This window comes from Pseudomonas sp. UBA2684 (assembly GCA_002354655.1).
In the GTDB taxonomy this organism is placed as follows: domain Bacteria; phylum Pseudomonadota; class Gammaproteobacteria; order Pseudomonadales; family Pseudomonadaceae; genus Aquipseudomonas.
The window spans coordinates 1-57343 of record DELY01000031.1 but is presented as its reverse complement, the minus strand read 5'-3'; the positions used below and the strand labels follow the sequence as shown (position 1 = coordinate 57343).

General features: G+C 63.8%; 47 protein-coding genes and 2 pseudogenes. 29 read left to right on the top strand and 20 right to left on the bottom strand.

The genetic code is table 11. The features are described from left to right. Positions 1-265 precede the first annotated feature (265 nt). From B3M58_RS10560 to B3M58_RS10515, 10 genes are all read left to right on the top strand, one after another. Entirely contained in the window at positions 266-2173 is a 1908-nt protein-coding gene (locus B3M58_RS10560) for a sigma 54-interacting transcriptional regulator (RefSeq protein ID WP_296218972.1), read from the top strand. A gap of 124 nt (positions 2174-2297) precedes the next feature. Then, complete coding sequence (locus B3M58_RS10555) at positions 2298-2552, top strand: hypothetical protein (protein WP_296218970.1); 255 nt, start codon at positions 2298-2300, stop codon at positions 2550-2552. A 53-nt stretch (positions 2553-2605) separates the two neighbouring features. Further along, entirely contained in the window at positions 2606-3451 is an 846-nt protein-coding gene (locus B3M58_RS10550; RefSeq protein ID WP_296218969.1) for a DUF692 domain-containing protein, read from the top strand. Further along, positions 3442-4227: a DNA-binding domain-containing protein gene (locus tag B3M58_RS10545; RefSeq protein WP_296218967.1), complete on the top strand. Its 786-nt coding sequence runs from the start codon at positions 3442-3444 to the stop codon at positions 4225-4227. Before B3M58_RS10550 ends, B3M58_RS10545 begins: the two co-directional genes overlap by 10 nt. An 81-nt stretch (positions 4228-4308) precedes the next feature. Then, positions 4309-5493 carry a C17 cyclopropane fatty acid synthase CfaB gene (gene cfaB / locus B3M58_RS10540; protein WP_296218966.1) on the top strand — a complete coding sequence of 395 codons (1185 nt, stop codon included), beginning with the start codon at positions 4309-4311 and terminating at the stop codon, positions 5491-5493. Positions 5494-5549: 56 nt separating this feature from the next. Beyond that, a complete protein-coding gene (locus B3M58_RS10535) occupies positions 5550-7304 on the top strand; it encodes a sensor histidine kinase (protein WP_296218965.1) in 1755 nt (584 codons plus the stop codon). Positions 7305-7507: 203 nt separating this feature from the next. Then, positions 7508-8851 (top strand): sigma-54-dependent transcriptional regulator, encoded by a 1344-nt coding sequence (locus B3M58_RS10530; RefSeq protein WP_296218964.1) that lies wholly within the window; start codon positions 7508-7510, stop codon positions 8849-8851. A gap of 464 nt (positions 8852-9315) precedes the next feature. Beyond that, positions 9316-10269 (top strand): TAXI family TRAP transporter solute-binding subunit, encoded by a 954-nt coding sequence (locus tag B3M58_RS10525; RefSeq protein ID WP_296218963.1) that lies wholly within the window; start codon positions 9316-9318, stop codon positions 10267-10269. Positions 10270-10421: 152 nt separating this feature from the next. Continuing rightward, positions 10422-12449: a TRAP transporter permease gene (locus B3M58_RS10520; protein ID WP_296218961.1), complete on the top strand. Its 2028-nt coding sequence runs from the start codon at positions 10422-10424 to the stop codon at positions 12447-12449. Further along, positions 12446-12865: a DUF1850 domain-containing protein gene (locus tag B3M58_RS10515; RefSeq protein WP_296218959.1), complete on the top strand. Its 420-nt coding sequence runs from the start codon at positions 12446-12448 to the stop codon at positions 12863-12865. The genes B3M58_RS10520 and B3M58_RS10515 overlap by 4 nt, the downstream gene beginning before the upstream one ends. A 132-nt stretch (positions 12866-12997) precedes the next feature. Here B3M58_RS10515 and B3M58_RS10510 read toward each other — a convergent pair. Together B3M58_RS10510 and B3M58_RS10505 are read right to left on the bottom strand one after the other, a co-directional pair. Next, positions 12998-13421, bottom strand: a pseudogene (locus B3M58_RS10510) (type ISP restriction/modification enzyme); the annotation flags it as partial. Between the two features lie 8 nt (positions 13422-13429). Further along, positions 13430-14713 carry an ATP-binding protein gene (locus tag B3M58_RS10505; RefSeq protein WP_296218958.1) on the bottom strand — a complete coding sequence of 428 codons (1284 nt, stop codon included), beginning with the start codon at positions 14711-14713 and terminating at the stop codon, positions 13430-13432. Positions 14714-15094: 381 nt separating this feature from the next. On the opposite strand from B3M58_RS10505, the gene B3M58_RS10500 reads away from it, so the two are divergent. The 4 genes from B3M58_RS10500 (at position 15095) to B3M58_RS10485 (ending at position 19974) form a co-directional block, all read left to right on the top strand. Beyond that, on the top strand, positions 15095-15598 hold the full coding sequence (locus tag B3M58_RS10500; protein ID WP_296218956.1) for a GNAT family N-acetyltransferase: 504 nt from the start codon (positions 15095-15097) through the stop codon (positions 15596-15598). Between the two features lie 92 nt (positions 15599-15690). Beyond that, positions 15691-16218, top strand: a complete 528-nt coding sequence (locus B3M58_RS10495) for a DUF3617 domain-containing protein (protein WP_414704074.1) — start codon at positions 15691-15693, stop codon at positions 16216-16218. Positions 16219-16574: 356 nt separating this feature from the next. After that, positions 16575-18692 (top strand): TonB-dependent siderophore receptor, encoded by a 2118-nt coding sequence (locus tag B3M58_RS10490; RefSeq protein ID WP_296218954.1) that lies wholly within the window; start codon positions 16575-16577, stop codon positions 18690-18692. A 61-nt stretch (positions 18693-18753) separates the two neighbouring features. Then, entirely contained in the window at positions 18754-19974 is a 1221-nt protein-coding gene (locus B3M58_RS10485) for a PepSY-associated TM helix domain-containing protein (protein ID WP_296218952.1), read from the top strand. Between the two features lie 93 nt (positions 19975-20067). On the opposite strand, the gene B3M58_RS10480 is transcribed toward B3M58_RS10485, so the two are convergent. After that, entirely contained in the window at positions 20068-20805 is a 738-nt protein-coding gene (locus B3M58_RS10480) for a substrate-binding periplasmic protein (RefSeq protein WP_296218950.1), read from the bottom strand. 336 nt (positions 20806-21141) lie between these two features. After that, positions 21142-22581, bottom strand: coding sequence for a cardiolipin synthase (cls, locus tag B3M58_RS10475; RefSeq protein ID WP_296218948.1), 1440 nt, complete (start codon positions 22579-22581; stop codon positions 21142-21144). A gap of 486 nt (positions 22582-23067) precedes the next feature. Between cls and dksA the strand changes: the two genes are divergently transcribed. The 3 genes from dksA to B3M58_RS10460 are packed head-to-tail and all read left to right on the top strand — an operon-like array spanning position 23068 to position 25348. Continuing rightward, positions 23068-23472: an RNA polymerase-binding protein DksA gene (dksA, locus tag B3M58_RS10470; RefSeq protein WP_296218946.1), complete on the top strand. Its 405-nt coding sequence runs from the start codon at positions 23068-23070 to the stop codon at positions 23470-23472. Positions 23473-23498: 26 nt separating this feature from the next. Beyond that, positions 23499-24704, top strand: a complete 1206-nt coding sequence (gene zigA / locus B3M58_RS10465; protein WP_296218945.1) for a zinc metallochaperone GTPase ZigA — start codon at positions 23499-23501, stop codon at positions 24702-24704. After that, positions 24704-25348, top strand: a complete 645-nt coding sequence (locus tag B3M58_RS10460; protein ID WP_296218943.1) for a DUF1826 domain-containing protein — start codon at positions 24704-24706, stop codon at positions 25346-25348. The genes zigA and B3M58_RS10460 overlap by 1 nt, the downstream gene beginning before the upstream one ends. A 134-nt stretch (positions 25349-25482) precedes the next feature. On the opposite strand, the gene B3M58_RS10455 is transcribed toward B3M58_RS10460, so the two are convergent. After that, entirely contained in the window at positions 25483-25836 is a 354-nt protein-coding gene (locus tag B3M58_RS10455; RefSeq protein ID WP_296218941.1) for an NADH:ubiquinone oxidoreductase, read from the bottom strand. Positions 25837-26063: 227 nt separating this feature from the next. Here B3M58_RS10455 and B3M58_RS10450 point away from each other — a divergent pair, with 227 nt between their 5' ends. Continuing rightward, positions 26064-27029 carry a CobW family GTP-binding protein gene (locus tag B3M58_RS10450; protein WP_296218940.1) on the top strand — a complete coding sequence of 322 codons (966 nt, stop codon included), beginning with the start codon at positions 26064-26066 and terminating at the stop codon, positions 27027-27029. Between the two features lie 23 nt (positions 27030-27052). On the opposite strand, the gene B3M58_RS10445 is transcribed toward B3M58_RS10450, so the two are convergent. Further along, positions 27053-27412 carry a hypothetical protein gene (locus tag B3M58_RS10445; RefSeq protein WP_296218939.1) on the bottom strand — a complete coding sequence of 120 codons (360 nt, stop codon included), beginning with the start codon at positions 27410-27412 and terminating at the stop codon, positions 27053-27055. Positions 27413-27606: 194 nt separating this feature from the next. Here B3M58_RS10445 and B3M58_RS10440 point away from each other — a divergent pair, with 194 nt between their 5' ends. The 4 genes from B3M58_RS10440 to B3M58_RS10425 all read left to right on the top strand — a co-directional run bounded on the left by B3M58_RS10440 (position 27607) and on the right by B3M58_RS10425 (position 30488). Further along, a complete protein-coding gene (locus tag B3M58_RS10440) occupies positions 27607-28722 on the top strand; it encodes a serine hydrolase domain-containing protein (protein WP_296218938.1) in 1116 nt (371 codons plus the stop codon). Positions 28723-28767: 45 nt separating this feature from the next. Next, a complete protein-coding gene (locus B3M58_RS10435) occupies positions 28768-28923 on the top strand; it encodes a hypothetical protein (RefSeq protein WP_296218937.1) in 156 nt (51 codons plus the stop codon). Positions 28924-29261: 338 nt separating this feature from the next. Further along, positions 29262-30143 carry an alpha/beta fold hydrolase gene (locus tag B3M58_RS10430; protein ID WP_296218935.1) on the top strand — a complete coding sequence of 294 codons (882 nt, stop codon included), beginning with the start codon at positions 29262-29264 and terminating at the stop codon, positions 30141-30143. A 3-nt stretch (positions 30144-30146) separates the two neighbouring features. Continuing rightward, the gene (locus B3M58_RS10425; protein ID WP_296218933.1) at positions 30147-30488 is read left to right on the top strand and encodes a DUF7079 family protein; all 342 of its coding nucleotides are present in this window, start codon (positions 30147-30149) and stop codon (positions 30486-30488) included. Positions 30489-30539: 51 nt separating this feature from the next. Here the strand turns inward: B3M58_RS10425 and B3M58_RS10420 are convergent, their stop codons facing one another. The 5 genes from B3M58_RS10420 to B3M58_RS10400 form a co-directional block, all read right to left on the bottom strand. Beyond that, on the bottom strand, positions 30540-30950 hold the full coding sequence (locus B3M58_RS10420; RefSeq protein ID WP_296218932.1) for a DUF3301 domain-containing protein: 411 nt from the start codon (positions 30948-30950) through the stop codon (positions 30540-30542). Between the two features lie 69 nt (positions 30951-31019). After that, a complete protein-coding gene (gene ybaL, locus B3M58_RS10415) occupies positions 31020-32708 on the bottom strand; it encodes a YbaL family putative K(+) efflux transporter (protein ID WP_296218931.1) in 1689 nt (562 codons plus the stop codon). 163 nt (positions 32709-32871) lie between these two features. Continuing rightward, the gene (locus B3M58_RS10410) at positions 32872-33387 is read right to left on the bottom strand and encodes an acyl-CoA thioesterase (RefSeq protein ID WP_296218930.1); all 516 of its coding nucleotides are present in this window, start codon (positions 33385-33387) and stop codon (positions 32872-32874) included. A 172-nt stretch (positions 33388-33559) separates the two neighbouring features. Beyond that, complete coding sequence (locus B3M58_RS10405) at positions 33560-34927, bottom strand: glutamine synthetase family protein (RefSeq protein ID WP_296218928.1); 1368 nt, start codon at positions 34925-34927, stop codon at positions 33560-33562. Positions 34928-35017: 90 nt separating this feature from the next. Further along, the gene (locus B3M58_RS10400) at positions 35018-36409 is read right to left on the bottom strand and encodes an aspartate aminotransferase family protein (RefSeq protein ID WP_296218927.1); all 1392 of its coding nucleotides are present in this window, start codon (positions 36407-36409) and stop codon (positions 35018-35020) included. A 264-nt stretch (positions 36410-36673) separates the two neighbouring features. Between B3M58_RS10400 and B3M58_RS10395 the strand changes: the two genes are divergently transcribed. After that, on the top strand, positions 36674-37321 hold the full coding sequence (locus B3M58_RS10395) for a GntR family transcriptional regulator (RefSeq protein WP_296218925.1): 648 nt from the start codon (positions 36674-36676) through the stop codon (positions 37319-37321). Between the two features lie 196 nt (positions 37322-37517). After that, positions 37518-39281: a cation:proton antiporter gene (locus tag B3M58_RS10390; RefSeq protein WP_296218923.1), complete on the top strand. Its 1764-nt coding sequence runs from the start codon at positions 37518-37520 to the stop codon at positions 39279-39281. Between the two features lie 60 nt (positions 39282-39341). Here B3M58_RS10390 and B3M58_RS10385 read toward each other — a convergent pair whose 3' ends face one another. Both B3M58_RS10385 and B3M58_RS10380 read right to left on the bottom strand, forming a co-directional pair. Further along, the gene (locus tag B3M58_RS10385) at positions 39342-39752 is read right to left on the bottom strand and encodes an SMI1/KNR4 family protein (protein ID WP_296218922.1); all 411 of its coding nucleotides are present in this window, start codon (positions 39750-39752) and stop codon (positions 39342-39344) included. Positions 39753-39920: 168 nt separating this feature from the next. Next, positions 39921-40763, bottom strand: a complete 843-nt coding sequence (locus tag B3M58_RS10380) for a Tim44 domain-containing protein (protein WP_296218921.1) — start codon at positions 40761-40763, stop codon at positions 39921-39923. Positions 40764-40913: 150 nt separating this feature from the next. Here B3M58_RS10380 and B3M58_RS10375 point away from each other — a divergent pair, with 150 nt between their 5' ends. Then, positions 40914-41549 (top strand): FMN-binding negative transcriptional regulator, encoded by a 636-nt coding sequence (locus B3M58_RS10375; protein WP_296218920.1) that lies wholly within the window; start codon positions 40914-40916, stop codon positions 41547-41549. Between the two features lie 9 nt (positions 41550-41558). On the opposite strand, the gene B3M58_RS10370 is transcribed toward B3M58_RS10375, so the two are convergent. The 3 genes from B3M58_RS10370 to uvrD all read right to left on the bottom strand — a co-directional run bounded on the left by B3M58_RS10370 (position 41559) and on the right by uvrD (position 45836). Then, on the bottom strand, positions 41559-42140 hold the full coding sequence (locus B3M58_RS10370; RefSeq protein WP_296218919.1) for a TetR/AcrR family transcriptional regulator: 582 nt from the start codon (positions 42138-42140) through the stop codon (positions 41559-41561). Between the two features lie 183 nt (positions 42141-42323). Then, the gene (locus B3M58_RS10365; protein ID WP_296218917.1) at positions 42324-43415 is read right to left on the bottom strand and encodes a TRAP transporter substrate-binding protein; all 1092 of its coding nucleotides are present in this window, start codon (positions 43413-43415) and stop codon (positions 42324-42326) included. A 213-nt stretch (positions 43416-43628) separates the two neighbouring features. Further along, a complete protein-coding gene (gene uvrD / locus B3M58_RS10360; protein ID WP_296218915.1) occupies positions 43629-45836 on the bottom strand; it encodes a DNA helicase II in 2208 nt (735 codons plus the stop codon). Positions 45837-46069: 233 nt separating this feature from the next. Between uvrD and B3M58_RS10355 the strand changes: the two genes are divergently transcribed. After that, complete coding sequence (locus tag B3M58_RS10355) at positions 46070-48949, top strand: putative bifunctional diguanylate cyclase/phosphodiesterase (protein WP_296218914.1); 2880 nt, start codon at positions 46070-46072, stop codon at positions 48947-48949. 263 nt (positions 48950-49212) lie between these two features. After that, positions 49213-49887, top strand: coding sequence for a hypothetical protein (locus tag B3M58_RS10350; RefSeq protein WP_296218911.1), 675 nt, complete (start codon positions 49213-49215; stop codon positions 49885-49887). 7 nt (positions 49888-49894) lie between these two features. On the opposite strand, the gene B3M58_RS10345 is transcribed toward B3M58_RS10350, so the two are convergent. Continuing rightward, a complete protein-coding gene (locus B3M58_RS10345; protein ID WP_296218910.1) occupies positions 49895-50800 on the bottom strand; it encodes an alpha/beta hydrolase in 906 nt (301 codons plus the stop codon). A gap of 227 nt (positions 50801-51027) precedes the next feature. Between B3M58_RS10345 and B3M58_RS10340 the strand changes: the two genes are divergently transcribed. Both B3M58_RS10340 and B3M58_RS10335 read left to right on the top strand, forming a co-directional pair. Further along, on the top strand, positions 51028-52299 hold the full coding sequence (locus tag B3M58_RS10340) for an MFS transporter (RefSeq protein ID WP_296218908.1): 1272 nt from the start codon (positions 51028-51030) through the stop codon (positions 52297-52299). A 221-nt stretch (positions 52300-52520) separates the two neighbouring features. Beyond that, positions 52521-53522, top strand: a complete 1002-nt coding sequence (locus tag B3M58_RS10335; protein ID WP_296218907.1) for a formylglycine-generating enzyme family protein — start codon at positions 52521-52523, stop codon at positions 53520-53522. 32 nt (positions 53523-53554) lie between these two features. Here B3M58_RS10335 and B3M58_RS10330 read toward each other — a convergent pair whose 3' ends face one another. The 3 genes and pseudogenes from B3M58_RS10330 to B3M58_RS10320 all read right to left on the bottom strand — a co-directional run. Beyond that, on the bottom strand, positions 53555-56119 hold the full coding sequence (locus tag B3M58_RS10330) for a LysM peptidoglycan-binding domain-containing protein (protein ID WP_296218906.1): 2565 nt from the start codon (positions 56117-56119) through the stop codon (positions 53555-53557). Between the two features lie 17 nt (positions 56120-56136). Beyond that, a complete protein-coding gene (locus B3M58_RS10325; protein WP_296218905.1) occupies positions 56137-56967 on the bottom strand; it encodes a DUF4123 domain-containing protein in 831 nt (276 codons plus the stop codon). A 5-nt stretch (positions 56968-56972) separates the two neighbouring features. Beyond that, positions 56973-57343, bottom strand: a pseudogene (locus tag B3M58_RS10320) (type VI secretion system tip protein VgrG); the annotation flags it as partial.

The following is a 57343-nucleotide window of genomic DNA, read 5'->3' as shown; positions in this document are numbered from 1 at the left end:
CACCCCAGTGGGTCGCCCGCCTGCAAAATGCCCCGCGCTGATACGCAGCGGCTGTTGCCAAGGACTAGAGCAGGAGCTGTGCCAGGTACCGTGATAATTATTTAACACGATGATTTTATTGATATTTATGTTTTTAGATAACACCCGTTAAGTACTACGAAATATCGTGTTTAACGTGATTTCGTAGTGCGCCACTGCAAAAACTCGTAGTTGGCATAGCGCTTGAAGGTCTTTGTCACGACCTTCGCCCTGGTGAGCACCGCGCATGTCCGATTTCACGCTGGCCGACCGCCTGCTGCACGATTTGCACAGCGCTTGTCTGCTGCTCGACCCGTATGCCGACCGCCTGCTGTTCGCCAACCCTGCGGCCGCGCGCTTGCTCGGCTGGCCGCTAGAGGAACTGCTACAGCAGCGCGCCAGCCGACTGTGGCGGCATGCCTTGGGCGAACTGCTGGTGTTCAGCGAAGAGGCACTGCAACGCGGTCAGGCCTGGAGCAACGAGTTGGGCATCAGTGGCGCGCAGGACGGCGTGCTGGCGCTGGAGCTGAGTGCCAGCCGGGTCGCGGGCGAACAGGGGCCGCTGCTCGGTTTGTTGCTGCACCAACGCCAGCAGCTCGACGGCTTGCGTGGCCTGGCCGAGGCGCAGCGTTACCAGCGTCAGGGCCTGGTGCAGTGGCAGGGCGTCGAACGGGTGTTCCGCGAGATCGAACGGGAGAACCAGTTGATTCTCGGCGCCGCTGGCGAGGGCATCTACGGGGTCAACCGCGACGGCGTGACCACCTTCGTCAACCCGGCGGCGGAGCGCTTGCTCGGCTGGCAGGCGCACGACCTGATCGGCCACAAGATCCACGACCTGATACACCACCAGCATGCCGACGGCAGTCAGTACCACGGTCGCCATTGCCCGATTTACGCGGCCTTTCGCGACGGCGAGGTGCACCAGGTCGATGACGAGGTGTTCTGGTGCAAGGACGGCAGCGCCATTCCGGTGGCCTACACCAGCACGCCGCTGCGCGACAACGGCGAGCTGATCGGCGCGGTGGTGGTGTTCCGCGACATCAGCGAGCGCAAGCAGGCCGAGCAGCGCCTGCGCCAGGCGCTGGCCGAGGTGCAGGAATTACAGCAGCGCCTGGAGCTGGAAAACGCCTACCTGCAAGAGGAAATTCGCGGCGAGTTCGCCCACCACAGCCTGGTGGGGCGCAGCGAGGCGATTCAGCAGATCGTCCGGCAGATCGAGCTGGTCGCGCCGACCAGCGCCAACGTGCTGATCACCGGCGAATCCGGCACCGGCAAGGAGCTGATTGCCCGTGCCCTGCACGACAGCAGCGCGCGCCGGCAGCGCCCGCTGATCCGGGTGAACTGCGCGGCGGTGCCGCGCGAGCTGTTCGAGAGCGAGTTCTTCGGCCATGCCAAGGGCGCGTTTACCGGCGCCCTGAGCGAGCGGGTCGGGCGCTTCGAGCTGGCCGACGGCGGCACGCTGTTCCTCGACGAGGTGGCGGAAATTCCCCTGGAGCTGCAAAGCAAGCTGCTGCGCGTCTTGCAGGAGCAGCAGTTCGAGCGGGTCGGCGAGAACCACACACGGCAGGTCAGCGTGCGGGTGATCGCGGCGACCAACCGCGACCTGCGCCAGGCGGTGCGCGACGGCAGTTTCCGCGAGGATCTGTACTTTCGCCTGAACGTCTTCCCGGTCGAGTCGGTGCCGCTGCGCCAGCGCTTGGACGATGTGCCGCTGCTGGCCCAGCACTTCATCGGCCGTGCCTGCCGCACGCTCAACCGCGCCGAGCCGAGCCTGCGCCTGGCGGATATCCAGCGCCTGCAGGCCTACCCCTGGCCGGGCAATATCCGCGAGCTGGAAAACGTCATCGAGCGCGCGGTGATCATCTCCGCCGGCGGCCGCCTGCGCATCGACCTGCCCGGCGGTGGCGGGACGGTGGCCCTGTCGCCGGGCAGTGAACCGCTGGAAGAGAGCGCCGGGATTTTCACCGACAACCAGCAGCGCCAGCGCGAGCGCAGCAACCTGCTGGCCGCCCTGCGCGCCTGCCACGGCAAGGTCTTCGGCCGCGACGGTGCGGCCAGTCTGCTGGGGGTCAAGCCGACCACCCTGCGTTCGCGTCTGGAGCGCTTCGGCATTGAGCCGCGACGCTTTCGGCAACCGCGTGGCGAGTCGCCGTGAGCCAGGCGGGCAACTATTTTTCAGCAGGCCTGTAACGCCGTTGCGCGACCTCGCTCTAGTGCTATGCCCGGATTGAACACACCGTGCTCGACCGGCTCACCTAGACGACCCCGAGGATACTCGCATGACTACCAAGACTACCGCTGCTGGCGCTGCCCTGGCTTTCGCCGCTGCTACCCTGTTCGCCGGCATGACCAGCACCGTTGTCGTGGCTGAAGAAGCCAAGGTGCATTGCTACGGCGTCACCTCCTGCAAAGGCCAGAACGACTGCAAAACCGCGGAAAACAGCTGCAAGGGCCAAGGTTCCTGCAAAGGTCATGGCTTCAAGTCGATGACCCTGGCCGAGTGCAACGCGGCCAAAGGCACCGTTGGCGAATAAGTGAACCGGGGCGGCCGTTCACCGGCCGCCCCGCATCACCCTAGGAACCTGCCATGAGTGACGCGCGTTACAGCCTGGGTTTTGGCCTGGGGCTGCGCAGTACCTACTACCAGAGCATTCTCGAACAACGGCCGGCGATCGACTGGTTCGAGATCGTCTCGGAAAATTACCTGGTCGAGGGCGGCAAGGCCCTCTACTACCTGGACGCCATCGGCGAACACTACCCGCTGGTGATGCATGGCGTGTCGTTGTCGATCGGCGGTCCGCATGAGCTGGACCGCGACTACCTGCGCCGTCTCAAGCAGTTGGCCGCGCGGGTGCAGCCGGCGTGGATCTCCGACCACCTGTGCTGGAGCCGCGGCAACGCCCACCAACTGCACGACCTGCTGCCGCTGCCCTACACCGAAGAAAGCCTGCAACACGTGGCCGCGCGAGTGCGCCAGGTGCAGGACGTGATCGAGCGGCCGCTGGTGCTGGAGAACGTCTCCAGTTACCTGCGCAGCGCCGACGATCAGTTCAGCGAATGGCAATTTCTCGCCGCGCTCAGCGAACTCAGCGGCTGCGAGCTGCTGCTCGACGTCAACAACGTCTACGTCAGCGCGCGCAACCACGGCTTCGAGCCCTGGGAGTTCATCAGCGGCCTGCCGGCGCAACGGGTGCGCCAACTGCACCTGGCCGGGCACAGCGATTACGGCAGCTACCTGATCGACACCCACGATCAGCCGGTCAGCGACCCGGTCTGGCAGCTGTATCAACGCACCCTGCGCCACCTCGGGCCGGTGGCGACCCTGCTCGAACGCGACGACCATTACCCGCCGCTGGCCGAGCTGCTGGCCGAACTGGACAAAGCCCGCGCCTGCGCCGCCGCCGCTTTGCAAGGAGGCCCGGCATGCGCCTGAACGACTGGCAGCGCGAGGTCGAGGCCTATTTGCTCGGCGCCGAGCCGGCGCCCAATCCGGCGTTGCGCGCCAGCCTGCTCGGCAGCCCGGGGCTGGCGGTCGAACAAGGCCTGGCGATCTACCACAACGCCTACCGCGCGCGCCTGCTCGAAGCCCTGCGTGGCGATTACCCGGCGCTGCATGGCTGGCTGGGCGACGAGGAGTTCGACGCCCTGGGTGGCGCCTATATCGCCGCGCACCCGTCGCGGCACTACAGCCTGCGCTGGTTGGGCGATGCCCTGGGCAGCTTTATCGACGCTTACCTGGTGCCCGCACAAGCCGCGCCGCTCAGCGAGTTGGCGCAGTTGGAATGGGCGTTCACCCTGGCCTTCGATGCGCCCGCCGGCGAGCCGTTGCGCCTGGAGCAGATGGCGGGCCTGGCGGCCGAGGCGTGGCCGACCCTGCAGATACGCCTGCTGCCCAGCGTGCAATGGCAGGTGTGCCGGCATAACAGCCTGGCGATCTGGCGCGCACACAAGGAGCAGGGCGCCTTCCCGGGCAGCCAGCCGCTGGCGCAGGAGGAAGTCTGCCTGATCTGGCGCGACCAGTTGATCAGCCGCTATCGCAGCCTGACCCCGGACGAAGCCCAGGGCCTGCGCGGCATGGCGCTGGATGGCTGGAACTTCGCCGAGCTCTGCGCGCAGCTCAGCGAGTTGGGCGACAACGCCGCGCAACAAGCCGTGACCTGGCTGCGCCAGTGGCTAAGCGACGGGATCGTGCAGCGGCATGGCGGATAGCCAGCGTCGAGGGAACCGAGAGCCGGATAGGCGGGTCATTTGAACTAACCTTTCAGTGATTGTTGAAAGGTGGAGGTGCCTATGCTCGCCTATCTGCCGCCAGCGCTGCGCGACCTGCAACTGCCCTTGCGGGTGCGCCTGTGGGATGGCAAACAACTCGACCTCGGCCCGCAGCCGCGGGTCACCCTGGTGGTCAAAGACCCCAGCCTGGTGGCGCAACTGGCGTCCCCGAGCCTGGACGCCCTGGGCGGCGCCTACGTCGAAGGGCGCCTGGAGCTGGAAGGGCCGATCCGCGAGGTGATTGCGGTCGGCGATGCGCTCAGCCAGGCGCTGCTGGGCGACGATGACAACGCCGAGCTGCCGCGCCGCGCCCACGACAAAGCCACCGACGCCGCGGCCATCAGCTACCACTACGACCTCTCCAACGCCTTCTACGCCCTCTGGCTGGACCGCGAGATGGTCTATTCCTGCGCCTACTTCGAAACCGGTACGGAAGACCTCGAGCAGGCCCAGCAGGCCAAGTTGCGCCACCTGTGCCGCAAGTTGCGGCTGCAACCGGGCGAGCGCTTGCTGGATGTCGGCTGCGGTTGGGGTGGGTTGGCGCGGTTTGCCGTGCGCGAATTCGGCGTCGAGGTGTTCGGCATCACCCTCAGCCGCGCTCAGCTCGAGCTGGCGCGCCAGCGGGTCGAGGCGGCGGGGTTGCAAGGCCAGGTGCAGCTCGAACTGCTCGACTATCGCGACCTGCCGCAGGACGCGCGTTTCGACAAAGTGGTCAGCGTCGGCATGTTCGAGCATGTCGGCCACGCCAACCTGCCGCTGTATTGCCAGCGCCTGTTCGGCGCGGTGAAACGCGGCGGGCTGGTGATGAACCACGGCATCACCGCGAAGAGCACCGACGGTCGCTCGGTCGGGCGCGGTGCCGGCGAATTCATCGACCGTTACGTGTTCCCGCATGGCGAGCTGCCGCACCTGGCGACCATGACCGCGCAACTCAGCGAGGCTGGGCTGGAAGTGCTCGATGTGGAAAACCTGCGCCTGCATTACGCGCGCACCCTGGAGCTCTGGAGTGCGCGCCTGGAGGCGCAGTTACCCGAGGCCGGGCAACAGGTGCCGGAACAGGTCTTGCGCATCTGGCGCCTGTACCTGGCCGGTTGCGCCTACGGCTTTGCCCGTGGCTGGATGAGCCTGCACCAGATCCTTGCGGTGAAACCGCAGGAAGACGGCAGCCATGCGCTGCCCTGGACGCGTGCCGACCTGTACCGCTGAGCCCGCCCTACGCGGGCTTTGTTACCATGCCGGAATTGCCTTGAGCCGAGCCGTGCATGCCTGCATTCCTTCAGCGATACCGTGTCGCCCTGATCGTCTTGCCGATCCTCCTCGGCTTGCTCGTCAGCATGTGGCTGGCCGGGCGTTACGCCGAGCAGCGGGTCTGGCTGGAGCGCAGCGGCGAGGCGCGCGGGCAGTTGCAGTTGTACGCGCAGTCGATCCACACCCTGGTCGAACGCTTCCGCTCGGTGCCCGAGGTGCTGGCGCTGGACAGCGATATCAAGTCGCTGCTGCGAGCGCCGGACGACCGCCTGCTGCGCGACAAGCTCAATCGTCGCCTGGAGCAGCTCAACACGGCGGCCGGCTCCAATGTGCTGTACCTGCTCGACCGCCGCGGCGAGACCCTGGTGGCCAGCAACTGGCGCGACTGGAGCAGTTTCGTCGGCAACAATTACGCCTTCCGCCCGTATTTTCAGGATGCCCGGCGCCAGTCCGCCGGGCGCTATTTCGCGGTCGGGGTGACCACCGGGATTCCCGGTTACTTCCTCTCCCACGTGGTGCGCGACGACGATGGCACGGTACTCGGCGTGCTGGTGGTCAAGCTCGAACTGGAAGACTTGCAGCGCGAATGGGCCGGTCAGGCCGGGGTGCTGCTGGTCGCCGACAGTTATTCCGTGGTGATCCTCAGCAACCGTCCGGCCTGGCGTTTCCGCGCCCTCAGCGAACTCAGCGCGCAGGCCCGCGACGAGTTGGTCGAGGTGCGCAAATACGCCGAACAGGCGCTCAAGCCGCTGCCCAGTGAGCTGCGCCGGCACATCGACAGCGATGCCGAGTGGCGCCGCGTCGATGGCCCGGATGGGCGCCGCGATTACCTCTGGCAACGCCTGCCGCTGCCGGATGAGGGCTGGACCCTGCACCTGCTGGTCGAGCCGCACACCCTGGTCGAGAGCGTGCGCAGTTACCGCCTGGCCGCTGCCGGGGTGTGGATGACCCTGGCCTTCCTGTTGCTGTTCCTCGCCCAGCGGCGCAAGACGCAACGCCTGCAAACCGGCATTCGCGAACGCCTGGAGCGCGAAGTGACGCTGCGCACCAGCGAGCTGCGCGCGGCCCAGGAAGGCCTGGTGCACGCGGCGAAGATGGCCGCCCTGGGGCAGATGTCGGCGGCCATGGCGCATGAAATCAATCAACCGCTGACCGCCATGCAGATGCAGTTGGGCAGCTTGCGCCTGCTCCTCGACAATGGCCGCCAGGCCGATGCCCGCGAGGGTTTGCAGCGTATCGACGCGCTGTTGCAGCGCATGGCCGGGCTCACCAGCCACCTGAAAACCTTTGCCAGCAAAAGCCCGGCCGGGCTCAGCGAACGGCTGCGCCTGGGCGATATGCTGGAGCAAGCGCTGCAACTGCTGGCGCCACGAATGCGCAGCGAACAGGTGGAGTTACGCAGTGAAATAGAGGCGAGCGCGCAGGTATTGGGCGATGCGATCCGCCTTGAGCAAGTGCTTCTCAACCTGCTGCACAACGCCTTGGATGCGATGAAGGATGCCGAGCCGCGCGTGCTCAGCATCCTGATCCAGCGCCAGGGCGAGTGCTGCGTGCTCCGCGTGGCGGACAGCGGCGCGGGCATCGCCGCCGAACACCTGGGCAGCGTGTTCGAACCGTTCTTCACCACCAAGCCGGTGGGTCAGGGCCTGGGCCTGGGCTTGGCGGTGTCCTATGGCATCGTCCGTGAACTGGGCGGCAGCCTGGAGGCGGCCAACGGCGAGTCGGGCGCGGTATTTACCCTCAAACTGCCAGCGGCGCCGAATCCGTGACAACTCGTAGGAGGGGTTAGCGGTGCCGGACGTTGTGCTGGACTCTACTCACGAAGATTGGGCGCCGCGTAACCCATCAGCTCGTATTCCGCTTGGCCATCGCTGGTGGGTCACCCGCCGCGCCAAGAACCGGGTCGTATTCAAGCGGGTGGTTTTACGGCGCTAACCGACCCTACACTGCCGCCGTTCAGAGAGGAGGTGATATGACCGGGCAAGTGATAGTCGTCGACGACGAAGCAGCGATCCGCGAGGCGGTGCAGCAGTGGCTGGAGCTGTCCGGTTTCCGCGTGCAAACCTGCGCCAACGCGGCGCAAGCCCTGGCGCTGATCGACCGCGATTTCCCCGGGGTGGTGGTCAGCGATGTGCGCATGCCCGGCACCGACGGCTTGCAGTTGCTCGATAAATTGCTGGAGCTGGACCGCGACCTGCCGGTGATCATGGTCACCGGCCATGGCGATGTGCCGATGGCGGTGCAGGCCCTGCGCCAGGGCGCCTACGACTTCATCGAGAAACCCTTCACCCCCGAACGCCTGCTCGACAGCGTGCGCCGCGCCCTGGATAAACGCCGGCTGGTCTGCGAGAACCGCCAACTGCGCCAGCAGTTCGCCTTCAAGGACCATATCGAAAGCCAGTTGCTCGGTGTGTCGCGGCCGATGGAGAACCTGCGCCGGCAGATTCTCGAACTGGCCGGCACTTCGGTGAACATCCTCATTCGCGGCGACACTGGCAGCGGCAAGGAACGCGTGGCCCGCTGCCTGCACGACTTCAGCGCGCGCGCCGGCAAACCGTTTGTCGCGCTGAACTGCGCGGCGATTCCGGAAAACCTGTTCGAGAGCGAGCTGTTCGGCCACGAAAGCGGCGCCTTTACCGGCGCCCAGGGCAAGCGCATCGGCCGCATCGAGCATGCCGACGGCGGCACCCTGTTCCTCGATGAAGTGGAGAGCCTGCCGCTGGCGCAGCAGGTCAAGTTGCTGCGCGTGTTGCAGGAGAAAACCCTGGAGCGGCTCGGCTCCAACCGCAGCATTCAGGTCGATCTGCGGGTGATCAGCGCGGTCAAACCGGACCTGTTGGATGAAGTGCGCGCCGGGCGTTTCCGTGAGGATTTGTTCTACCGCTTGAACGTCGCCACGCTGCAGATCCCCTCGCTGCGCGAGCGCCGCGAAGATATCCCGCTGCTGTTCGAGCACTTCGCCCAGCAGGCCGCGCGGCGCCACGAGCGCGAGGCGCCGCCGTTGACGCCGAACGAGTTGGCGCAGCTGCTCGGCCACGATTGGCCAGGCAACGTGCGCGAGCTGATCAACGCCGCCGAGCGGCATGCGCTGGGCTTGAGCGCACCCGTGGAAGCGCTCAATAGCCAATCGCTGGCCGAGCAAATGGAGGCGTTCGAGGCGCAATGCCTGCATAACGCCCTGCTGCGTTGCCAGGGCAACATCGCCCAGGTCATGGAGCTGCTCCAGCTGCCGCGGCGCACCCTCAACGAAAAGATGCAGCGCCATGGCTTGCAGCGCAGCACGTATCGACCGGCCGGCAGCCCCGATGAGGAATAGCCGCCAACCTACCGTTTGACGCCATGGTGGGTTACGCGGCGTCCAGGCGGCTCATTGGCTGCAAGGCTTGTGGATGCGCCGCTAACCCACCCTGTCGAATGGTTTAGGCGAAATCCCGCTTATACCTGTTCATAAATAAGCGGTTTTCCGCTCACTACACCGTGGGCCAATTAGCAAAACCCCTCTAGTACTGGGCTTTCCGGCCCTGGCACGGCATCTGCTATAGCTCGTGTCAGCCCAGCGCGTTGTTTGCCCTGGTGACTATAAAAAAGACAAGAGGTCACGTGCATGCTTTGCCAGCCCGTTTCGCCCAGCTCCGCTACGCCCCCTCTTGCGCGCCAGGTTTGTGCCGGGCGCGGGCAGCTGCCTCTTTGAGTAACCCCGTGCACGACCGCTTCGGCGGGCGGGCATCGTCTACAGTGAAAAACTCTGCATAAAGCCATAACAACGACGGAGATTCTTCCATGCGATTGACTAAGCGTTTCAGCCTGTTCGCCGCTGCCGCGGCCTTCACTGCCAGCACCGCCGCGCTTGCCGCGCCGACCTTCATCAACGTCCTCACCGGCGGCACCAGCGGGGTTTACTACCCGATTGGCGTGGGCTTGTCGCAGCTGTACAGCAACGGTATCGAAGGCTCGAAGACCTCGGTGCAGGCGACCAAAGCCTCGGTGGAAAACCTCAACCTGCTGCAAGCCGGCCGTGGCGAACTGGCCTTCGCCCTTGGCGATTCGGTAGCTGACGCCTGGGCAGGCGTGGAAGAAGCCGGCTTCAAGGCACCGCTGAAAAAGCTGCGGGCGATTGCCGGCGCGTACCCGAACTACATCCAGATCGTCGCCAGCAAGGAATCCGGGATCACCACCCTGGCCGATCTGAAAGGCAAGCGCATCTCCGTCGGCGCGCCGAAATCCGGCACCGAGCTGAACGCCCGCGCCATCTTCGAGGCCGCCGGCCTGAGCTACGAAGACATGGGCAAGGTCGAGTTTCTGCCGTATGCCGAGTCGGTCGAGCTGATCAAGAACCGTCAGCTGGATGCCACCCTGCAGTCCTCCGGCCTAGGCATGGCGGCGATTCGCGACCTGGCCGCGACCCTGCCGATCAACTTCGTCGCCATCCCGGCCGAGGTTACCGCGAAGATCGACAGTGCCGCCTACCAGGCCGCCGCGATTCCGGCCGGCACCTACGACGGTCAGGATGCCGATGTACCGACCGTGGCCATCACCAACATCCTGGTGACCCATGAAGACGTATCCGACGAGGTGGCCTACCAGATGACCAAGCTGATGTTCGACAACCTCGAACGCCTGGGCAACGCCCATTCCGCGGCCAAGGACATCAAACTGGAAGGCGCCGCCAAGGGCCTGCCGATCCCGCTGCACCCGGGTGCCGAGCGCTTCTACAAGGAAGCCGGCGCGCTGTAAGGCTGCTGAAGGGTTTGCCGCGTAGGATGGGGCCGACCCATCCTACGCGGCCCTTCTATTTCTAGAGTTGCAAATAAAACCGGCGTGCCTGCCACGGCAGGTTTTGTTGGCGACTCTGGTGTTATCGATGTTGTAACGAGGGCATCCGCTCCATGAGTGACCATAATCAAGGCCTCGCCGCCAACCCCAGCGACTGGCCGAAAGCGCTGTTCTATGTCGCGCTGCTGTTCTCCACTTTCCAGATCATCACCGCGGCCTTTCACCCGGTGTCCAGCCAGATCCTGCGGGCGGTGCACGTCGGCTTTCTGCTGCTGGTGGTGTTCCTCAGTTTTCCCGCCAACGGCAAAGGCCAGCCGTGGCAGCCGCTAGCCTGGCTGTTGGGCTTGGTGGGCATGGCCACGGCGGCGTACCAGTGGATCTTTGAAGCCGACCTGATCCAGCGCTCCGGCGACCTGACCAGCAGCGACATGCTCATCGGCCTGGTGTTGATTGTCCTGGTATTCGAAGCCGCGCGCCGGGTGATGGGCATTGCCCTGCCGATCATCTGTGCGCTGTTTCTGGCGTATGGGTTGTTTGGTGAGTACCTGCCGGGCGACCTGATGCACCGTGGCTATGGCCTCGACCAGATCGTCAACCAGTTGGCCTTCGGCACTGAAGGCCTGTACGGCACGCCGACCTATGTGTCGGCCACCTATATCTTCCTGTTCATCCTGTTCGGTGCCTTCCTCGAACAGGCCGGCATGATCAAGCTGTTCACCGATTTCGCCATGGGCCTGTTCGGCCACAAGCTCGGCGGCCCGGCCAAGGTGTCGGTGGTGTCGTCGGCGCTGATGGGCACCATCACCGGCTCCGGGGTGGCCAACGTGGTCACCACCGGCCAGTTCACCATTCCGCTGATGAAGCGTTTCGGCTACAAGCCGGCCTTCGCCGGCGGTGTGGAGGCCACCTCGAGCATGGGTAGCCAGATCATGCCGCCGGTGATGGGCGCGGTGGCGTTCATCATGGCCGAGACCATCAACGTGCCGTTTTTCGAAGTGGCCAAGGCCGCGCTGATTCCGGCGCTGTTGTACTTCGGTTCGGTGTTCTGGATGGTTCACCTGGAGGCCAAGCGCGCCAACCTGCAAGGGTTGCCGAAAGACCAGTGCCCGAACCCCTGGGCGGCGGTGAAAGCGCGCTGGTACCTGTTGATTCCGCTGTTCATCCTGGTCTACCTGCTGTTTTCCGGGCGCACGCCGCTGTTCTCCGGGATGGTCGGTCTGGCGTTGACCGCGATCGTGATCCTCGGTTCGGCGATCATCCTGCGGGTCTCCTCGTTCGGCCTGCGCATCGCCTTCTGGATCGCCCTCGGCCTGCTCTGTGCCGGCTTCTTCCAGCTCGGCATCGGCGTGGTGTTCGGCGTGGTCGCGCTGCTGGTGGCGGTGTGCTGGTTTATCAAAGGCGGTCGCGACACCTTGTTGATCTGCCTGCATGCGCTGGTCGAAGGCGCGCGGCATGCGGTTCCCGTGGGTATCGCCTGTACCCTGGTCGGGGTGATCATTGGCGTGGTCTCGCTGACCGGTGTGGCATCGACCTTTGCCGGTTACATCCTGGCCATCGGTCAGGACAACCTGTTCCTCTCGCTGCTGCTGACCATGCTGACTTGCCTGGTGTTGGGCATGGGCATTCCGACCATCCCCAACTACATCATCACCAGCTCGATTGCCGCACCGGCGCTGCTGGAACTGGGCGTGCCGCTGATCGTCTCGCACATGTTCGTCTTCTACTTCGGCATCATGGCCGACCTCACGCCGCCGGTGGCCTTGGCGTGCTTCGCGGCGGCGCCGATTGCCAAGGAGTCGGGCCTGAAGATCAGCTTCTGGGCGGTACGCATCGCCATCGCCGGTTTCGTCGTGCCCTTTATGGCGGTCTACGATCCGGCGCTGATGCTGCAAGGCGACAGCCTGCTGGCGAGCCTGTACATGTTCCTCAAGGCGCTGTTGGCCATCGGGTTGTGGGGCGCGGTGTTTACTGGCTTCCTGCAATGCAAGTTGGCTTGGTGGGAACGTTTGTTGGGCTTCGCCGCCGGTGCCAGCCTGATCCTGGCTACGCCGATGAGCGATGAGATCGGCTTCGCCCTGGCGGCGCTCTTCATCGCCCAGCACTTCTGGCGCGCCCACCGCGCCCAGGTGGCGACGGCATGATTGGACTGTGCCTGGGGTTGGCCGGTGCGGTATGGGCAGAGCTGCCCATACCGGCCTTTACCCTGGCGTGGCAGCACACCATCGAGAAGGTGCGCTGGGAAGAAGATTACCGTGTCAGCGCCGAGGGCTTGTTGCTCGGCGAGGCGCGGGTCAAGGGTTCAGGCGCCGGCATGGAAATTCCAGCCGATGCCGAACTGCGTGAGGGCAGTTGGCACTACCAGCGCCAGCTACCGCCCCTGCAACCCTTGCGCTTGGGGCGAACCCCCGAGGCCGGGGATTATCAACTGTGTTTTAACCAGCGTTGCCACTCGATGAGTGAATGGCTCGGCCCGCCACAAGCGACCCAGCCGGCGTTGGAACTCTGGAGCTGTGAGCTGAGCTCCCCGGCATCTGCTGCCGGCCAGGACGACGGCTAAAGCCACGTCCGCTCCCGGGCCACAAGCCCTGGCTGCTGTAGAGGAGAACCCCCATCTGGCGTTGCCGGTGGGGGTTTTGTTCGTTTGGCCTGGCGCATTGGCAAAGACGAGCCCTTGCGCGCCAGCCCGTACTCAATCGATATCCAGCGTGGGTAGGGCGTTGACGATTTTCAGGGTTTCCAGGCTGACGGTGATGACGCGCAGGAACAGCTCCAGCGGGTATCGAGGATTGCCCATGGTTTCAATGGCCCAGTCGTTGGCGTCGTTGACGATACCGCTGGCCTTATCGGTTCTCACGGACTGCCGCTCTACCACCCAGTCCAGCGCCGGTTTTCCGTTGACCACATAGGCGTAGGCTGCCAGCGGAATGCCGGTGACGGTGATGCGCGAGTTGTAGTAGGTCTTTGTCTTTAGCCTTTTTGCCGTACTTCATCTGCTCGACGCGATAGTCCGCATCGGTTAGTGGTTTATTGCCGGTGTCTATTTTCACACCGGCATACATGGGCACGTTTTCATAGTCGACGTGCAATTCGCCCAGCTCACGGCCTGCCTGGCTTCTGGGGCTCAAGCCTTGTCGTGAAAGTATTGTGGCGCGTTTGCAGTGGTCGCGTGTGGTATCAGGATGCTGATTGGCACGGCAAACAGCCGTTCACCGAAGGGCAGGATGCTGGTTCCGTCGTAGAACACTACGCCGGCTGCGAACTGCTCCCCGCAGGCGTCCTTGAGTTTTTTCAGGCCTTTGAAATCGCCTTGGGTAATCGTGGCGGCAGCTTTGACTTCGATGGCTGCCAGTTGTCGACCCTGTTCGATGAGGATGTCAACCTCCACCTGATCCTTGTTGCGGAAGTGATGGAATCTCAGGTCGTTGTCGTGCCAGTCCGCGTATTTGCGCAACTCCTGATAGATAAAGGTTTCCAGTAGTTGGCCTAGCAAGGCTTTGTCTTGCCACAGGGTTTTGCTGTTCACGCCCAGCAGGGCGCAGGCCAGTCCGGTATCGGCCAGGTGCATTTTCGGTGTTTTGATCAGGCGGCTGAGTCGGTTGCTGTGCCAGGGTTGCAACTGTTCGATCAGGAAGATCTGCTCCAGTAGTGCCAGGTATTCGCGGATGGTCGGGCGGCTGATGGCGAAGGGCGAGGCCAGGTCTGCCGAGTTGAACAGCCGAGCTGTCTGGCTGGCTGCCAGGGCCAGCAACCTGGGCAGGCTGTCCAAGTTGCGGATCTTGGCGATGTCCTGCACGTCTCGTTGAATCAGGGTGGTGATGTAGTCCTGATACCAGGCCGATCGCCGTTTCTCGATGCGGCGTGCGATGGCGGCGGGGTAACCGCCTTGGCAGAGTATCCCGGCCAGCGCTTCCCCCAACCGCGGGAAGGCCGTGCGCTGGGTGGCTGCGCTGAAATCCCCCCGGAATAGCTGTTCGAGGAAGATGGGCCTTTGGCCGGCGATTTCGCATTGGGCCAGTGGACGCAGACGGAGAATTTCCATGCGACCAGCCAGGGAGTCGGCTAGCTTGGGCAGCAGCAGGACGTTGGCAGAGCCGGTCAGGATGAAGCGCCCCGGTTGTCTGTCTTGATCGACGCTGGCTTTGAGGCTGGTGAATAGTTCAGGTACGCGCTGAATTTCATCCAGTATGGTTTTTTTCGGCAGGCTCTGGACAAAACCCACCGGGTCAGCCTTGGCTGCTTGCAACTGGTTGTCGTCGTCAAAGCTGATGTAGTGGTAGCCCAGTTCCATCCCAATTGTTTGAGCCAGCGTGGTTTTTCCGCACTGCCGCGAGCCATGAATCAGAACAACGGGGGTGTCCTGCAACGCCTCGCGCAATGCCGCTTCCGAGTATCTGCTGTATTGCATGTGGCGAAGCCTTTGAGGGAATGCGGCCAAGAGTAAGTAAGCAGTCGTACAGATGGAAGTATTCTATCGTCCATGTGTAAATTTATCTTCGGCTAAATGTAAGTTGTCAGGATGATTGCACGCGCATCCCGGCAATCTGTAATGAGCTGTTTTCTGCTCTTGGCCTGGTAGCCCAGGCATGCTGTCCCTTTCATGTTGTAGGGCTTTGCTGGCTGTCAGGTGAGCGGATGCCAGCCGCTGCTGGCGCTGAGAAACCCATCCGGCGACGGCTAGCACACAGGGCTGCAACGGCTTGTAGACTATTGCTGGGTGGGCTTACGTCCTTTAGCCTACGGCGTTTGCAGAGGGCTATGGGGCCTCTGTGCAGCTGGCGGGAAGGTCATGAGCGAACGCGGCACCATCACCTATTACCTGGATATGCAGGACCCCACACAGATTCGCGGCAAGCCGCTGCCGGCGGACTTGAGCGTGGTCGAGTGCCAGCTCAAACAGTTCCAGCTCAACCGTTTTCTCTACCAACTGGTCGGCGAGCCCTGGCAGTGGACCGACAAACTGAGTTGGACTGACGCGCAGTGGCGCGAGCTGATCGAGCAACCCGAGCACCGCACCTGGGTGGCCTACCACCAGGGCGCGGTGGCCGGTTATTACGAGCTGCTGCGCGATGCCGAGGGCGTGGTGGAAATTCTCTATTTCGGCCTGGCCGCGGCCTTCTTCGGCCAGGGGTTCGGCGGCCCGCTGCTGAGTCACGCCTTGCAATCGGCCTGGGCCTGGCCGGGCACCACGCGGGTCTGGGTGCACACCTGCAGCCTCGACCACCCCAGCGCGCTGGCCAACTACCAGGCGCGCGGCCTGCGGGTGTATGACGAGCAAAGCACTGGCGAGTAAGCGCGCGATTCGACCAGCGGCCGGCGCTGTAGGGGCGGTGCGGCGGTCTAAACTGCTCAGGCCACTATCGGCCGTCGGGCGGGAGCGTTGTCATGCGTAATCCATCGGTGCATTCGCTGTTTCTCGGCCTCTGCCTGTTGCCCGTTGCCGCCATGGCTCAGCCGATTCAGCCCGGTCTCTGGGAGATCCGTGCGCAGAATATGCAGGTCGACGGTCAGGCATTGCCCGCGATGGACATGATGCTTGAACAGCTGAAAAACCTGCCGGCCGAACAGCGCCAGATGATGGAGCAGATGATGGCCAAGCAGGGCGTGCAGATCCACGGGCAGGGTGTGCAGGTGTGCATGAGCGAGGCGCAAGTCGCGGCCCAGGACATTCCGCTGCAAGACCCGCAGTCCGGTTGTAGCCAGACCATCACCGAGCGCAGCGCGCAGCTATGGAAGTTCCGCTTCACTTGCCCGCAGGCCCAGGGCGAAGGTGAAACGCGGTTTGTCAGCGATAAAGCCTTTGTCACCACGGTCAGCGGCACCTTCGCCACCGCGGCTGGGCAGCAGAGCGGCCGCATGGAGTCGCATGCGCACTGGGTCGCGGCCGATTGTGGCGCGTTGCAACCGCGCTAAAACTACCTACGTTGCCGATACGGCGTTAAAAATGGCCTGCTAGCGCGTTGATCGGCGTAGGCACCAGCGCCGCTGGAGTAGGGCATATCTGCCGCCGCGCGGTTTGGCCGCTGGCAAACCCGCGGGGCCATCGTCCGGCGGCTTGAGCTCGCTCACGCGGCGGCGCGCATCAGAATAAATTAAATGATAATCAGCCTCAATTGCATTGACGGCTGCGCTTCTCTGCTGCGAAAATCTATCCGATAATTATTAGCATTTGCATGTGGGCGTTTCCGCCCATGGCCATGCATGCCAGTGAGGCACCTCTGCAGTCAGGGATGAACGCAGGTCATTCGATCGCGAATTGGGAGAGTTCCGTGTTTTCCAGAAAGACCCATCTGGCGGTGGCCGTCGCCGCTGCGTGCAGTTTCAACCAGGCCCTGGCCGCCGACAGCCAAGCCGTACAGCTCGATGCGCAAACCGTCATCGGCAGCGCCGACAGCGACCAACCGGACAGCTACAAGGCCGCGCCGAGCAGTGCCGCGACCAAGCTTGAGCTGACGCCGCGGCAGACCCCGCAGTCGGTCTCCACCATCACTGGCGCGCAGATCGATGACTTCCAGCTCAACAGCATCAACGACGTGCTGAAATTTACCCCCGGCATCACCGTTGAAGAGATTGAGACCGACCGCACCTACTTCACCTCGCGCGGTTTCGATATCACCAACTTCCAGTTCGACGGTGTCGGCATCCCGTTCTCTTCCGGTAACCAGGATGGTGCCGTCGACATCGCTCCGTTCGAGCGTATTGAGGTGTTGCGCGGCGCCAATGGCCTGATGAGTGGCAGCGGCAACCCATCCGCCACCGTCAACTTCGTGCGCAAGCGCCCGACCCTTGAACCCCAAGCGCGTGTCGATCTGACCGCCGGCTCTTGGGACAAGCGCCGCATCCAGACCGACGTTTCTGGGGCGTTGACTGATGAGGGCAATATCCGCGGGCGTGCGGTCTATGCCCACGAGAATAAGAACTCCTACCTCGACCGCTACTCGCGAGAGAAGCACGTGTTCTACGGCGTACTCGAAGCCGACCTGAGCGCCGACACGCTGTTTTCCATTGGCTACAGCCTGGACAAGAACAACGCCAACAGCCCGATGTGGGGTGCCCTGCCGCTGTTTGACTCGGTGGGCAATCCGACCCATCTGTCGCGCTCGACCAGTACTGCCGCTGACTGGTCTTGGTGGAATAATCAGGAGGAGCGCACTTTCACCGAACTGACTCACCGCTTCGCCAATGATTGGCAGGCCAAGGGAAGTGTTAGCTACGTGAAGAAGCAGAGCGACTCGGAGCTGTTCTACGTCTTCGGTACCCCGGATGCGGTGAGTGGGGAAGGACTCTTCGGCTATCCGTCACAGTATTCGGCCGATATCCACCAATGGATCGTCGATGCGTCTATCGGTGGCCCGTTCAGCCTGGCCGGACGCGAGCACGAACTGGTGCTGGGGGCCAACTGGTACAAGTCCGAGGTGGAAGAGCTGTCGCGCTATATTCCTGGAGTCTTCGTCGCCGTGCCTTCGGATGACATCTATAACGGGGCTTTCCCCAAGCCGGCAGTCTGGGGAAGCTCAAACGGCGGCGAGTATGAGGACAAGCAGAAGAGCTTGTATTCGGCGGCGCGCTTCAGCCTGACCGATCAGCTCAGTTTTATCGCCGGTGCCCGCTCGATCGAGCTGAAGACCGAAGGCTTTTCCTACGGTCAGGACCGCACGCGCAAAGATGACACCATCCTGCCCTACGCCGGCCTGGTCTATGACCTGACCGAGCACTACTCGGTCTATGCCAGTTATACCGAAATATTCAACCCGCAAAAGGAAGAAGGCAGCAGCCTCAAGCGCCTGGACCCGATCCAGGGCGAGAACTACGAGGTGGGCATCAAGGGTGAGTTGCTCGACGACAGGCTGAATGTTTCCGCTGCGGTGTTCAAGACCAAGCAGTCCAACGTCGCCGAGTCTGTAGGCTTCGATCTGGTCAGCGGCAAGCAGATCTACGATGGCGTCGACTACCTGAGCGAAGGCTACGAGCTGGAAGTGTCCGGCGAGGTGCTACCAGGCTTGCAGGTCATGGGTGGCTACACCTATGTCGACATTCAGAATGCGGACCATAGCCATGGCCGCACTTATGCGCCGAAGCACATGCTGCGTGCTTCCACTGTCTACCGCATTCCACAAATGCCGCAGCTGAAGGTGGGCGCGAACCTGAGCTGGCAGGACGATATCTACCGTGCCGTGACCCTGCCCGATGGTAGTGCCGGGCGGATCGAGCAAGACGACTACGCCCTGGTCGGCCTGATGGCGGCTTACGACATCGACCCGAACTGGAGCATTTCGGCCAACCTTAACAACCTGACCGATGAGAAGTACCTATCCAGCCTGTATTGGGAGCAAGGTTTCTATGCCGCCCCGCGCAACGCCAGCATGACAGTCAGCTGGAAATACTAAGAAAGCCGGCCGGCCCGGGCGCGCCCGGGACTGGCTGTCGTATACCGTGACGAGATAGCCCATGCGTTCCACTCTGGTTCATCTGCATCGTTGGTTCGGCCTGTTTATCGCCGTGTTCCTGTTCGTCTCCGGGCTCACCGGCGCGGTGATCTCCTGGGATCACGAGATCGACGAATGGCTTAACCCACAGTTGTTCGAAGCGCGTAGCGAGGGGCCGGCGCAAACGCCGCACGCCTTGGCGGCGCAGCTGGAGGCGCGTGACCCGCGTCTGCAAGTCGGTTTTATGCCGCTGTATACCGAGCCCGGTCACGCCTTCGGCGTCAGCGTCAACCCACGGGTCGACCCGGCCACCGGCAAGGCCTATGAGCTGGACTTCAATCAGGTGGCCCTCGATCCGGTAACCGGCGAGGAACAGGGGCGACGGATGTGGGGCGCTGTGTCGCTGAGCCGGGAAAACCTCATGCCGTTCCTCTACAAGCTGCATTACAGCCTGCATATCCCCGATGGTTTCGGTATCGAACTGGGCATTCTGCTGTTCGGCATCGTGGCGATTGTCTGGACCCTGGACGCCTTTATCGCCCTCTGGCTGTCCTTTCCCAGCTGGCGGGCCTGGCGCAAGTCGTTCGCCTTTCGCTGGCAGCAGGGTGGCTACAAACTCAACTTCGATCTGCACCGTTCCGGCGGTGTGTGGATCTGGGGCTTGCTGCTGATCCTGGCGGTGACCTCGGTGTCGATGAACCTCAACGTGCAGGTGACGCGGCCGCTGGTCGAGCTGTTCTCGCCACTGACCCCCAGCCCGTTCGCCAGCCGCACCCCGGTCAGCCTCGATCAGCAGCCGCAGCCCGGCATCAGCCGCGCCGCAGCGGTCAGTCTGGCGGCCGCAGAGGCCGCGCGTCTGGGCGTGGAGAAGCCCGCGGGCGGGGTGTTCTACTCGCCGGAGTTCGATATTTACGGCGTGGGCTTCTACACCGCGGAAAACGACCACGGCGATGGCGGCCTGGGTAATCCCTGGTTGTACCTGGACGGGCAGAGCGGTGCGTTGGCGGGCACGCAGATTCCGGGCACTGGCAGTGCCGGGGATATCTTTATGCAGGCGCAGTTCCCCCTGCACTCCGGGCGCATCCTCGGTATGCCGGGGCGCATTCTGGTGTCGTTGCTGGGCCTGGCGGTAGCCGGGTTGTCGCTGACCGGCCTGATCATCTGGGCGAAGAAGCGTCGTTCGCGGGTGCTTAGCGGGCAACGCAGCCGCCCGCCCATCGAGGCCCAAGGCTCCCTGGGCTAGCCACGAAAGCGGTTCGGGGTTCGACATTTTTCGCCGAAAAGCCGCTCCGACAACCGCACGACTTCTGCATGCGACAGGTCGCCGGGATGCCGCCTAGTCGATGGCGTATTTGTGCTTGAGCCGGCGTAGCAGCGCCGGTTGGCTGCGCAGAAACGCATCGAACGCGGCGATCACCTCAGGGTGCCGTTGGCTGGACAGGTAGTAATGGTCGTCGACGTGCGGCAGTGCCGGGTCGAAGACCAGTGCGTCGTCCGGCAAGCCTTCGGCCCTGAGCGCGTAACGCGCCACCAGCGGGTTCAGATACACCGCATCGACGCGCCCCGACAAGGCCATGCGCAGCAGTGAGTCGATGCGGTTGTTCTGGGTCAGCGACATCTGCCCGCTTTCCAGTTCCGCCAGGTACGGCCAGGGTGTGAAGCCGAGCTGGGTACCGAGCATCTTGATGCGCTGCCGGCCTTTACCGAGCTGGCCGCGCGGCACCAGCACGCCGTCGATGTAGGGCGCGGCCGCTTGGCTGTAGTGAATGCGCTGGCCGTGTTTCTGCTCGGCATTCCACTGCGGGTGGTCGGGGAATTTGAAGTCGAGCTTGGCGGCGAGAAAGTCGCTAAGCAGGCGTTTGACCGGCAGCGCGACATAGATGAAGCGGTGGCCCTGGTCGGCGGCGAAGGCATCCAGCAGTTCGCGGGCATAGCCGCGGTATTCGCCGTCCTGCATGGCGTAGAAGGGCAGGTAGGGTTGCAGCTCGACGCCAACCTTGAAGGTCTGCGCCAGCGCCGTGTTGGCGGTGAACAAGCTGAAGCATAGGGTGATGGGCAGGCATAAGCGGTGCATCGCGGGTACTCGCTGAGGCTACGGACAACAACGCGCGTGAGACAGGTTAACCATAGCCAGTCGCGCCCTGCGGCGAAAGCGCCGAGGGCGATCTAGTGTGCAGTCTCTAAAAAAGGTTCTTCCCGGGCGTGAAACAAGGCGGTGCTTGGCAGGCAAGCGCAGCAACCTCGTAGGCTGGGTTAGCGGCGTAGGCCAGCGAGGTACAGGCGCCACAGGTGCCGAATGCCGCGTAACCCAGCACTGGCGCCGTCAATGCTGGGTTACGCCGCGCCAGTTCTGGCTGCTCGAGCAGAGCACCGCGCCCGCGTCTAACCCAGCCTACGGTGCTGCGGGCGCTTACAGAATCGGTGAGATCAGTCGCGCCACGCGCATGCCGAGCTGTTGCAGGCGGTGCACGTTCTTGCGGTCCGCGCCGATCAGTTCGCGCGACTGGCTGAGGTCTTCTTCGAGCATCTGCGCCACCTGGACGGCGAAGTCGGCATCAACCGTTAGCAGGGTGATCTCGAAGTTCAGGCGGAACGAGCGGTTATCCAGGTTGGCGCTGCCGATGGCGCAGATGTCCTGGTCGATCAACATGACCTTCTGGTGCAGGAATCCCGGCAGGTAACGGAACACCCGCACCCCGGCGCGCAGCGCTTCCAGGGCATACAGGCTGGAGGCGGCATACACCACGCGGTGATCGGGCCGCGAGGGCAGCAGGATGCGCACATCGACGCCACGCAGCACCGCCAGCCGCAGCGCGGCGGACAAGGCCTCGTCGGGGATGAAGTAGGGGCTGGTGATCCACACGCGCTCGCGGGCCGAGTGAATCGCCTCGACGAACAGCAGCGAGCAGGTTTCCTGCGGGTCGGCCGGGCCGCTGGCGATCACCTGGCAGAGCATGCCGTCGCTGGGGTACGTTGCCGGCAACAACAGCGGCGGGAGCTGGCGCGTGGCCCAGTACCAGTCTTCGGCGAAGGATTCCTGCAGACAGGCGACCACCGGCCCGCGTACCGCGACGTGGGTGTCGCGCCAGGGCGCCAGCGGCGGTTTTTCGCCGAGGTATTCGTCGCCGACGTTGTGCCCGCCGAGAAAGCCGTACTCGCCGTCGACCACCACGATCTTGCGGTGATTGCGGAAATTCAGTTGAAAGCGGTTGAGCAGCGAGCCGCCTGTGGGGAAGGCATGAATCTGCACGCCGCCGGCCCGCAGGCGCTCGGTGTAATGACGCGGCAGGGCGTGGCTGCCGATGCCGTCATAGAGAAAGTACACCTGCACCCCAGCGGCCGCGCGTTGCAGCAGCAATTGCTGTAGGCGCCGGCCCAGCGCATCGTCGTGGACGATAAAGAACTGGATCAGGATCACCTGACGCGCCGCGGCCAAGGCCGCGAAGAGCGCCGCGAAGGTCTCCTCGCCATTGATCAGCAACTGCACCTGGTTGTTCGCCAGGCAGGGCATGCGGCTCAGACGCGGCAGGGCGCGCAATTGTCGGTAGGCGGCGGACTCGCTGGCGGCCAAGGCTTCCTCGATCCAGGGGCGCCAGTCCAGATCCGCCATCGCCCGATGCATCTCCTGGTCGACCTCGCGGCGGGCCTCGATATAGGCCGCGAAACGGCTGCGGCCGAACACCAGGTAAGGCAGCAGGGTCAGGTAGGGCATGAAGAACAGCGACAGCGCCCAGGCAATCGCGCCTTGCGCGGTGCGCACGGTGAGCACCGCATGCACGGCCGCGATAAGGCCCAGGCCGTGGATCAGCGCGATCAGGTAGGCGAATAAATGGCCGATGCTGAATTCCATAAAGATGCTTGCTCCTGGCGCTGAGTCGCTGTTCTGCGTGTGAGGGCAGTGGCCTGCCGCGCGCGGTTAGCCGGTCTAGGCAGTGTCGCTCATTCCATCAGGCTTCGACACGGCGTAGGCGATTGGGTTGCCTGGGGCTCGTCGCGGCGCCTGGTCTCAGGGCTCCACGGATTCGTATTGAGTTAACCAACTAGCTGTCAGCCGCCAGGGCTTCTGCGCAGCCCATAGCCGATCGTCACCTGTAGTTCCACGTGAAACCCCCATGAGCCGTGGCGTGCAGGCCCGTTGCGCGCGGGCAGCGCATGGACCAGCGAGCCGCCCGGGCAGGGCGATGCGCCATGCCGAGGCAATCCAGGGCGACGGCAGCGTGGAGTGGTTTGCGCGGCAAATACCCGAGCGGTTCAGGGCATTCGGCATTTTTTCAGCGTTGCGTTTGGATTTAAATGTTATGTTATAACAAATAAATCTGCCGTGACCGAGTCTGCCATGACTGCCGAAGAACTGCTGGCCCAGCCCGCCGACGCCTATATGAACGGCGCCCAACAGGGCTTTTTCCGCGCGCTGCTGCTGAGCCAGCGTGGCGAACTGCAACAGCGCATTGCCGACGAGTTCGGTGAGTTGCGCGAAGTCGAGCGCGCTGCCGACGAGGTCGACCTGGCCAGCCGCGAGGAGCAACGGCAGTGGCAGTTGCGCCTGCTCGAACGCGAGAAAAAGCTCCTGGACAAGCTCGATCACGCCCTGGAGCGCCTGGCCCGTGGCGAGTACGGCTGGTGCGCCGAGACCGGCGAAGCCATCGGCCTGCAACGCCTGCTGCTGCGCCCCAGCGCCAGCCTGTGCATCGAAGCCAAAGAGCGCGAAGAACAGCGCGAACGCCACCAGCGCAACGCCTGACCCGACCTGTGATGAGGAACACGACCATGCCCACCCGCTTGCCCGTTACCGTGCTTTCCGGCTTTCTTGGCGCCGGTAAAAGCACCCTGCTCAACCACCTGCTGAAAAACCGCGAAGGCCTCAAGGTCGCGGTGATCGTCAACGATATGAGCGAGATCAATATCGATGGCAGCGAAGTTCAGCGTGATGTCAGCCTGAACCGCGCCGAAGAAAAACTCGTCGAGATGAGCAATGGCTGCATCTGTTGCACCCTGCGCGAAGACCTGCTGGAGGAAGTCAGCCGTCTGGCCGAGGACGGTCGTTTCGATTACCTGCTGATCGAGTCCACCGGCATCTCCGAGCCGCTGCCGGTGGCCGAGACCTTCACTTTCCGTGACGACCAGGGCCGCAGCCTGGCCGACCTGGCGCGCCTGGACACCCTGGTGACGGTGGTCGACGGGGTGAATTTCCTCCGGGATTTCCATGAGGCCGAGAGCCTGGCCAGCCGCGGCGAAAGCCTTGGCGAGGAGGATGAGCGCTCTATTGCCGACCTGCTGATCGAACAGGTGGAATTCGCCGACGTGCTGTTGATCAGCAAGATCGACCTGATCGGCCAGGCCGAACGCGACGAGCTGACGGCGATCCTGCGCGGCCTCAACACCCATGCGCAGATCCTGCCGATGAGCATGGGCGCGGTGCCGCTGAAGCAGATCCTCAATACCGGGCGCTTCGACTTCGAGCGCGCGGCGCAGGCACCGGGGTGGCTCAAGGAGCTGCGCGGCGAGCACGTGCCGGAAACCGAGGAATACGGCATCGCCTCCAGCGTGTATCGGGCGCGGCGGCCGTTCCACCCGCAGCGCTTCTTCGACTTCGTCAGCCGCGAATGGAGCAACGGTCGCCTGCTGCGCTCCAAGGGCTTCTTCTGGCTGGCCAGCAAGCACCAGGAGGCTGGTAGCTGGTCGCAGGCCGGCGGCTTGATGCGCCATGGCTTCGCGGGGCGCTGGTGGCGTTTCGTGCCGAAAAGCCAGTGGCCGCAGGACGAGCAAGACCGGCAAACGATCATGCAGAACTGGGACGCGCTCAGCGGCGACTGCCGCCAGGAACTGGTGTTTATCGGTCAGCACATCGACTTCGCGCAACTGACCGCCGAGTTGGATAGCTGTCTATTGGACGCTGCGGAAATGGCCCTGGGCGTAGATGCCTGGCAGGCGTTGCCCGACCCATTCGGCCCCTGGCATGAGGAGGCAGCCTGATGCTGGCACCTGTATTGCGTCAGCCGTTGCAGCAGGTCAGCAGCGAGCAGATCGAGGTGCTCGGCGAGGTGCTGCGTGATGAGGTCAACCTGGCCGTCTGGCAGCGCCAGTTGCCGGCGCAGATCAGCGATTTCGCCAGCGCCTTGCTGGCCCAGGGTGAGCCGCTGGGGCAATCCATCGTGCTTGAGCTGGCCAACCCGGAGAGCGCGCCGAACCTCAGTGGCCTGGTCGATGCGTACAGCGATCTGCCGGGTCAGGCGGCTTTTCTGCAGGACCTGAGCTGGCTGGTTGGCGCGTTTGCCTGCCTGTTCGACGCCAAACGCATCGGCCTGCGCCTGCGCATTCTCGACAAGGCCATGTGCCCGCGTTTTCACGTCGACCATGTGCCGGTGCGGCTGATCACCAGCTACGCCGGGATTGGTAGCGAATGGCTGGAAGAAGGCGTGATGGCGCGTCGGCGTTTGCGTGACCCCGCGGCTGAGCCCAGCGATGCCGCGCTGATCAAGCGTGCCGAGACCGGCCATGTGCTGCTGGTCAAGGGTGAGAAATGGATCGGCAACGAGGGCGGCGGCCTGATTCACCGCTCGCCGCAACCACCGGCCGGTGAGCGGCGCTTGTTGCTGACACTGGACTGGCTGGCCTGAATTTCAGGCAAAAAAATAGGCTGCGCAGAAAGCAGCCTTAAGCACCAGAAAAGCACACCAGCGCGTGACCCGGCATGCAGGGGTGAGGTACCCAAGACCACTAAAACATAGACGGGGTTACGCTTTGATGACGGCTAGCGCGCCATCCACACGCCCTTGCTCTGCTGCTCGCAGAAGGGCTTGAGGTAGGTGGCGTCGCTGGCCACGCCGTAGTAGTGGATGTCCTGCTGATAAGGCGTGCCACCGACCTTGGCGTTGCGGCACACGCCGAAGGCGCCGATCGGGCACTGCTCGACGAACGCCACCTCGACTTTCTGGCCTTGCAGCTGCGGTTGGCAGAAACCGCTGCGAAACAGGCTGGGCGGAATGCTGCGGTTCTGCTGGCAGACTTTGACGTCCAGGCGTTCGGCCTGGCTATGCACCACGCAGGCTTCGCCCCAGGCCAGGCCGGACAACAGGTACAAGCCAAGCAGTAAAACGACACGCATCGTTAAAAACCTCGATAACAGGCAATGGCCAGGAGTAGGTGGTTTCTGTAGGCGCGGCGGGGGCGCCTAGCCCATGGCCGCGAAACGCTATCGCGGCCATGGGCCGCTCCTACGAGCGAGTGGGGCATGGCCAATAAACAGGCTGCCGACTCTAGCACGCAGCTTTTATTCAGTCTGCGCCCTCGCCGGGGGTTCTCTCCTGGCCCGTCCACCCGCACCATAGGCCCATGTTGAACAATATCCCCACGCACCTGATCGCCGGCCCGCTGGGCGCCGGCAAGACCAGCCTGATCCGCCATCTGCTGGCGCAACGGCCGGCGCATGAGCGCTGGGCGGTGCTGATCAACGAGTTTGGCCAGATCGGCCTGGATGCGGCCCTGCTCAGCCGCGACGATGCCGGCATCGCCTTTGCCGAAGTGGCGGGCGGCTGCCTCTGCTGCGTCAACGGCGTGCCGTTCCAGGTCGGCCTGAGCCGCCTGCTGCGCAAGGCCAAGCCGGATCGCTTGCTGATCGAGCCTTCCGGCCTGGGTCACCCGCTGCAACTGCTGGAACAACTGCGCGAGCCGCCCTGGGCCGGCGTGTTGGCCGTCCAGGCCGCGGTACTGGTGCTGGATGCCACCGCCCTGGCGGCCGGCGAGCTGTTGCCGGACAGCCAGCAGGCAACGCTGGGCAGCGCTGGCCTGTTGCTGCTGAACAAGTCGGAAAACCTCGACGCGCCCAGCAAAGCCCGGCTGCTCGCCCAGTTAGCGGGGCGGCCGCTGTACTGGACGACTCAGGCCGCACTGCCGCTGGCGCACTTGCCGGGTAGCGGCGTGCGCGCCGGGGTGGGCCCCGAGCTGGACGGCTTGCCCCGCGCGAGTGCGCCGTTAGCGGCAATCTGGCGTGCGCCAGAAGAGCCGATCTGCCAGATCCAGGATCAACCCGAGGGCTGGAGCATCGGCTGGCGCTGGCACCCGAGTCAGCGTTTCGAACTGATGCGGGTGCAGCAGTGGCTGATGAGCCTGCCGTGGCGGCGGGCCAAGCTGGTGTTGCAGACCAACGCCGGCTGGCTGTCAGCCAATGCCCTCGATGGCCGGCCCCTGCACTGGCAGAGCAGTGAATGGCGCAAGGACTCGCGGCTGGAGCTGATCTTCAGCACCGCGCAGAACGAGGCCGCCCTGCGCACAGGGTTGGACGCTTGTCGGCTGGTGTAGCCGCCTGATAAGCGTCTGCCGGTTCACCTGAGCAAGGCTTCCAGGGCATAGCTGAGTAGCACCAGCCCGAAGCCAATAGCGCTGGCCCGCAGCGCCCACGGTGAGGTCAGCCAGCGCATCAGCTGGCTATGCGGTTCGTGCCGCAGTTGGCGTAGCGCGTCGAGAAACTCGGGGTGCACATCTGCGGCAAAGGCCCAGCTGCGGTACAACAGGGTGCGCGCCTGTGCCATCTGGCTGTACAGCGGCAGCTGAATGGCGAAGTGTGGCTGGCCATCCGCGGTCGTGCCGAGCTCGCTGACCAGGCAATTGATGCCTCTGCCGCTCAGGCGGTTCTGCAGGTGTTCGATAAAGGCGCGGTCGGAGGATTCGAGCAAGACAAACATCGGCAGTCATTCCTTGAGTGCGCTAGCGGATGGCCTGGCGGTGCGCCGCGCCGGGTTGCGATTCTAAAGCGTCTCTCGGCTATGCAAAGTTATTTGCTCGGTTGATAAGGCCCTGTCCGGTGCGGTGTCGGGGCTAAGCTGCAAGTCTGTCGGTCGATTGCCGGCGCACTAAGAATAACAATCAGGATAAGCCCATGAAGCTGATCAACTGTCTGGCCCTGAGTGTGGCCGCGAGCCTCGGTAGTTTGCCGGTATTGGCGCAGAGCCCCGCGCTACCGACGCCGGAGAGCGTGCGCCTGGATCGCCTGCAACTGATGCAGGGCTTCCCGCCGCCAGCGGACAAGCGCGTCAGCTTCGCTTCCTACCTGGGCCAATACCCGCACGCCCGCTGGGCGTTCCAGCACATGCGCGAGCTGATTCCCAGCCGCAACGTGCCGCGTGGCAACGGCCCGCTCAGCCCGCTGCCGCAAGGTGCGGATCTGCGTAAAGAGATCGACGCGTTGCGCTTCCAGGGCCCGGACGGCGAGCTGAGTTTCGCCGAGTACCTGACCAACAGTTATGCCGATGCCACGCTGATCCTGCTCGACGGCAAGCTGGTTTACGAGGTGTACCACGAAGGCATGTCGGCCGAGCAGCCGCACATGCTCTGGTCGATGACCAAGTCGGTGGTGGGGCTGCTGGCCACGCAACTGATTCACGAAGGGCTGCTCAAGGCCGATGCCCAGGTCAGCGACTATGTGCCCGAACTGGCCGCCAGCGGTTGGCGGGGCGCCACGGTGCAGCAACTGCTGAACATGACCGCGGATATCGACTACAGCGAGGTCTATGCCGACGCCCAGTCCGATGTGGTCAATTACGCCGTGGCCGCCGGCATGGGCCCGCCGCCCGCGGGTTTCCAGGGCGCAGGCAACCTCTACGATTACCTGCCGAGCATCGCTGGCCAGGGCCGCCACGGCGCCGAGTTCCACTACCGCACCGTGCACACCGAAGTGCTTGGCTGGGTGCTGCGCCGGGCCAGCGGGCAAAGCACCGCCGAGCTGATCGCCGAGCGGCTGTGGCGCAAGTTGGGCGCCGAACAGGATGCCTACCTGCTGGTCGACCCGGCTGGCGCCGAATGGGCCGGCGCCGGGATGAACGCGACCCTGCGCGACCTGGCGCGCTTCGGCGAGATGCTACGCCTGGACGGCTACTTCAACGGCCAGCAGATCGTCGCCCGCGAGGTGCTGACGGCGATTCGCCAGGGCGCCGACCGCGAGGCGTTCAAGGCCGCCGGGCGCACCTGGCAAGAGGGCTACTCCTACCGCAACTAGTTCTGGATCAGCCATAACCCCGACGGTGCCTACGAGGCGCTGGGCGTGCATGGGCAGATGATCCATGTGAACCCGGCCGTGGGCCTGGTCATGGTGCGGCTGTCCTCGCATCCGGTGGCCAGCAGCGGTTTCACCTTCCCGACCACGCGCCCAGCGCTGGAGGCCCTGGCCGAGTGGCTGCGCAGCCGCACAGACCGCTGATTTTTCGCTTCAGGCAAGCTCGAATAGGCCGCAGGGCTGCCCCATCGATGTGGCGTGCTCTGCACTCCTTGGCGATCAGCCGTAGGGTGGGTTAGTGGCGCCAAGCGCCGAACGATCAGACGCCGCGATCGTGACGCGCCGCGTAACCCACCAGTCAATAGCTCGCGTTGCACCGATGGCGGGTTACGGCGCAAGGCGGGCGTGGGGTTTTATCGCTATCGCCACATGCGCCTAACCCACCCTACGCAAAGCCCCTGCGCTGTGTCGTCTGGTTAGCGGCCTGACGCCTGCGGTGTCCGGCAGTACACTAGCTGGCCTGATCGATAGCGAGCCGTTGCATGCACCTACAATCCTGGTCCCACGCCTGCTCTGGCGGTTTTACCCTGCGCGGTTGGCACAGCCCGCCCTCGGGCAAGCCGCTGCTGCATTTTCTGCATGGCAATGGCTATTGCGGGCGAGTTTACGAACCGTTGCTGGCGCGCTTGGTCGAGGATTTCGACCTCTGGCTGTGCGACGTCCAGGGCCATGGCGACAGCGATCACGGCGGCCGTTTCCATGGCTGGAATCGCAGTGCCGAGTTGGCCATGGAAGCGTTCGCCGTTGGCCGCGCAGCCTTTGCCGAGGTGCCGGCGTTTGCCGTTGGCCACAGTTTCGGCGGGGTGCTCAGCAGCCTGATGCTGGCTCAGCAGCCGCAGCTGTTCCAGCGTGCGGTGCTGCTCGATCCGGTGTTGTTCACCCCGGCGATGATCGGCGTGATGGCGCTGTCCGATGTGGTCGGCCTGAGCCGGCGCAACAGCCTGGCGAGCAAGGCGCGGCAACGGCGCGGGCAGTGGCCGGACCGCGCCGCGGCGCATGCCGCCTTGCACGGCCGGGGCATGTTCCGTGGGTGGGACGAGGCGGCTTTTGCCGCCTATATCGCCCATGCGCTGAAAGACACGGAGCATGGCGTCGAGCTGAAATGTCGGCCGAGCCGCGAGGCGGACATCTTCGCCTCCTTTCCCAAACGCCTGTGGCCGTCGCTGGCCAAGGTGGTTACCCCGACCCAGGTGCTCTACGGCCAGCGCAGTTACCCCTTCGTCGCCAAGTCGGTGGCGCGCTGGTGCGCCGGCAATGCCCACGTGCATGCTCAGGTGGTGGCCGGCGGGCACTGCTTCATGCAGGAACAACCGCAGGACAGCGCCGCGCGGATCAGCGCCTTCCTGTTGCCCGGCCAGGTCTGAACGGTGATCGACCGCGAACGACTGTGGCTGGACATCGCCGAGCTGTGGCTGGATACCGAGCAGGACGAGGCGGCGTTGCGCCACCTGGCCGCGGTGTTGCGCGCCAGCGGCCTGTCGCGCGAGGAACTGAACGCCATCTACCTGTTTGAGGTGGCACCGCTGGTCTGGCCCAACTGTTGGAGCGTGGCCGGCGTCTGGTCAGGTTTTGAGCCGAGTTGGCTGATTGCCCAGTGCCGGCGCAACCAGCAGCGCGGTGGCTGGCACCGACTGAAGTGCCGGCTGTTGCGTTGGCCGATGACTTACGCCAACCGCGAGGACTGGCAGCGCGTCATGCACATGCTGTGAGTGCGCCTGCGAGCCGTGGCACGAGTGCCTGACGGCGTCCAGCCCTAGTCGTTAGTCGTCGTGGCGCGGTTCGTCCGGGCGCGCATGGCTGCGCCGCCACTGCGCGAGTTCGATGACCTGGGCGGGTGGTGGTTCGACCGGCGGCTGACGGAAGGGGTGCGGGGCCAGTTCGATACGCCCGAGTTGTGCGCCGAACATGACGATGCTGCCGATATGCCGCTGCTCGCCGGTGACGGTGAACTCGAAGCCATAGACCCGCGCCAGGCGTTTGCGCCCACGGGCATCCGGCAGCAGGGCGAGGCGGCGCAGGGCGACGTTACCGTCGAGCAGTTCCACATCGGCCCTGGCGCAATGCTGTTTGACCAGCGTCAGCGCGCGCTCACGCAAACCGTGGGCATGCCACAGCCAGGCACCGGCAGCGGTCAGCAGCATCAGAACGAACATATTGCCGAGGGTCAGCATGCCGGGGTGCTCGAATCGGGGGAGTGCCAGCTTACCCGATCCGCTGGCACGGAAAAATCCACGCGTCTGTCAGCCGGTGTGGGTGACGATCCCCAGGCGCGCGAACATCACCCGGGCGATTTCCCGCTCGCCCATCACCACCAGGTCGGCATCGTGCTGCTTGAGGTAATCGACCTCGGCATCGAAGTGCGCGCGGGCGATGATGTCCAGCCCGGCGTTGGCCGCGCGGCCGTGCAGGGCGATTTGCCCGGCCTCCAGGCTGTTGGGGATGGCGATCATCAGCCAGCGCGCCTGTGCCACGTTGGCCAGCTCCAAGACATGGCTGCTGGCGGCGTTGCCGAGCACCACGCTATGCCCTTCCTCGCGCAGCTCCTGGGCGCGGGTGCGGTTGTCGTCGATGATCACCAGCGGCACGCCCTCGGCGCGCAGGCGCTGGCTGATCCGGCTACCGACCCGGCCGTGGCCGATGAGGATGGCATGGCCGGTTTCACTGATCGGGTGCAGGTCGTTGTCTTCGCTCTGGGTCGTCTGGGGCGCACCCGCCGGGGTGGTGTGTTCGCGCCGGTCGAGCCAGGGTTGCAGGCGGTCGATCAGCAGGAACAGCAGCGGGTTGACCAGAATCGACAGAATCGCGCCCGCCAGCACCAGGTCGCGGCCGGCTTCCGGCAGCAGGTTGAGGCCGACGCCGAGGCCGATCAGGATGAAGGAGAACTCGCCGATCTGCGCCAGACTGACCGAGATGGTCAGCGCCGTGCTCAGCGGTTTGCGGAAGGCCATGACGATGAGCATGGCGGCCAGCGATTTGCCGACCACGATCACCAGGAAGGTGCCGAGCACCAGCACCGGCTGCTCGATCAGGATCAGCGGGTTGAACAGCATGCCGACCGAGACGAAGAACAGCACGGCGAAGGCATCGCGCAGCGGCAGCGAATCCTCGGCGGCCTTGTGGCTGTACTCCGATTCGTTGAGGATCATCCCGGCGAAGAATGCGCCGAGGGCGAACGACACGCCGAACAGCTTGGCCGAGCCGTAGGCGATGCCCAGGGCGATGGCCAGCACGGCGAGGGTGAACAGCTCGCGCGAGCCGGTGCCGGCGCTGCGCTCCAGCAGCCAGGGAATCACTCGCCGACCGACCACCACCATCAGCACGATAAAGGCCATGACCTTGCCCAGGGTCAACAGCACCTGCATGGCGATGCTGCCGTCGGCGCTATCGCCTTGCGGCGTGCCGCCGAGCAGCCCGGACAAGGCGGGCAGCAAGACCAGGGCCATGACCATCACCAGGTCTTCGACGATCAGCCAGCCGACGGCGATCTTGCCGCGGCGGCTATCGAGCAGCTGACGCTCTTCCAGGGCGCGCAGCAGCACCACGGTACTGGCCACCGACAGCGCCAGGCCGAACACCAGGCCAGCGCCCCAGCCCCAGCCGATCGTCCAGGCCAGACCCATGCCGAGCAGGGTGGCGACGGCGATTTGCACCAGGGCACCGGGAATGGCGATGTGTTTCACCGACATCAGGTCTTTCAGCGAGAAATGCAGGCCCACGCCGAACATCAGCAGGATCACGCCGATTTCGGAGATTTCGTGGGACAAGTCCTTGTCGGCGACGAAGCCCGGGGTGAAGGGGCCGACGATAACCCCGGCGAGCAGGTAACCGACCAGTGGCGACAGGCGCAGGCGGTTGGCCAGGCTACCGAAGATAAAGGCCAGGACGAAGCCGGCGGCGATGGTGGCGATCAGCGGTGTGTGATGCGGCATGGTTTCTCCCGATGACTCGAAGGGGGACGATGGCCAAGAGTATGCCCAGGCTGGAGGGGAGACAGCCGAGAGTCGTGTAGGCAATGGCCTACACGTGGCCAAATAGGCCAAAGAGTTTACATTAAAGTGTTTCTTATAACTAAAAGATATTTATACAAAATGTTCAATTGCCGCCGCTCTGGTGCGTGCCGGTTGCCTGGGCATCCGCTTTGAGGGCTTGGTAGCGCTGCTCCAGCTCCTGACGAATCGCCCGGCGTTGTCCGGCCTGGACAACGCGCCGCTGTTCCTCGGCGGTTTGCGGCTGGCGTGGCGGCAGCGCCGTGGGCTTGCCGCTTTCGTCGACGGCCACCATGGTGAAAAAGCAGCTGTTGGTGTGGCGCACCGAGCGTTCGCAGATGTTTTCCGTGACCACCTTGATGCCGATCTCCATCGAGGTGCGCCCGGTGTAGTTGACCGAGGCGAGAAAGGTCACCAGTTCGCCGACGTGGATCGGCTCGCGGAAGGTCACCTGGTCCACCGACAGGGTGACCACGTAACGCCCGGCATAACGGCTGGCACAGGCGTAGGCGACCTCGTCGAGGTACTTGAGCAGAGTGCCGCCGTGCACATTGCCGGAGAAGTTGGCCATATCCGGGGTCATCAACACGGTCATCGACAGCTGGGCGTTTCCGGGTTCCATGGCGAGCTCTTCTGGTCAGGGGCTGAGAACTGTAGACGCTGGCACGACGCCTTGTCGCCACATGGATATTTATCGAGCCGACGCCACTGGTGCCAATGCTCGGCTACGGGCAGGCCTCCGGCGTGGGTCAGTCAGTCGGTAGGATGGGGTACATCGCCGCGTCGACGTTGGCTCAGGCGTGGCTCAGGTACCAGCGCCAGTCCTGCTCGCCGACCTCGCCCATAAATTGACGGTACTCGGCCCATTTGATCGCCAGAAATACTTTGAGAAAGTCCTCGCCCAGCGCCTCTTTGGCCCAGGCCGAGTTTTCCAGCGTGCGCAGGGCGGTCAGCCAGTCGGTGGGCAGGAACTCGCTGGCCTGCTCGTAGCCATTGCCAACGATGGCCGCGCCCGGATCGATCTGCTCGCGGATGCCCTTGTGGATACCGGCGAGAATCGCCGCCGCCGCCAGATAGGGATTGGCGTCGGCGCCGCAAATGCGGTGTTCGACATGCCGGCTGTTGGCCGGGCCACCCGGCACGCGCAGCGACACGGTGCGGTTGTTCACCCCCCAGCTCTTGGCCAGCGGCGCGTAGCTGTTGGCCTGGAAGCGGCGGAACGAGTTGGCGTTGGGGCAGAAGATCGCCAGGGCGTCGTTGAGCGTGGCCAGCATGCCGCCGATGGCGTGCTTGAGCAGCGGCGTGCCATGTGGGTCTTCCGAGGCCATCAGGTTGTTACCTTCGGCGTCCGCCAGGCTGACGTGCATATGCAGGCCGTTGCCGGCCAGGTCGCCAAACGGTTTGGCCATAAAGCAGGCCTGCAAGCCGTGCTTGCCCGCCACGCCCTTGACCAGGCGCTTGTAGCGCACGCCCTCGTCGATCGCTTGTAGCGCGTCGAAGCGGTGCTCCAGGGTTAGCTCGAGCTGACCCGGGGCGTATTCGGAAATCGCCGTGCGCACCGGCAGGCCCTGCGCCTCGCAGGCGGCGTAGAGGTCGTCGAGGAACGGCTGCAGCTGCTCCAGTTCGTACACGCCATACACCTGCGGCGCCTGCGGGCGCACGCCGTTGGCTTGCAGCGCCGGCTGCGGGCGGCCATTGGCGTCGCGGGTTTTATCCAGCAGGTAGAACTCCAGCTCCACCGCCATCACCGGGTGGTAGCCGTCGGCCTTGAGGCGGTCGATGGCGCGCACCAGCACATGCCGTGGATCGGCCGGGCTGGCTGGCAGGCCCTGGGTCGGGTGCATGCTCACCTGCAACTGGCCGGTGGGCGTGGTGCGCCAGGGTTGCAGGGTCAGGCTGCCGGGCAGCGGGTAGGTCCAGCAGTCGGCGTCGGCGACTTCCCAGACCAGGCCGCTCTCTTCCACGTCTTCGCCCTGGATGGTCAGCGCCAGGATTGAGCTGGGCAACGGCCGGCCGTTCTCGTAGATGGCCAGCAGCTCGTCGCGGTGCAACAGCTTGCCGCGCGGGATGCCGTTGGCGTCGATCAGCATCAGCTCGATGCTGCGCACTTCGGGGTGCTGTTCAAGAAAGTCGCGGGCTTCCTGGGGATTGGCGAATTGCATGGTGATTCTCACAGTGACTCGTCATTTCGTGGGAGGCGCTTTAGCGGCGATTGTCGCGGCTGAAGCCCCTCCCACAGGTTGATCGATGAGTTATTCGCGGGCGCCGGGGATGGCCAGTAGCTCGGTGAGGGCCGCATCGAGCATGCCGATCAGCTGATCCACATCGTCCGCCGTGGTGCTTGGGCAGCACAGGGTCATGTTGTGGAACGGGGTGATCAGGATGCCGCGGTTGATCAGGTACAGGTGCAGGGCCATCTGTAGCTCGTCGTGGAACGCGGCCTCGGCCTCGGCGCCGGTCTTCGGCGACACCGGACAGAATTGGAACTCGCTGCGCGCGCCCAGCTCGGTCACCGACCACTTCAGATCGTGCTTGCCGATCAGGCGGCGGAAGCCGTCGGCCAGGCGTTTGGCCAGCGGCAGCATGTGCGCATAGGCGGCCGGGGTCATCACCTGTTCCAGGTTGGCGCGCATGCAGTGCATGGCCAGGGCGTTGGCTGACAGGGTGGTGCCCATGCCGCTGTGACCGTGGCCGTGGCTGCCTGCGCTGGCGCGTTTGCGCGCGGTGGTCATGGCCTCGGCCATCGCCGCGCTGCAACCGAAGATGCCGCACGGCACGCCGCCGGCAATCGGTTTACCGACCACAAAGAAGTCCGGCTCAAGGTCCCACAGCTTCGTGCAGCCGCCGATATCGGTGGAGATGGTGTGGGTCTCGTCGATGATCAGCAGCGCACCGTATTTCTGGGTCAGCTCGCGGCACTGCTGCATAAAGCCCGGCTCGGGCAACACCATGCCGATATTGGTCATCGCCGGCTCGCAGAGCAGGGCGCAGACATCGCCCTGGGCCAGTGCGGCTTCCAGTGCGGCCACATCGTTGAACGGGATCGAACGGCTGTACTCGGTCAGGTCGTAGGCCTGGCCGACCAGGCCGGAACGCGGCACGGTCTCGCCGTCGATACAGCGCACCATCACATCATCCACCGTGCCGTGGTAGCAGCCATCGAACACCAGCAGGGTCTTGCGCTGGGTAATCGCCCGCGCCCAGCGCAGCACGTAGCGGTTGGAGTCGGTAGCGGTGGCGGTGACCTGCCAGAACGGCAGGCCGAAGCGCGCGGCCAGCAGCTCGCCGCAGACCACCGCGTCCTCGCCCGGCAGCATGGTGGTCAGGCCGTTGTTGCCCTGCTCGGCGATGGCCTTGGCGATCGGCTCCGGCGAGTGGCCGAACATGGTGCCGGTGTCGCCCAGGCAGAAGTCGATGTACTCGTGGCCATCGACATCATAGAAGCGCGCGCCCTTGGCCCGTTCGACGAACAGCGGCACCGGGGTCGACCAGTCGGCCATCCAGTGCATCGGCACGCCGCCGTACAGCGAGTGGCGCGCACGCTCGGCCAGGGCCACGGATTTTGGGTTGCGCGCGATAAAATGCTGCCGCTCGCGGGCGGTGAATACCTCAATGGCCGATTCGGCGATACCACTGGCAGTCATGCCTGAACACCTCGTTCAATTTTTCGCACATCTTCTATTTGTGATCACAAAATTGTCAATAGTGCTTGATAAAGCTCGCTACGGTTATGCTAGCCTTTATTTTGTGATCACAAATTAGCGGCCTGTCGCGATCATTGCCCAGCAGGCGACGGTGTGGGCGCTCCCCGCTCTTGCAGGGCGACCTACGGCCCACCAGACTGCACGCCCAGCGTACATTTGTTCACCGTAGCCCGGCTTGCCGGCGGGAGAAAAGGTCAGACACCGATGCCGGACAATCTTCAGGAACAGCTCTACCAGCGCATTCGCGACGACTTGCTCGCGGGCCGCTTCCAGCCCGGCCAACGCCTGAAAATCCGCGACCTCGCCGCTGCCTGGGGCACCAGCCCGATGCCGGTGCGTGCCGCTTTGCAGCGGCTGGTGGTCGAGGGCGCGCTGGAAGGCGAACCGCAACGCTCGGTGCGCGTGCCGGCGATGACCCGTGCCCGCTTCCAGCAGATATTCCAGGTGCGCCTGAGCCTTGAGGGCCTGGCCGTCGAGCTGGCGGCGCCGCGCATCGGCCGGGCCGAGATCGAGTTGTTGCGCGGCTGCATCGCACGCATGGAGGTGGCTCTGGAGCAACGCGATGTGCAGGCCTACCTGAACGACAACAGCCTGTTCCATCTGACCCTGTACCGCGCCTGTGCCAACCCGATTCTGCTGCGCATGATCGAATCGCTGTGGCTGCAAGTCGGGCCGTTCTTCAACCGGCTGTTCACCGAGGCCGACCTGTCGCTGCGCCTCAACGATTTCCACGAAGACGCCTTCAAGGCCCTGGAGGCCGGCGATGGCAAGGCGGCTCGTGTGGCGATGGAGCAGGACCTGAGCTTTTTCGGTCAGTTTCTGCTCAATCTACTCGACCTCGAACAGGCCTGAGCGCCTCTAGTTCGGTGCGTTTGGCCAATTGTTTCGGGGGGGCTTGCCAGGCTGCGGCCGTGCTATGACGAGTGCTAACCTGCCCACGTAGTGCCCGCTCACAGGCATTACCCCATTCCCAGCCGGCTCCCCGGAGCCAAGCGAGTACCCGCCAGCGGGCCCTTTGGCCTGTCCAGTGATTCAGGAGTCGTGTGCCATGCATGCCATCAGTTTTATTCAGGATCTGGCCGTGATCATGTTAGTGGCCGGCATGGTGACCATCCTCTTTCACCGCTTCAAACAGCCGGTGGTGCTCGGCTATATCCTCGCCGGTTTTATCATCGGCCCGCACACGCCACCGTTCGGGCTGATCCACGACGAAGACACGATCAAGACCCTGGCCGAGCTGGGGGTGATCTTCCTGATGTTCTGCCTGGGCCTGGAGTTCAGCCTGCGCAAACTGTTCAGCGTGGGAGCCACGGCGTTTATCGCGGCGGGCTTGGAAATCGTCCTGATGATCTGGATCGGCTACGAGATCGGCCAGTTCTTTGGCTGGAGCAGCATGGACTCGCTGTTCCTCGGCGGCATCCTGGCGATTTCCTCGACCACCATCATCATCAAGGCCCTCGGCGACCTGAAGATGAAGAACGAGCGCTTCGCCCAGCTGATTTTCGGCGTGCTGATCGTCGAGGATATCCTCGGCATCGGCATTATCGCGCTGCTTTCGGGCATCGCCGTGAGCGGCACGGTGGAAACCGGCCAGGTGTTCGCCACGGTCGGCAAGCTCAGCCTGTTTATGATCGTCGCGCTGGTGGTGGGCATTCTGCTGGTGCCGCGCCTGCTAGCCTATGTGGCCAAGTTCGAGAGCAACGAAATGCTCCTGGTGACGGTGCTCGGCCTGTGTTTCGGCTTCTGCCTGCTGGTCGCCAAGCTGGAATACAGCATGGTGCTGGGGGCCTTCCTGATCGGCGCGATCATGGCCGAATCGCGCCAGCTGCTGCAGATCGAACGGCTGGTGGAGCCGGTGCGCAACCTGTTCAGCGCGATCTTCTTCGTCGCCATTGGCCTGCTACTCGACCCTGCGGTGCTGGTCGAGTATGTCTGGCCGATTATCCTCATTACCTTTGCGGTGATCGGCGGCAAGGTGCTGTCCTGTGGTCTCGGCGCCTTTATCGCCGGCAATGACGGGCGTACCTCGCTGCGGGTCGGCATGGGCCTGTCACAGATCGGCGAGTTCTCCTTCATCATTGCCGCGCTGGGCATGACCCTGCAGGTGACCAGCGATTTCCTCTACCCGGTGGCGGTGGCCGTTTCGGTGATCACCACGCTGACCACGCCGTACCTGATTCGCGCCGCCGATCCGCTGTCGATCAAGCTGGCCGGGGTCATGCCGCGTCGTGTGGCGCGGGTGTTCAGTATGTATGGCGAGTGGCTGCGCAGCATCCAGCCGCAAGGCGAGAGTGCGCTGCTGATGGGCATGATCCGCAAGATCGTGCTGCAGGTCGGGGTCAACCTGGCGCTGGTGGTGGCGATCTTCCTCGGCAGCGCCTACTTCGCCGACCGCCTGGCCGGCTACATGAGCCCTTGGCTAACCCAGGACAACCTGCGGAAAGGCCTTATCTGGGGCGCTGCGTTGCTGCTGTCGCTGCCGTTCCTGATCGCCGCCTACCGCAAGCTCAAAGCGCTGGCCATGCTCCTGGCGGAGATGGGCGTGCACCCGGAAACCGCCGGCCGGCATACCGCGCGGGTACGGCGGGTGATTGCCGAGGTGATTCCGCTGTTGTCGCTGGTGGGCATCATGCTGCTGCTGATGGCGCTGTCGGCGAGCATTCTGCCGACCGGCGAGCTGCTGGTGGTGATCGCGCTGGTCGCGTCGGGGCTGATCGCCCTGCTGTGGCGCTGGTTTATCCGCGTGCACACGCGTATGCAGATCGCCCTGCTGGAAACCCTGGATGGCAGCGCGGACACGCACCCCCGCTGAGGCTGTTGCCGTTTCAGCCGCGTGATGTGTGCTGAAACGGCGGCAGGTTTGGGCCGTGGCTTAGCTTTCCAGCCAGACGTCGCGCACCCAGTGCCAGACCGACTCCCAGGTTTCGTCTTCGTTGACTTCGCCGGTTTCCGCTTCCCACAGCAGCACGGTGCCGTCTTCTTCGACCACGTAGTAGTTGCCGTGGTCTTCGCACAGCGGCACGAACTCGCGCGGCACGCCGAGGGACCAGGCGGTGGCGGCGACTTCCGGCAGGTAGGTGTGCGATTGCGGGTCGCTGGCGGTGACGGGCTCCAGGCGGCCGTACACCACATCGCTGACCTGCAGCAGGTATTCGCGCAGGGCGAAGGGCAGGTGGATGAGGATCTGCTCCTGGATTTCCACCAGGGTTTCTTCTTCTGGCAACTCCAGCGGCACCGGCACCGGTTCGTTGAGTTCACGCAGTTGTTCGATGACTTCTTCCACGGTTCAGGCTCCAGCGGCAAAACAGAATGACAGGGTAGCGTGTAGGCGCGGCGGCGCCATGCCTACAGCGCTGCCTTTTACGCTGCCCGGGTCGCCCTCACAAGAGGATTGGCGCTGGCAGAAACAACAAAACCCGGGCAAGCCCGGGTTTTGCGACACGCTGAGGAATCAGCCGTTCTGGCGAATACCGGCGACCAGCCATGGCTGGTTGTCGCCGACTGCGCGCTCCATGCGCCAGCTTTCGCTGAATACTTCGCCCTGGTCGAAGCGCGAGGTCTTCGATACGCCGCTGAAGGTCAGGGTGGCGACGGTCTTGTCGCTCAAGTCGTCGACGCCGTCCAGCTGCACATCGAGGTTGTCGATGTAGGTGGACTGGAAGCCTTCGCCCAGATCGGCGCGTTCGCGCTTGAGGAACTCCAGCAACTGCGGGGTGACGAACTCGGCGATCTTGTCCATTTCGTCGGCATCCCAGTGCTGCTGCAAGCTGAGGAAGTGCTCACGGCCAGCGCTGACGAAGCTTTGCTCGTTGAACCAGGCCGGGGCATTGATCACTGGTTTGATCGCGGCTGCGGCGCTGCCGCCACCGAAGATCGAGCTGGGTGCGGCAGGCATTTCGCGCTGATACGGCGCGCCACCGGCGGCTGCCGGCTGGGCCTGGCGACGACGGGCGGAGAGAAAACGGAACAGCAGGAAGGCGATCAGGCCGAAGATCAGCATGTCCATGATCTGCAGGCCTTCGAAGCCGTCACCCATGAACATCGAGGCGAGCAGGCCACCGGCGGCCAAACCGGCCAATGGGCCGAGCCAGCGCGAGGCGCCACTGGCAGCAGCGGGCTGACGACCGGCGGTCGGTGCGGCGGCGGCCGGCTGCGAGGGCGACTGGGCTTGGCGAGTCTGGTGGCTCGGCGCGGAGCCGAAGGATTTGCCGCCGCCCATACGTTTGGCGTCGGCATCGAAGCTGAAGGTCAGACCCAGGCACATGGCCAGGGCGATACTGAGGAAACGCTGCATTGTCGGCTGTCTCTTAGTTGTTAGAACTACCCGCGGCATCTTGCACGGCATAGGCGGCGAAGGCCAGTCGCAGAATGTTTCGAGCTTTTGCTTTTTCGCCGATTCGGTGCAGCATGGTGCAACGCCTGCCCCCGTAGCTGGAGATTTCCTGTGTACATTCCCAAAGCCTTTGTCGAGGACGATCTGCGCAGCTTGCACGACTTGATCGAGCAAACTCCTCTGGCCAGCGTGGTCAGTCACGGCGACGCAGGTTTGCTGGCCAGCCATCTGCCAGTGTTGCTGGCGCGCGAGGAGGGCGAGTTCGGCACCCTCTACGGCCACTTCGCCCGCGCCAATCCACAATGGCGCGAGCTCAGCGATGGCGGTGAGGCGTTGCTGATCTTTCAGGGGGCAGAGGCTTACGTCAGCCCGAGCTTTTACCCGAGCAAGGCCGAGCACGGCAAAGTGGTGCCGACCTGGAACTACCAGGCGGTGCATGCCTATGGCCGTGCCGAATTGTTCGACGAGCGCGAGCGGCTGCTGGCGCTGGTCAGTCGCTTGAGCCAGCGGCATGAACAGGGCCGCGCGCAACCTTGGGCGGTCAGCGATGCCCCGGTGGAGTATATCGACAGCCTGTTGCGCGCCATCGTCGGCTTTGCCCTGCCCATCGCACGTATCGAAGGCAAGTGGAAGCTCAGCCAAAACAAGGACGCGCAGGACTTCGCCGGGGTGCAGCGCGGCGTGGCGCAGTCCGCGCGGCCAGCAGAGCGGCGCCTGGCCGAGGCCATGACGACGCTGAAACCGTAATTCGTGGCCCTACGATTGACGCAACAACAGGCATAGCGGCCCGCAACGTAGCTGGCGGCGCATAAACGCACGGAATTCGGCGGGACCTTCCTCGGGGTGACGCAACCAGTGCACGACGCTGCGCAGGTAAACCCCAGTCAACAGGCTTTCTTCGGCGATACGGCTCAGGTGCAGGGTTTCCCGTTGCGCCGCCTCGCGCCACCATTGCACGGTGCGGCTGACGCGCAGCAAACCGAGCACTTGCAGGTGCAGGTGCCCGGGTTCGAGCTTGTACAGCAGCATCTGTCCGGTCACCGCGCGGTGCGCGGCCAGGCCGTCGAACCAGGCGACCAGCAGTTCCTCCAGCCGCTTGGCGGGCTCCAGAGCGATCAGGTCGGGGGTTTTGGCGCGGTTGAGCAGGGCGCGATCGGCGCGGTCGAACCAGGCTTCGACCAACTGATCCTTTTCCCGATAATGCACGGCGATGGCATCCAGGCCGGTGTCCAAGTGTGCGGCCACGTCGAACAGGTGCAAGCGTTCCCAGCCGCAGACATCGGCCAAGTGCAAGGCCGCATCGAGAATCTGCTCGGCGGTGATGGTAGGTTTTTTCATCGGCTCACCTCGCCAAATAGTATGGGCGGCGAGCGCAGAAGGACCGACCTGAAACGACCAACGGAAGCCGAAGGCTCCGTGTGTGGGTGTTTAGGTCGTAGGATGGGTTAGTCGCGCAGCGGCGTAACCCATCAATGCGATCTGATGGGTATCGCTGCGCTCAACCCACCCTACGGCTGTGGCTTAGCGCCAGTTGTACAGCTCTTTTTCCGACAACTGGTGCATCTGGCTGACCTGGGCCTGGAAGGCTTTCATCGAGGCCCAGATGCGCCCGTTCAGCTCGCTTTGCGCGGCCAGTTCGCCGAGCACCACCTCGGACTCGCGCTGCATGGCGTCGAGCACCTCGTCGGGGAAGCGCTTGAGCAGGGTGCCTTGTTTCTTCAGTTCATCCAGGGCCATGGCGTTGTGGTAGACGTAGTCGTCGAGCATGTCCTGGCTGGCGGCGCGCGCGGCTTCCGTGAGGATCGCCTGTAGGTCGGCCGGCAGGCTGTCGTAGGCCTTTTGGTTGATCAGCAGTTCGAGCACCGCCTGCGGTTCTTGCCAGCCCGGGTAGTAGTAGAACTTGGCCGCTTTGTGCAGGCCGAAGGCCAGGTCGTTGTAGGGGCTGACCCAGTCGGTGGCGTCGATGGCATTGCTTTGCAGCGAAGTGAACACTTCGCCGCCGGGCAGGTTGACGGTGGTCGCGCCGAGCTTGCTCAGCACTTCGCCGCCGAGGCCGGGCATGCGGATCTTCAGGCCCTTGAGGTCGTCCAGCGAGTTGATTTCCTTGTTGTACCAGCCGCCCATCTGCATGCCGGTGTTACCCACCACCACGGGCTTCACGCCGTGCGGCGCGTAGGCTTCGTCCCAGAGTTGCTGGCCGCCGCCCTTGCTCAGCCAGGCGTTCATCTCGCTGGTGGACAGGCCAAACGGCACGGCGGTGAAGAATTGCGCGGCCGGCACTTTGCCCTTCCAGTAGTAGGCGGCGCCGTGGCCCAGTTCGGCGGTGCCGCGCGACACGGCGTCGAACACTTCCAGCGGCGGCACCAGTTCGCCACCGGCATATACCTTGATGGTCAGGCGCCCGCCACTCATGGCATTGACCCGCTCGGCCAGGCGTTCGGCGGCGGTACCCAGGCCTGGGTAGTTCTTCGGCCAGGCGGTGACCATCTTCCAGTGGAAGCTTTGCGCCGGCTCGGCCGCGGCCTGCTGGGTGCTGGTTTTTTCGTCCTTGCAGCCGGCCAGGCCAATGGCGGCGAACAGGGCGCTGGCGAGCAACAGATGGCGGCGAATCATGGAGGCTCCTTATTGTTTGAATGGACGATCAATCACGCTAGACCGCCTGTAGGCGCGGCGGGGTGCCCCACGGCCGTGACAGCAAGTGCCGGCAAACAGAGTATCGCGGGCTGTAGGCGTAGGGTGGACATGGCATAGCCTTGTCCACCACCTGGCGCCGCAATGGCGGACAAGCCTTCGGCATGTCCGCCCTACAATAGCCTTCCCCCTTGGCTATAGCGCCTGCAGCTTGGCGTAGCTGAGCATCAGCCACTTGCTGCCCTCGCTCTCGAAATTCACCTGCACCCGGGCCTGTGCGCCGGAGCCTTCGAAGTTGAGGATGGTGCCTTCGCCAAACAGCGAATGCTGCACGCGCTGGCCGAGGTTGAAGCCGGTGTCCGGCACGGCGCTGCCGGCGAACATACTGTCACCGTTCATGCTGTTGCCGCCCAGATTGCGGCTGACCGCACCGAACGGCCGGCTGACGCTGTTGGACAGGCGCACTTCCTGAATCAGCGGCGGCGGAATCTCACGGACGAAGCGCGACACCTTGTTGTAGGTCTCGCTGCCGTACAGGCGGCGGGTTTCGGCGTAGGTGATGACCAGCTGGCGCATGGCCCGGGTGATGCCAACGTAGGCCAGGCGGCGTTCCTCTTCCAGGCGGCCGGGTTCTTCCAGGCTCATTTTGTGCGGGAACAGGCCTTCTTCCATGCCCACCAGAAACACCAGGGGGAACTCCAGGCCCTTGGCGCTGTGCAGGGTCATCAGCTGCACGCTGTCTTCGTTTTCCGCCGCCTGGGTGTCGCCGGCTTCCAGCGAGGCGTGGCTGAGGAAGGCTTGCAGCGGGCTCAGCTCGTCGTCTTCGTTGTTGTCGAAGGTGCGCGCGGCGCTGACCAGTTCTTCCAGGTTTTCGATGCGTGCCTGGGCCTTTTCGCCTTTCTCGGCCTGGTGGTAGGCGATCAGCCCGCTCTGTTCGATCACCGTCTGGGTCATCAGGTGCAGCGGCATGCTCAGCGCCTTGGCGGCGAGGTTTTCGATCAGCTCGATAAACCCGGCCAGGGCCCCGGAAGCACGGGCTGGCAGGGCCTTGGCCGCGACCATCAGATTGATCGCCCCCCACATCGACACCTCATGGCCGCGGGCATATTCGCGGATCGCCTCGATGCTCTTCTCGCCGATGCCGCGCGCCGGCACATTGATCACCCGCTCCAGCGCCGCGTCGTTGCCACGACCGTCGAGCAGGCGCAGGTAGGCCATGGCGTTCTTGATTTCCGCGCGCTCGAAGAAGCGCTGGCCGCCGTAGATGCGGTACGGTACTTTTTCGCGCAGCAGGGCTTCTTCGAGCACCCGCGACTGGGCGTTGGAGCGGTAGAGAATGGCGATTTCGCTGCGTTTGAGACCGTCCTTGCGCAGGGCGTCCTCGATCGTCTCGACCACGTAGCGCGCTTCGTCGTGCTCGTTGAATGCCGAATACAGGTTGATCGGCTCGCCGTCGCCGTCTTCGGTCCACAGTTCCTTGCCGAGGCGGCCCTGGTTGTTGGCGATCAGCGCGTTGGCGGCCTTGAGGATGCCGGCGGTGGAGCGGTAGTTCTGCTCCAGGCGGATCACTTCGGCATCGGCAAAATCGTCGGAGAACTGCTGGATGTTCTCGATCTTCGCCCCGCGCCAGCCGTAGATCGACTGATCGTCGTCACCGACCACCATCATGCTGTCGCCGCCCTTGGCGAGCATGCGCAGCCAGGCGTACTGCACGGCGTTGGTGTCCTGGAACTCGTCGACCAGGATATGTCGGAAGCGCCGCTGGTAATGCTGGAGGATGCCGCCGGGGTTGTTGCGCCACAGGTCGAGGGCGCGCAGCAGCAGCTCGGAGAAGTCGATCACTCCGGCGCGGGCGCAGGCCGCCTCGTAGGCTTCGTAGATCTTCAGCATGGTGGCGAGGAACAGGTCGCCGCCCGGCTGGCTGTGTTGCGGGCGCAGGCCTTCGTCCTTCTGCCCGTTGATAAACCACTGCGCCTGCTTGGCCGGCCAGCGCTGCTCGTCCAGGCCAAGCTCGCGGATCACCCGCTTGACCAGGCGCTGCTGGTCGTCGGAGTCGAGAATCTGGAAGTTTTCCGCCAGGCCGGCTTCCTGCCAGTGCGCGCGCAGCAGGCGGTGAGCCAGGCCGTGGAAGGTGCCGACCCACATGCCGGCTGGGTTGACGCCGAGCATCTGCTCGATGCGCTGGCGCATTTCGGCGGCGGCCTTGTTGGTGAAGGTCACCGACAGGATGCTGTGCGGCGAGGCCTGCTCGATCTGGATCAACCAGGCGATGCGGTGCACCAGCACGCGGGTTTTACCGGAGCCGGCACCGGCCAGCACCAGTTGGCGGCCCACGCGCGCGGCGACGGCCTGGCGTTGGGCATCATTAAGAGAGGCAATCAGCAGTTCGGGGTCATTTTGCATCGCGGCATTCTAGGGGGCAGCAGCAGGCAGGGCAAACCGCGTGCGTCGCGGCGTATAGGGCTGGGTTTAACGGACGACTGGCCAGTCACCGTGCCATGCCGCTGTTACATGCGCCGCGGCCCGCCGAAAGTTAGGCGTCACGTCTGTGAATTCGCCCACATGTTGGTTGGGCGAAGCGTCTAGCTCGGGTATGCTCCGCCGACGCCTAGGCAACCATTACAAGAAAATCGCCTATGACCGCCATTACTAGCGCCGTAGTCGGCGAATCGTCGCTGGGCAGTAGCCGCGAGATTCGCCAGCAATTCGCCACGGATATTGCCGTGGAACGTACCCGTCTGCTTTATCAAGGCTCACGGGTGCCGAGTCTATTCATGTTGCTCAATGGTCTGGCGTGCGCCTACTTGTTATGGACACCGCAGAACAGCCCGCTGCTGTCCGGTTGGTTGGTCTGGCTGGTGGTACTGGCGGTACTGCGTCTGGTGCAGGTCAGCGCATTCACCAGCGCCTTGCCAAGCCATCAGGCGCATGCGCAGTGGCAACGGCTGTTCCTCTTCGGCGCGGCGGCTTCGGGGCTGACCCTGGCCTTTGCCGCCATTGCCCTGGTGCCGGCCGATGTGTTCTATCAGCAGGCACTGGTCTACGGCCTGATCGCGGCGGCGATTCTCTCCGCCAGCGTCGCCTACGCCGTTAGCCTGTCCGCTTTCCTGACCTTTGCCTTGCCCTGTCTGCTGCCGTCGGTGGCTTACCTGTTGCTCAGCGAGCACCACCTGTTGCGTGGCTGGGGCCTGCTGGGCGGTATTTTGTTGCTGGCGCTGTTGGTGGTGGCCTGGCAGGTCAACCGCCTGGTGCAGCGCAGCCTGCTGCAGCGCTTTCACAACCAGGCGCTGATCGCCAACCTGGAGTACGCCAAGCAGCAGGCCGAAGGCCTTAACGAGGAATTGGCGCGCGAGGTCGAGCAGCGTCGCCGCGCCGAGCGTGAGCTACGCCGTACCCACGGCGAGCTGGAAATGCGCGTGGCCGAACGCACCCTGGAACTGGACGAAACCACCCACGCCCTGGGCAAGAGCCAGGCGCGTTTGGCGCTGGCGCTGGAGGCCAGCGAGCTGGGCCTGTGGGACTGGAACCTGCAAAGCGACCAAGTGCACCACTCCCAGCTCAAGGAAATTTTCGGCCTGGAGCCCGCCGACGTGCAGGTGATGCTGCGCGACCTCAAACCGCGCCTGCACCCCGACGATTTGCCGGCGCTGCGCCGCGCGTTGGTCGAGCACATGAAGGGGCGTACCGACGGTTACCACATCGAATACCGCATCAAGCACGCCGAAGGCCATTGGGTGTGGATCGAAGATCGCGGCCGCGCGGTGGAGCGCGACAGCGCCGGACGGGTGCTGCGCATGCTCGGCACGCGGCGCAACATCAGTGCGCGCAAGCAGCAGGAAGAACAACAGCGGCTGGCGGCCACGGTATTCGAGGCGGCCAGCGAAGGCATCGTGATTCTCGATCCGGAGTACCGCTTGCTGGCGGTCAACCAGGCGTTCAGCCAGGTCACCGGCTATCGCCAGGATGAGGTGGTCGGCGAAAGCGTCGCCACCCTGATTGGCAGCCGCGAAGCCCGGCGCCAGTACCAACTCATCCGCCTGGAACTGGAGCAGCGCGACAGCTGGCAGGGCGAACTGATCGAGACGCGCAAGAACGGCGAGCTGTACCCGCAATGGTTGCAACTCAATGTGGTGCGCGACAGCCGGGGGCATGTCAGCCATATCGTTGGTTTCTTCGCCGACCTGTCGTCGCGCCGCGAGGCGGAGGAGCGCCTGCGTTATCTGTCGCATTACGACGAGTTGACCGGCCTGGCCAACCGTAGCCTGTTCAAGGAGCGCCTGCACGAAGCCAGTCAGCGCGCCCGGCAGAGTGGGCGCAGCGTGGCGTTGCTGCACATCGATCTGGACCGCTTCAAGCTGCTCAACGACAGCCTTGGCCATGAAGTAGCCGACCAGTTGCTGCGGCAGATGAGCCGCCGCCTGGCCCAGGCGGTGCCCGAGGCCGACACTCTGGCGCGCTTGTCCGGCGACGAGTTCGCCGTGTTGCTCGACTCCTACGGCAGCCTTGCCAGCCTGGCGCGCATGGCCAGTCGTCTGCTGGCCAAATTGCGCATGCCGATGACCGTTGGCGGCCAGGAACTGGTGGTCAGCGCTTCCCTGGGTATCAGCCTGCTGCCGGACAACGCGCGGGAAATTTCCGCGCTGATCAGCCAGGCCAATATGGCCATGCAACATGCCAAGCACCTGGGCGGCAACACCTTCCAGTTCTTCACCGATAACCTGCAAGCCTGCACCCTGGAGCGCTTGCAGTTGGAAACCCAGCTGCGCAAGGCCATCGAGTGCAACCAGTTGGAGGTGTTCTACCAGCCCAAGCTGTGCCTGGCCGATGACAGCCTGAATGCCGCCGAGGCGCTGGTGCGCTGGCGTCACCCGGAGCTGGGCCTGGTGCCGCCGAGTGACTTCATTGGCCTGGCCGAGGAAACCGGCCTGATCGCGCCGATCGGCGAGTTCGTCCTGCGTCAGGCTTGCCAGCAGGCGCGCGAGTGGCAGCGTCAGGGTCTGGCGGATATTCGCGTGTCGGTGAACCTCTCGGTGCATCAACTGCGCCAAGGCAACCTGACCAGCCTGGTGCGCCAGGTGCTCGACGAAACCGGCCTGGCGCCGCGTTTCCTTGAGCTTGAATTAACCGAGAGCCAGTTGCTGGATAACGTCGAGAATGTCATCAGCACCTTTCAGCAGCTGCGCGACCTGGGGGTGAAGTTGGCAATCGACGACTTTGGCACCGGTTATTCCTCGCTCAGCTACCTCAAGCGCTTCCCGGTGGATTACGTGAAAATCGACCAGACCTTTATCCGCGACCTGTCGCTGGGCAGCGAGGACGCGGCGATCACCCGGGCGATCATCGTCATGGCCCACAGCCTGGAGCTGAAGGTGGTCGCCGAAGGCGTGGAAACCCAGGCGCAGATGGATTTCCTCAAGAGTCAGCGTTGCGATGAAATCCAGGGCTTTTTGATCAGCCCGCCGGTGCCCGCCGAGCAGTTCGCCGAGCTGCTGCGCGATCAGGTTGGCACGTTCTGAGCGCCGAGCGGGCGGGCGAGGCCACGGCGTCGATTTTACCGTCGCGCGCCGATACTGCGCATAGCCCGCGATAACGCGTCGCAGCGCCTGAGGCCGAGCCGTACCGGCCTGCTAGTGTTTCCGGCCTTCCCACTGCCCTGGGGCCCGAACGGCCCGCTAACCCAATCAAAGATGGCTGCCTTCGCGGGCCTCGCGATAGATGCTGAATGCCACGCAGGCCGTGGCTTACAGCCTGTATCGATGACGCACGGAAGGAGACCGATATGCCCAAACCCACCGGCCTGAGCGTGGGCCAGCGCCTGTTATTGGCTTCGCAGGCGCTGGCGCCGCTGGCGGTGAAGCTGGCGTTGGTCCAGCAACTGGGCGCCGAACGCGCGGCGCAGCTGGCGCCACACATGCCCAGCGGACACTTGCGTGAGCTGATCCTCGGTTTGCCGACCGCGTTCGTCGCCCAGGTCACCCGCCACCTCGACCCGCGTCGGGTGCTCGATACCTACCTCAGCCTGCCGGATAGCCTGCACCTGGAGGTGGCGCGCCAGCTCTGCGCGGACGGCGCGTTCGCCACGGCGGCGCGCTACGCCGAGTGCCTGTCGGCGCAGCAGGTCAAGGTGCTGATTTTCGGCATCAACGATGTCGACCACGTAGTGCAGATCGCTCGGCATATCCAGGACATGGCGCTGATCTGTCAGAGCTTGCGCACCTTCTCCAGCGGCTACCTGGGCAAACTCACCGAGGCGGCGCTGGCCGACGACAACCTTGCGGTGGCGGTGCAGGTGCTCGGCGGTTTGCCGCTGCCACGCCAGGCCGATGTCTGCGCCGGGTTACGGCCGGCCACTTTGCGTCTGCTGCTGCCCAGCTTGCTGGATGCCAGCGAGCAGGCCTTGGCCGAGCATTTGCCGGCGCGGCTGCGCGAACGCTTGCCGGCCCAGCCGGTGTAGGGTCGCGTCAGTTCAGGCTCAGGGCGCGGGTCGCCGGGCCGGGGAACAGCGCCTGGATCGCCTGGGCGTACTCGCGGCGACCCATGCGCAGGCTGTTGTTGTGGTTGGCGCCGTCGATCAGCAACAGGCGCTTGGGCTCGTTCGCCGCGGCGAACAGGGTCTCGCTGAAGCGCGCCGGCACGTAGCGGTCGCCGGTGCCGTGGGCAATCAACACCGGCACCTGGACCTTGTCGATCTTGCTCAGCGAGTCGAACTTCTGCGATAGCAACCAATGCACCGGCAGCGAGGTATTGCTGATCGCGCTGGCGGCGTCGGCCAGGCTGGTGAAGGTGGATTCGATGATCAGCCCGGCCAGTTGCGGTGTGTCCTCTTCCTGAGCCAAGGCCTCGGCCAAGTTGACCGCCACCGCGCCGCCCAGGGAGTGTCCGTAGAGGAAGCGCTTGGCCGGATCGGGCTGCAACTCGCGCAGGTGCGCCCAGGCGATGGCGGCGTCTTCGTACACCGTGCGCTCCGACGGCAAGTCACCGAGGCTCTGGCCAAAGCCGCGGTAGTCGATGGCCAGTACGGCAAAGCCCATGGCGTGCAACTGCTCGATGCGGAACAGCTGACCGGTGAGGTTCCAGCGTGAGCCGTGCAGGTAGAGCAGAGTGGGCGCATCCTTGCGCGCTGCCGGCCACCACCAGGTATGGATGTTCTGCGTCGCACCGAAAGCCGGGTCGCGCAGCACGCGCTCTTCGATACCGGACGGCATGCCGCTGAACCAATGGGCGGTGCCCGGCTCGATGCGAAACACTAGCTCGCGTTCGGTCTGTTGCAGCTTGGCGCACCCGATCGGCAGGCCCAGCACCAGAGCGAGTAACAGGCTCAGGCTGAGCCAGCGTTTGCGCAAACGTGGTAACCAGGTCGAGGACATGGCGACTCCTGTAGAGGGCTGCGGCGCGCATTAAGCCACGGCGCCCAGGCGCTCGGGATGCGTGGCAAGGTTGCCAGCATAGACCGCTGCGTGGTCGGGCTGTTCGGCGACAACGACCGTGAGTTGTTAGCGAATATGTGACGCCAGGCCATGGGCTGGCGGCGCTGCGCTTGTTTCGCCCCGACGCTCTGGATACTGTCGCAGCGTCTGCCGGCCCAGAGAACGCCATGTCACCGTCACCCACCCCGTCGATTGCCCGTCCCGCATCCGCCACCCTGGTGCTGCTGGCCTCGTTGTATTGCGCCCAGGGCCTGCCGTCGGGGCTGATCGCCCATTCGCTGCCGGTGTTGCTGCGCCAGCATGGCGTCGACCTGGCGCTCATCGGCCTGCTCAAGCTGCTGGCACTGCCCTGGTTGCTCAAGGTGCTCTGGGCGCCCTGGGTGGATCGCCTGGCGTCGCGGCGTTTCGGTCATCACCGCGGCTGGATCTTGCCCTTGCAGGGCGGCATCACCCTGATCGTCACGGCGCTGGCGCTGCTCGCGCCGGACAGCCTGTTCGGCAGCCAGCTACCCGTGCTGCTGGGCCTGCTGCTATTGGTCAACCTGGCGGCCGCGACCCAGGACGTCGCCACCGATGGCCTCACCGTGCGCCTGCTGCCCGAGCGCTGGCGCGGCCTGGGTAACAGCCTGCAAGTGGGCGGCTACAAGATCGGCATGCTGGTCAGCGGCAGCGGCCTGCTGCTGGTGTTCGACAGTTTCGGCTGGAGCCTGTCGGTCGGTTTGCTGGTGATCCTGCTGGTGCTGACCCTGATCCCGATCTGGCGCTTTCCCGAGGCGCAGCGCCTGCCCTATCGTCCCGCTCTGGCCGAACCGGCTGGCCCCGGTTTATTGCTGCGGCATTACCGCGGCCTGCTGATGCAACCTGGCATGCTGCTGTGGCTGGCGGTGGTGCTGACCTTCAAACTCGGCGACGCCCTCGGCTCGCCGATGATCAAACCGATGCTGGTCGACCAGGGCTGGAGCAACGCCGAGCTTGGTCAACTGACGCTGATCAGCAGCCTGGTCGGCATCGCCGGCGCTGTGCTCGGCGGCCTGCTCTACGCCCGCCTGGGCACCCTGCGCGCGCTGCTGCTGTTCGGCACTCTGCAAGCCGCCGGTATCGCCGCCATGGCGCTACTGGTCGACGCCGGCGCAGATCGACCGCTGGTTTATTTGATTGCCCTGTTCGAACAAGCCGCCGATGGCATGTCCACCGTCGCCCTGTTCGCCGCCATGATGCGCATGTGCCGCGCCGAACACGAAGGCGCCGACTTCACCTTGCAGGCGTCGGCGCAGTTGCTGTTGGGCGGGCTGGTGGGAGCGCTGAGTGGCGTGTTGGCGAAGGCGTTGGGCTACTCGGGTTTGTTTCTGAGCGCGGGCTTGCTCGGGTTGTTGGTGTTGGCTGTGGTGGTGCTTAACTTCCGAAGCGCCAGCCCATTGCCGCGACCCGATCAAGTCTGAGTTGTGCCTCTTGGGGCTGAAGGCGCCGTAACACGGCGAGTGGATAGCCATGGCCGGCCACGATATCTGATGCTTCTGGGGAACCCATACAGATTGCTGTGAGCGGATCAGCATTTCGTGCAATGCGTTGATGCCGGGCGCCAGTAAGGCGATCTGCCGGCATTGGGTTTTCCCGTCTTGGCTGCTAAGTTCGACCTACTTCGTTTGACAAGGACAGTCTGATGCATCGTTCCGTGTTCCTTTCTCTTTTCACGCTCACCCTTATCGGCTGCGACGCCCACTCCCAGTATCTGCCTGAGAGTACTGCCCTTGCCCCCGATAAGGTGCGGGCCATCGCGGCTACGGTCGAGCAGCGCTACTCCAATCTCTCAGCCGATCAGCGGGAGTCTGTGCTGCGCACCGTGGTGCGCTCACTGGACGACATGGTGTTTATCGAAGGCGGTGAGTTTGATATGGGCGATTTCGGTTGGCCGTGTGACCGCGCGCTGACCGATTTATGTGAGTGGCCGTGCGGTGTACCACTCGATCAACTCTGCGTTATTACCGAAAACATGGAAGACAGTGGGGTTCACCCCGTGCGCCTGAGCAACTTCCATCTGTCTCGCTACCAGACCCGCCTGGGCGACTTCGATCTATTCCAAGTTATTCACGGCAAGCCGCTCTCCAGTGCCGAGTACCGCGACAGCGAGCAAATGCAGGAGTATTTCGCACCGGACAAACCCGCCCCGACTAGGTATTGGCAGGAGGCCAAGGATTACTGCCTATGGCTGGGCGAGCTCAGTGGTGCGCCAGTCGATCTGCCCTCAGAGGCACAGTGGGAGTTCGCGGCCCGCAACCGGGGTAAGCACGTTATCTACCCGACCGATACCGGCACCCTGGATTTCGGCCGCAACTATCCACCACGGGAAGACGACTGGCAGGGTATAACGCACCCAGTAGGCAGCTTTGCGCCTAACCCACTGGGGCTGTATGACATGGCTGGCAATGCCAAGGATTGGGTCAATGACTGGTACGACCCCGATTATTACCCTAACTCGCCGCTCGATAACCCCAAGGGGCCCGAAACGGGGTTCTACAAGATCATGCGAGGCTTCGGCTTGAACGAGGGCGAGGTCATCCGGGCCAATACCGTCATACGCTGGCCGGAAGCACCCGACCAGACAGGCTATTCCGAGTATGCCAGCTTCCGCTGCTCGGTCCAGTCGGAGCATCCGCTCAAATGAACGGTTAGGCCGGATCGCAGTCCGGCCATCATCTAAGCCAGGCCAACGAATTTTCCGCTGCGCTGTGCGGCCAACATGACGTTGCGCTTGAGCTGTGGCGCAACCGGTGTCCAGGCCAGCGTAGTCCCAGCGGGTGAGTCCTGCAGAATGGCCAGGCGATCGATAAATTGGTTGAATTGCTGCTGCTGGTTGCGATCCAGAAAGGCATTTAGGCGATTGAGGCTGTCCATCGCGCGGACCTTGGTGGCCTTAGGCGACATATGTTCCAGGGTCTCGATAAAGTGACGCCAGCGCCGTATATGCGATAGCAACAGGACGATGGCCTTCTCCTGTTCGCTCTCGAGACTCTCGACAAAGCTCTCGCTTAATACATAGAGCATCGGGCCGATAGTCTCGGGAGGTAGCATTTGCAAAGGCAGCTTCCTGCCGCTTATCAGTACCGCTTGGTGCGTCAGCAGGCTGGCCGCCAGGCATTCGGCCTCCACCATCAGGGCTTTGCGGTTCCTCCACCATTGGGTCATTTCGAGATAGCCCATCTCGAAGGCCTTCTTCGCGGCATTCCGCGGGGCGGATGCCGCCTGGTAGAGGCCCCGAGCGATATAGTTGAATGCATCGGGGTCGAAACTGAGCAACTGCCGGTAATCGACTTCCGCCAGCGCACCACACAGCAATGATGCCAGCTCGTAGACCTTCTCCAAGTCGGCCACTGTGGCAAAGCCACCGCCCGCCCCGGGGCCGAATACCAGGCTGGCCTTGCAGTTCACTGCTAGGCGCTCCTTGCTGATGCTGAGGCCAAAATCGAAGCCTGCGCCAATACCGACCGCGACGTTACCCTCGGCCTTGACCTCAGCCAGGCTGCCCCAATTGGACGAAGCATTCGCCTGGCTGGCTTCAATTTTTCCACGTCCTTCTTTTTTTGGCTCAATCCATTGAATCGCACCGGTCAGGCTACCGCCGGCTTGCGCGCCAGCGAAGGCGTCGGCCTTTAGGCCCACCTGGCCACCGCGGCTAAGCTGGGTGGCGGCGTGGGGCGTACCAAGCAACGCTGTCGCGCCCGCCGGCTGCTCGGTGGGTTTGTAATTGACCTTCACCCCCGCGCTACCCTGGCCATGGGTACCAACGAAGCAGGACAACTCCACCTTGCCCAGCAGCCGAAAACTGCCAAAAGGGTGATAAACCGTCTTGCCTAGGGCATTTTTATAGGCCATCTGTACAGTGCGACCGCCCTGGGAAGGGAAATAGGATTCAAGGGCGACGCGACCTTCCGCCAAGGAAAAGGCCGCACTGCCTTTCACGCCCACTTCAATTTCACCGTTCTTTATGTCCCAGCTGTTGATACCGGCGCTCGCACTGGCCGCAAAGCGTAAAAGATGCCCCTCAGCCTGAACGGCGTATGGTGCTGAATCGTCGGGATTTGAGGACCACGCAGCTTCTTTGTGCAAGGCATTAAGCAGGCAATCTTCCGGTGCATCCCAGCTCTTCAACTTGGCTTCCAGCTTGCCCAGGGGACTGGCTTTGCCATCACCACCCACGCCTTTCTTAATGTCCTCGATCAGCTCACCAGCCAATGCCTTGCCGAACGGTTTGCCATTGAGCACGGCGCTACGCACTTTACGCGTCCAACGCACCTGCTCGCGGTAGCGCACGGGTATGTAGTAGCGCCGGTCCGGCTGACTAAACAAGGCAACCTCGACAACGCCAAACCCTGTACGGGTTTGCTGACCACGCTCGTACCCAGCGGTACGCGAGCGGCCGTGATCCTGGGAAGGGCGCGTACCGCTGGCCGTGGTTCCGGAGGCCGCTGGCTCGGATGAAAGGCGGGCCCGCAACACGCCGATCTCCGCGTTCAGCTCACGAACCTTGGCTTTCCTCAGACCTGGCCAGTTGTTTTCCATCACGTTGCCCAGTATGCCGTCACGAACCAGAGAGGGCTCGTATTCCTGGTACCAGTCACGGGCCTGCTGCAAAGCGCGGAACTTGCCTTGGATGTCTTCCTCAGTCACCAACGGCGGTTCGGCTGGCGATGGCGGAGGTGGGCCAAGTTTGATCAGGCCGGCAACCTCGGCTTTCTTGCCCCACTCGGCCTTCTTGCAGCGGGTGCAGGCACAACTGGCCTGGGGATTCTTTTCCTTCTTGCACGACAGGCTGTCTGGAGAACTGGAGACAATTTGCTTGAACTCGTCCATCAAGACCTGAACGCGCTTAATCTCAGCTTTCAATAAGCTGGCCTGCTCTTCCGTCAGTACATAGAAATGCTCATCACCGGTTACATGCACGATATCTACCAACTCATCACTGCACTGGCTCGCGCACTGCGCTTTGGCGCTCGCGGTGTCCTGCTGGTGTTTGGCTGGCGGCAGCGCTGCGGGCGCAGGGACCGCTGGCGTTGGCTTTGCAGTTGGTGAAGCAGCCGGCTTATCAACTGCAGGGGATTGAGGCTTGGCCGGCAGGTTGAGTTTCCAGCCGACCTGAAGCTTGTTCGGGTCGCGGATAATAGGGTTGAGTTGCTGCAACTCAGCCTGGCTAGTGCCCTGTTCACGGGCAATCACACTGAGGCTGTCGCCCGATTGCACGATATAAGACTTGCCGCTTGTCATGTCCGTCGTCCTTGAAGTCAGAGACCTTCCAATGTGTCCAATTTTTCACTTGCAGCAAGGTCGTCGCGCGCCAGCACTGTGTTAGTGGACGCCTGGGACCAGAAGCCCTGAGGTTTACTCAAGGTCATTCTCAGCCAACGCTCGTAGTGACTCTTCTGATGAAAGTCAGCCGCATGTGCAGCAAGCAGCTCGCCATAGACAAAATCTTCGGGCTCAGCAGAAGGCAGAGCCACTTGATAGTCATTAGCCAACTCCTTGGCAATGATGCGCAGCCGTGCCATTTCCATGGTTTTTTGCAGGTCCTGCCCCAGCCACAGCCAACCGGCCGCCTGAACCTTGCCATCCCACTTACCCGTAGGTTGCGCATAGCGCCAGCCCAGCTCGTTTCTCCAGACCATGGTGCGAAAAGGCCCAAAGAATTGCTCACGTTCGGTTGCGCTAAGGCTACCGAGCAGCGGCTCCAACCAACGAGGCTCAAAGAATCGCATAAGCTGTTGCTGCTGGTTCTCCACGCGGACGGTCAGCAGGCTCTTGCAGTGCTTGACCGCAGCCTCCCAGTCGCGATGATCTTCCAGATAAAGCACGCAACCCGCATCGCTTTGCTCTAGAAGGTTTGAGCTGTAGGCCTCCCAAGCGTCCTGTTGGTCGCTCAACACCAAAATCGGGCCGCTTTCTTCCAAGTCGGCATAGGGCGTGCCGTGAAAAAGTGGTTCCCAGGTTGGAGTACCTTGGCCGCTGAGCTGATAAAGGTTGGCTAGCAAGTCCTTATCGGCGCTTCCATCGAGTATCACGCAGCGTAAGTAGGGCGATGGCGACTCAACGAAGGGTGAAGAAATACTCTGGGTCATGTCGCTTATCCGTGCTGGTGCAGCGTGCAATTGCCTTGTGCATCAAAAATGCAGCCGCTGGCCACCAACAGATGCCCAGCTACCGCCTGCTTGAGGTAGACCTCGGTAGTAAGCCCCGCCTTATCCGCATCCGCCGCCTTAACCTTGCCGGGCAAAATAGGCGCTGCCCCCGAGCCACTGCCCGGTGCGCCGCCGGAGTTGAGTTTGACGATGGGGCCGACCAGGGTTACGCCGCTGGCATCCAGCTTGATAAAGCTGCCGGCGGCTTTGAAGGTCAGTTCGCTGCCGGCTTCGAGCACGACCTTCAGGCCGCTGGATAAATGGATTTCGTTGCCGGCTTCGATGAACTGGCCGGTGCCGATTTTGACGTGCTGGT

Excerpts from the sequence above, each read along its gene's own strand:
- B3M58_RS10365 (WP_296218917.1), bottom strand. The coding sequence starts at position 43,415 with ATGATTCGCCGCCATCTGTTGCTCGCCAGCGCCCTGTTCGCCGCCATT.
- B3M58_RS10450 (WP_296218940.1), top strand. The coding sequence starts at position 26,064 with ATGTTGAACAATATCCCCACGCACCTGATCGCCGGCCCGCTGGGCGCC.
- B3M58_RS10350 (WP_296218911.1), top strand. The coding sequence starts at position 49,213 with ATGCCCAAACCCACCGGCCTGAGCGTGGGCCAGCGCCTGTTATTGGCT.
- B3M58_RS10325 (WP_296218905.1), bottom strand. The coding sequence starts at position 56,967 with ATGACCCAGAGTATTTCTTCACCCTTCGTTGAGTCGCCATCGCCCTAC.
- dksA (WP_296218946.1), top strand. The coding sequence starts at position 23,068 with ATGACTGCCGAAGAACTGCTGGCCCAGCCCGCCGACGCCTATATGAAC.
- B3M58_RS10380 (WP_296218921.1), bottom strand. The coding sequence starts at position 40,763 with ATGCAGCGTTTCCTCAGTATCGCCCTGGCCATGTGCCTGGGTCTGACC.
- B3M58_RS10480 (WP_296218950.1), bottom strand. The coding sequence starts at position 20,805 with ATGCACCGCTTATGCCTGCCCATCACCCTATGCTTCAGCTTGTTCACC.
- B3M58_RS10520 (WP_296218961.1), top strand. The coding sequence starts at position 10,422 with ATGAGTGACCATAATCAAGGCCTCGCCGCCAACCCCAGCGACTGGCCG.
- B3M58_RS10430 (WP_296218935.1), top strand. The coding sequence starts at position 29,262 with ATGCACCTACAATCCTGGTCCCACGCCTGCTCTGGCGGTTTTACCCTG.
- cfaB (WP_296218966.1), top strand. The coding sequence starts at position 4,309 with ATGCTCGCCTATCTGCCGCCAGCGCTGCGCGACCTGCAACTGCCCTTG.
- B3M58_RS10515 (WP_296218959.1), top strand. The coding sequence starts at position 12,446 with ATGATTGGACTGTGCCTGGGGTTGGCCGGTGCGGTATGGGCAGAGCTG.
- ybaL (WP_296218931.1), bottom strand. The coding sequence starts at position 32,708 with ATGCCGCATCACACACCGCTGATCGCCACCATCGCCGCCGGCTTCGTC.
- B3M58_RS10560 (WP_296218972.1), top strand. The coding sequence starts at position 266 with ATGTCCGATTTCACGCTGGCCGACCGCCTGCTGCACGATTTGCACAGC.
- B3M58_RS10455 (WP_296218941.1), bottom strand. The coding sequence starts at position 25,836 with ATGCGTGTCGTTTTACTGCTTGGCTTGTACCTGTTGTCCGGCCTGGCC.
- B3M58_RS10485 (WP_296218952.1), top strand. The coding sequence starts at position 18,754 with ATGCGTTCCACTCTGGTTCATCTGCATCGTTGGTTCGGCCTGTTTATC.
- B3M58_RS10400 (WP_296218927.1), bottom strand. The coding sequence starts at position 36,409 with ATGACTGCCAGTGGTATCGCCGAATCGGCCATTGAGGTATTCACCGCC.
- cls (WP_296218948.1), bottom strand. The coding sequence starts at position 22,581 with ATGGAATTCAGCATCGGCCATTTATTCGCCTACCTGATCGCGCTGATC.
- B3M58_RS10345 (WP_296218910.1), bottom strand. The coding sequence starts at position 50,800 with ATGTCCTCGACCTGGTTACCACGTTTGCGCAAACGCTGGCTCAGCCTG.
- B3M58_RS10460 (WP_296218943.1), top strand. The coding sequence starts at position 24,704 with ATGCTGGCACCTGTATTGCGTCAGCCGTTGCAGCAGGTCAGCAGCGAG.
- B3M58_RS10340 (WP_296218908.1), top strand. The coding sequence starts at position 51,028 with ATGTCACCGTCACCCACCCCGTCGATTGCCCGTCCCGCATCCGCCACC.
- B3M58_RS10545 (WP_296218967.1), top strand. The coding sequence starts at position 3,442 with ATGCGCCTGAACGACTGGCAGCGCGAGGTCGAGGCCTATTTGCTCGGC.
- B3M58_RS10395 (WP_296218925.1), top strand. The coding sequence starts at position 36,674 with ATGCCGGACAATCTTCAGGAACAGCTCTACCAGCGCATTCGCGACGAC.
- B3M58_RS10530 (WP_296218964.1), top strand. The coding sequence starts at position 7,508 with ATGACCGGGCAAGTGATAGTCGTCGACGACGAAGCAGCGATCCGCGAG.
- uvrD (WP_296218915.1), bottom strand. The coding sequence starts at position 45,836 with ATGCAAAATGACCCCGAACTGCTGATTGCCTCTCTTAATGATGCCCAA.
- B3M58_RS10535 (WP_296218965.1), top strand. The coding sequence starts at position 5,550 with ATGCCTGCATTCCTTCAGCGATACCGTGTCGCCCTGATCGTCTTGCCG.
- B3M58_RS10390 (WP_296218923.1), top strand. The coding sequence starts at position 37,518 with ATGCATGCCATCAGTTTTATTCAGGATCTGGCCGTGATCATGTTAGTG.
- B3M58_RS10445 (WP_296218939.1), bottom strand. The coding sequence starts at position 27,412 with ATGTTTGTCTTGCTCGAATCCTCCGACCGCGCCTTTATCGAACACCTG.
- B3M58_RS10550 (WP_296218969.1), top strand. The coding sequence starts at position 2,606 with ATGAGTGACGCGCGTTACAGCCTGGGTTTTGGCCTGGGGCTGCGCAGT.
- B3M58_RS10355 (WP_296218914.1), top strand. The coding sequence starts at position 46,070 with ATGACCGCCATTACTAGCGCCGTAGTCGGCGAATCGTCGCTGGGCAGT.
- B3M58_RS10500 (WP_296218956.1), top strand. The coding sequence starts at position 15,095 with ATGAGCGAACGCGGCACCATCACCTATTACCTGGATATGCAGGACCCC.
- B3M58_RS10330 (WP_296218906.1), bottom strand. The coding sequence starts at position 56,119 with ATGACAAGCGGCAAGTCTTATATCGTGCAATCGGGCGACAGCCTCAGT.
- B3M58_RS10405 (WP_296218928.1), bottom strand. The coding sequence starts at position 34,927 with ATGCAATTCGCCAATCCCCAGGAAGCCCGCGACTTTCTTGAACAGCAC.
- B3M58_RS10335 (WP_296218907.1), top strand. The coding sequence starts at position 52,521 with ATGCATCGTTCCGTGTTCCTTTCTCTTTTCACGCTCACCCTTATCGGC.
- B3M58_RS10495 (WP_414704074.1), top strand. The coding sequence starts at position 15,691 with ATGCGTAATCCATCGGTGCATTCGCTGTTTCTCGGCCTCTGCCTGTTG.
- B3M58_RS10440 (WP_296218938.1), top strand. The coding sequence starts at position 27,607 with ATGAAGCTGATCAACTGTCTGGCCCTGAGTGTGGCCGCGAGCCTCGGT.
- B3M58_RS10370 (WP_296218919.1), bottom strand. The coding sequence starts at position 42,140 with ATGAAAAAACCTACCATCACCGCCGAGCAGATTCTCGATGCGGCCTTG.
- B3M58_RS10410 (WP_296218930.1), bottom strand. The coding sequence starts at position 33,387 with ATGGAACCCGGAAACGCCCAGCTGTCGATGACCGTGTTGATGACCCCG.
- B3M58_RS10555 (WP_296218970.1), top strand. The coding sequence starts at position 2,298 with ATGACTACCAAGACTACCGCTGCTGGCGCTGCCCTGGCTTTCGCCGCT.
- B3M58_RS10505 (WP_296218958.1), bottom strand. The coding sequence starts at position 14,713 with ATGCAATACAGCAGATACTCGGAAGCGGCATTGCGCGAGGCGTTGCAG.
- zigA (WP_296218945.1), top strand. The coding sequence starts at position 23,499 with ATGCCCACCCGCTTGCCCGTTACCGTGCTTTCCGGCTTTCTTGGCGCC.
- B3M58_RS10420 (WP_296218932.1), bottom strand. The coding sequence starts at position 30,950 with ATGCTGACCCTCGGCAATATGTTCGTTCTGATGCTGCTGACCGCTGCC.
- B3M58_RS10525 (WP_296218963.1), top strand. The coding sequence starts at position 9,316 with ATGCGATTGACTAAGCGTTTCAGCCTGTTCGCCGCTGCCGCGGCCTTC.